Origin of the sequence: Phenylobacterium sp. NIBR 498073 (assembly GCF_027286305.1) — a bacterium.
Lineage (GTDB): Bacteria > Pseudomonadota > Alphaproteobacteria > Caulobacterales > Caulobacteraceae > Phenylobacterium.
In genome coordinates, this window is record NZ_CP114599.1 from 2716651 (window position 1) to 2771998 (window position 55348).

The 55348-nt window shown below is 68.6% G+C and carries 52 protein-coding genes (2 of these 52 running past the window's edge); 20 read left to right on the plus strand and 32 right to left on the minus strand.

Annotation, left to right across the window (positions count from 1 at the left end):
• The 5 genes in view from sufC to O4N75_RS13540 are tightly spaced (at most 26 nt apart) and all read right to left on the minus strand, a layout consistent with a single transcriptional unit that may run on beyond the window.
• Positions 1-95: the 5' portion of a Fe-S cluster assembly ATPase SufC gene (sufC, locus tag O4N75_RS13520; RefSeq protein ID WP_269626041.1), read on the minus strand. The gene continues 652 nt to the left of window position 1, outside the view; 95 of the gene's 747 nt are visible here — the first part of the coding sequence; it begins with the start codon at positions 93-95; its stop codon lies beyond the left edge, outside the window.
• Positions 95-469, minus strand: coding sequence for a hypothetical protein (locus O4N75_RS13525; protein WP_269626042.1), 375 nt, complete (start codon positions 467-469; stop codon positions 95-97). Before O4N75_RS13525 ends, sufC begins: the two co-directional genes overlap by 1 nt.
• A gap of 26 nt (positions 470-495) precedes the next feature.
• The gene (gene sufB / locus O4N75_RS13530) at positions 496-1965 is read right to left on the minus strand and encodes a Fe-S cluster assembly protein SufB (RefSeq protein WP_269626043.1); all 1470 of its coding nucleotides are present in this window, start codon (positions 1963-1965) and stop codon (positions 496-498) included.
• A gap of 12 nt (positions 1966-1977) precedes the next feature.
• Positions 1978-3111 carry a cysteine desulfurase family protein gene (locus O4N75_RS13535; RefSeq protein ID WP_269626044.1) on the minus strand — a complete coding sequence of 378 codons (1134 nt, stop codon included), beginning with the start codon at positions 3109-3111 and terminating at the stop codon, positions 1978-1980.
• Complete coding sequence (locus tag O4N75_RS13540) at positions 3108-3554, minus strand: Rrf2 family transcriptional regulator (protein WP_269626045.1); 447 nt, start codon at positions 3552-3554, stop codon at positions 3108-3110. The genes O4N75_RS13535 and O4N75_RS13540 overlap by 4 nt, the downstream gene beginning before the upstream one ends.
• Before the next feature lie 179 nt (positions 3555-3733).
• Here O4N75_RS13540 and O4N75_RS13545 point away from each other — a divergent pair, with 179 nt between their 5' ends.
• Positions 3734-4384, plus strand: a complete 651-nt coding sequence (locus O4N75_RS13545) for an alpha/beta hydrolase (RefSeq protein ID WP_267233802.1) — start codon at positions 3734-3736, stop codon at positions 4382-4384.
• A gap of 60 nt (positions 4385-4444) precedes the next feature.
• On the opposite strand, the gene O4N75_RS13550 is transcribed toward O4N75_RS13545, so the two are convergent.
• Both O4N75_RS13550 and O4N75_RS13555 read right to left on the minus strand, forming a co-directional pair.
• Positions 4445-5743, minus strand: coding sequence for an amidohydrolase (locus O4N75_RS13550; RefSeq protein ID WP_269626046.1), 1299 nt, complete (start codon positions 5741-5743; stop codon positions 4445-4447).
• Positions 5744-5758: 15 nt separating this feature from the next.
• Positions 5759-6871, minus strand: coding sequence for an anhydro-N-acetylmuramic acid kinase (locus tag O4N75_RS13555; protein ID WP_269626047.1), 1113 nt, complete (start codon positions 6869-6871; stop codon positions 5759-5761).
• 191 nt (positions 6872-7062) lie between these two features.
• On the opposite strand from O4N75_RS13555, the gene tyrS reads away from it, so the two are divergent.
• The 4 genes from tyrS to O4N75_RS13575 all read left to right on the plus strand — a co-directional run bounded on the left by tyrS (position 7063) and on the right by O4N75_RS13575 (position 10877).
• A complete protein-coding gene (gene tyrS, locus O4N75_RS13560) occupies positions 7063-8391 on the plus strand; it encodes a tyrosine--tRNA ligase (RefSeq protein ID WP_269626048.1) in 1329 nt (442 codons plus the stop codon).
• Between the two features lie 145 nt (positions 8392-8536).
• Positions 8537-9001 carry a peroxiredoxin gene (locus O4N75_RS13565; protein WP_269626049.1) on the plus strand — a complete coding sequence of 155 codons (465 nt, stop codon included), beginning with the start codon at positions 8537-8539 and terminating at the stop codon, positions 8999-9001.
• A 294-nt stretch (positions 9002-9295) separates the two neighbouring features.
• Positions 9296-10459, plus strand: coding sequence for a M23 family metallopeptidase (locus O4N75_RS13570; protein ID WP_269626050.1), 1164 nt, complete (start codon positions 9296-9298; stop codon positions 10457-10459).
• The gene (locus tag O4N75_RS13575; RefSeq protein ID WP_348649498.1) at positions 10440-10877 is read left to right on the plus strand and encodes a polymer-forming cytoskeletal protein; all 438 of its coding nucleotides are present in this window, start codon (positions 10440-10442) and stop codon (positions 10875-10877) included. The genes O4N75_RS13570 and O4N75_RS13575 overlap by 20 nt, the downstream gene beginning before the upstream one ends.
• 4 nt (positions 10878-10881) lie before the next feature.
• Here O4N75_RS13575 and O4N75_RS13580 read toward each other — a convergent pair whose 3' ends face one another.
• From O4N75_RS13580 to O4N75_RS13595, 4 genes are all read right to left on the minus strand, one after another.
• Complete coding sequence (locus O4N75_RS13580; RefSeq protein ID WP_269626051.1) at positions 10882-11589, minus strand: 2-phosphosulfolactate phosphatase; 708 nt, start codon at positions 11587-11589, stop codon at positions 10882-10884.
• Positions 11590-11681: 92 nt separating this feature from the next.
• A protein-coding gene (gene prfB, locus O4N75_RS13585) for a peptide chain release factor 2 (protein ID WP_269626052.1) occupies positions 11682-12804 on the minus strand; the annotation gives its coding sequence in 2 pieces (ribosomal slippage) (positions 11682-12734 and positions 12736-12804; 1122 coding nt in all).
• 233 nt (positions 12805-13037) lie between these two features.
• Complete coding sequence (locus O4N75_RS13590) at positions 13038-15458, minus strand: penicillin-binding protein 1A (RefSeq protein WP_269629372.1); 2421 nt, start codon at positions 15456-15458, stop codon at positions 13038-13040.
• A gap of 58 nt (positions 15459-15516) precedes the next feature.
• Positions 15517-16674, minus strand: coding sequence for an N-acetylmuramoyl-L-alanine amidase (locus O4N75_RS13595; protein WP_348649499.1), 1158 nt, complete (start codon positions 16672-16674; stop codon positions 15517-15519).
• A 451-nt stretch (positions 16675-17125) separates the two neighbouring features.
• On the opposite strand from O4N75_RS13595, the gene O4N75_RS13600 reads away from it, so the two are divergent.
• The 4 genes from O4N75_RS13600 (at position 17126) to O4N75_RS13615 (ending at position 23681) form a co-directional block, all read left to right on the plus strand.
• A complete protein-coding gene (locus O4N75_RS13600; RefSeq protein ID WP_269626053.1) occupies positions 17126-19768 on the plus strand; it encodes a ribonuclease E/G in 2643 nt (880 codons plus the stop codon).
• 117 nt (positions 19769-19885) lie between these two features.
• The gene (locus O4N75_RS13605) at positions 19886-21289 is read left to right on the plus strand and encodes a M48 family metalloprotease (protein WP_269626054.1); all 1404 of its coding nucleotides are present in this window, start codon (positions 19886-19888) and stop codon (positions 21287-21289) included.
• Positions 21290-21340: 51 nt separating this feature from the next.
• The gene (locus tag O4N75_RS13610; RefSeq protein WP_269626055.1) at positions 21341-22093 is read left to right on the plus strand and encodes a DsbA family protein; all 753 of its coding nucleotides are present in this window, start codon (positions 21341-21343) and stop codon (positions 22091-22093) included.
• Between the two features lie 97 nt (positions 22094-22190).
• The gene (locus tag O4N75_RS13615; protein WP_269626056.1) at positions 22191-23681 is read left to right on the plus strand and encodes an FAD-dependent oxidoreductase; all 1491 of its coding nucleotides are present in this window, start codon (positions 22191-22193) and stop codon (positions 23679-23681) included.
• On the opposite strand, the gene O4N75_RS13620 is transcribed toward O4N75_RS13615, so the two are convergent.
• The 4 genes from O4N75_RS13620 to thiS all read right to left on the minus strand — a co-directional run bounded on the left by O4N75_RS13620 (position 23682) and on the right by thiS (position 26182).
• Positions 23682-24479: an SDR family oxidoreductase gene (locus O4N75_RS13620; RefSeq protein ID WP_269626057.1), complete on the minus strand. Its 798-nt coding sequence runs from the start codon at positions 24477-24479 to the stop codon at positions 23682-23684.
• A gap of 62 nt (positions 24480-24541) precedes the next feature.
• Complete coding sequence (locus tag O4N75_RS13625; protein ID WP_269626058.1) at positions 24542-25192, minus strand: DsbA family protein; 651 nt, start codon at positions 25190-25192, stop codon at positions 24542-24544.
• Positions 25192-25980: a thiazole synthase gene (locus tag O4N75_RS13630; protein ID WP_269626059.1), complete on the minus strand. Its 789-nt coding sequence runs from the start codon at positions 25978-25980 to the stop codon at positions 25192-25194. The genes O4N75_RS13625 and O4N75_RS13630 overlap by 1 nt, the downstream gene beginning before the upstream one ends.
• A 1-nt stretch (position 25981) precedes the next feature.
• Positions 25982-26182: a sulfur carrier protein ThiS gene (gene thiS, locus O4N75_RS13635; protein WP_267234209.1), complete on the minus strand. Its 201-nt coding sequence runs from the start codon at positions 26180-26182 to the stop codon at positions 25982-25984.
• A gap of 87 nt (positions 26183-26269) precedes the next feature.
• Here thiS and O4N75_RS13640 point away from each other — a divergent pair, with 87 nt between their 5' ends.
• The 4 genes from O4N75_RS13640 (at position 26270) to aat (ending at position 29285) form a co-directional block, all read left to right on the plus strand.
• Entirely contained in the window at positions 26270-26719 is a 450-nt protein-coding gene (locus tag O4N75_RS13640; protein ID WP_267234208.1) for a type II 3-dehydroquinate dehydratase, read from the plus strand.
• Between the two features lie 10 nt (positions 26720-26729).
• Positions 26730-27215 (plus strand): acetyl-CoA carboxylase biotin carboxyl carrier protein, encoded by a 486-nt coding sequence (gene accB / locus O4N75_RS13645; protein WP_269626060.1) that lies wholly within the window; start codon positions 26730-26732, stop codon positions 27213-27215.
• Positions 27216-27219: 4 nt separating this feature from the next.
• Positions 27220-28572: an acetyl-CoA carboxylase biotin carboxylase subunit gene (gene accC, locus O4N75_RS13650; protein WP_269626061.1), complete on the plus strand. Its 1353-nt coding sequence runs from the start codon at positions 27220-27222 to the stop codon at positions 28570-28572.
• 65 nt (positions 28573-28637) lie between these two features.
• The gene (gene aat, locus O4N75_RS13655) at positions 28638-29285 is read left to right on the plus strand and encodes a leucyl/phenylalanyl-tRNA--protein transferase (protein ID WP_269626062.1); all 648 of its coding nucleotides are present in this window, start codon (positions 28638-28640) and stop codon (positions 29283-29285) included.
• Here the strand turns inward: aat and O4N75_RS13660 are convergent.
• Positions 29225-29902: a DUF2155 domain-containing protein gene (locus tag O4N75_RS13660; protein ID WP_269626063.1), complete on the minus strand. Its 678-nt coding sequence runs from the start codon at positions 29900-29902 to the stop codon at positions 29225-29227. The genes aat and O4N75_RS13660 overlap by 61 nt on opposite strands.
• A gap of 2 nt (positions 29903-29904) precedes the next feature.
• Positions 29905-30300 carry an NADH:ubiquinone oxidoreductase subunit NDUFA12 gene (locus O4N75_RS13665; RefSeq protein ID WP_269626064.1) on the minus strand — a complete coding sequence of 132 codons (396 nt, stop codon included), beginning with the start codon at positions 30298-30300 and terminating at the stop codon, positions 29905-29907.
• Between the two features lie 168 nt (positions 30301-30468).
• On the opposite strand from O4N75_RS13665, the gene O4N75_RS13670 reads away from it, so the two are divergent.
• Together O4N75_RS13670 and O4N75_RS13675 are read left to right on the plus strand one after the other, a co-directional pair.
• The gene (locus O4N75_RS13670) at positions 30469-32952 is read left to right on the plus strand and encodes a ribonucleotide reductase (RefSeq protein WP_269626065.1); all 2484 of its coding nucleotides are present in this window, start codon (positions 30469-30471) and stop codon (positions 32950-32952) included.
• Positions 32953-33187: 235 nt separating this feature from the next.
• Positions 33188-34075: a pentapeptide repeat-containing protein gene (locus O4N75_RS13675; RefSeq protein WP_269626066.1), complete on the plus strand. Its 888-nt coding sequence runs from the start codon at positions 33188-33190 to the stop codon at positions 34073-34075.
• Between the two features lie 56 nt (positions 34076-34131).
• Here O4N75_RS13675 and aspS read toward each other — a convergent pair whose 3' ends face one another.
• Together aspS and O4N75_RS13685 are read right to left on the minus strand one after the other, a co-directional pair.
• Positions 34132-35961 (minus strand): aspartate--tRNA ligase, encoded by a 1830-nt coding sequence (gene aspS, locus O4N75_RS13680; RefSeq protein WP_269626067.1) that lies wholly within the window; start codon positions 35959-35961, stop codon positions 34132-34134.
• 59 nt (positions 35962-36020) lie between these two features.
• Positions 36021-36926 (minus strand): LysR family transcriptional regulator, encoded by a 906-nt coding sequence (locus O4N75_RS13685; RefSeq protein WP_269626068.1) that lies wholly within the window; start codon positions 36924-36926, stop codon positions 36021-36023.
• 105 nt (positions 36927-37031) lie between these two features.
• Here O4N75_RS13685 and O4N75_RS13690 point away from each other — a divergent pair, with 105 nt between their 5' ends.
• Positions 37032-37805: an SDR family oxidoreductase gene (locus O4N75_RS13690; protein WP_269626069.1), complete on the plus strand. Its 774-nt coding sequence runs from the start codon at positions 37032-37034 to the stop codon at positions 37803-37805.
• 3 nt (positions 37806-37808) lie between these two features.
• Here the strand turns inward: O4N75_RS13690 and O4N75_RS13695 are convergent, their stop codons facing one another.
• The 6 genes from O4N75_RS13695 to lepB all read right to left on the minus strand — a co-directional run bounded on the left by O4N75_RS13695 (position 37809) and on the right by lepB (position 44706).
• The gene (locus O4N75_RS13695; RefSeq protein ID WP_269626070.1) at positions 37809-39137 is read right to left on the minus strand and encodes a serine hydrolase domain-containing protein; all 1329 of its coding nucleotides are present in this window, start codon (positions 39135-39137) and stop codon (positions 37809-37811) included.
• Positions 39138-39210: 73 nt separating this feature from the next.
• On the minus strand, positions 39211-41460 hold the full coding sequence (parC, locus tag O4N75_RS13700) for a DNA topoisomerase IV subunit A (RefSeq protein ID WP_269626071.1): 2250 nt from the start codon (positions 41458-41460) through the stop codon (positions 39211-39213).
• 72 nt (positions 41461-41532) lie between these two features.
• A complete protein-coding gene (gene recO / locus O4N75_RS13705) occupies positions 41533-42264 on the minus strand; it encodes a DNA repair protein RecO (protein ID WP_269626072.1) in 732 nt (243 codons plus the stop codon).
• A gap of 41 nt (positions 42265-42305) precedes the next feature.
• Positions 42306-43241, minus strand: coding sequence for a GTPase Era (era, locus tag O4N75_RS13710; RefSeq protein WP_267232812.1), 936 nt, complete (start codon positions 43239-43241; stop codon positions 42306-42308).
• Positions 43238-43936 (minus strand): ribonuclease III, encoded by a 699-nt coding sequence (gene rnc / locus O4N75_RS13715; RefSeq protein WP_269626073.1) that lies wholly within the window; start codon positions 43934-43936, stop codon positions 43238-43240. Before rnc ends, era begins: the two co-directional genes overlap by 4 nt.
• On the minus strand, positions 43933-44706 hold the full coding sequence (gene lepB, locus O4N75_RS13720) for a signal peptidase I (RefSeq protein ID WP_269626074.1): 774 nt from the start codon (positions 44704-44706) through the stop codon (positions 43933-43935). Before lepB ends, rnc begins: the two co-directional genes overlap by 4 nt.
• 247 nt (positions 44707-44953) lie before the next feature.
• Here lepB and O4N75_RS13725 point away from each other — a divergent pair, with 247 nt between their 5' ends.
• A complete protein-coding gene (locus O4N75_RS13725; RefSeq protein ID WP_269626075.1) occupies positions 44954-45850 on the plus strand; it encodes an EamA family transporter in 897 nt (298 codons plus the stop codon).
• A gap of 22 nt (positions 45851-45872) precedes the next feature.
• Entirely contained in the window at positions 45873-46235 is a 363-nt protein-coding gene (locus O4N75_RS13730) for a nuclear transport factor 2 family protein (protein ID WP_269626076.1), read from the plus strand.
• 84 nt (positions 46236-46319) lie between these two features.
• Here the strand turns inward: O4N75_RS13730 and acpS are convergent, their stop codons facing one another.
• Genes acpS through pyrE form a run of 3 tightly spaced genes read right to left on the minus strand, consistent with a single transcriptional unit; the run spans position 46320 to position 48054 of the window.
• A complete protein-coding gene (gene acpS, locus O4N75_RS13735) occupies positions 46320-46718 on the minus strand; it encodes a holo-ACP synthase (protein ID WP_269626077.1) in 399 nt (132 codons plus the stop codon).
• Positions 46715-47473: a pyridoxine 5'-phosphate synthase gene (locus O4N75_RS13740; protein ID WP_269626078.1), complete on the minus strand. Its 759-nt coding sequence runs from the start codon at positions 47471-47473 to the stop codon at positions 46715-46717. Before O4N75_RS13740 ends, acpS begins: the two co-directional genes overlap by 4 nt.
• Positions 47470-48054 (minus strand): orotate phosphoribosyltransferase, encoded by a 585-nt coding sequence (gene pyrE / locus O4N75_RS13745; RefSeq protein ID WP_269626079.1) that lies wholly within the window; start codon positions 48052-48054, stop codon positions 47470-47472. The genes O4N75_RS13740 and pyrE overlap by 4 nt, the downstream gene beginning before the upstream one ends.
• Positions 48055-48132: 78 nt before the next feature.
• Between pyrE and O4N75_RS13750 the strand changes: the two genes are divergently transcribed.
• A complete protein-coding gene (locus tag O4N75_RS13750) occupies positions 48133-48825 on the plus strand; it encodes a glutathione S-transferase family protein (RefSeq protein ID WP_269626080.1) in 693 nt (230 codons plus the stop codon).
• Positions 48826-48945: 120 nt separating this feature from the next.
• On the opposite strand, the gene O4N75_RS13755 is transcribed toward O4N75_RS13750, so the two are convergent.
• Together O4N75_RS13755 and O4N75_RS13760 are read right to left on the minus strand one after the other, a co-directional pair.
• On the minus strand, positions 48946-50205 hold the full coding sequence (locus tag O4N75_RS13755; RefSeq protein ID WP_269626081.1) for an amidase: 1260 nt from the start codon (positions 50203-50205) through the stop codon (positions 48946-48948).
• On the minus strand, positions 50199-51926 hold the full coding sequence (locus tag O4N75_RS13760) for a D-aminoacylase (protein ID WP_269626082.1): 1728 nt from the start codon (positions 51924-51926) through the stop codon (positions 50199-50201). Before O4N75_RS13760 ends, O4N75_RS13755 begins: the two co-directional genes overlap by 7 nt.
• 475 nt (positions 51927-52401) lie before the next feature.
• Here O4N75_RS13760 and O4N75_RS13765 point away from each other — a divergent pair, with 475 nt between their 5' ends.
• Positions 52402-52839, plus strand: coding sequence for a CBS domain-containing protein (locus O4N75_RS13765; protein ID WP_269626083.1), 438 nt, complete (start codon positions 52402-52404; stop codon positions 52837-52839).
• A gap of 30 nt (positions 52840-52869) precedes the next feature.
• Here the strand turns inward: O4N75_RS13765 and O4N75_RS13770 are convergent, their stop codons facing one another.
• Both O4N75_RS13770 and rpoZ read right to left on the minus strand, forming a co-directional pair.
• On the minus strand, positions 52870-55038 hold the full coding sequence (locus O4N75_RS13770) for a bifunctional (p)ppGpp synthetase/guanosine-3',5'-bis(diphosphate) 3'-pyrophosphohydrolase (RefSeq protein ID WP_269626084.1): 2169 nt from the start codon (positions 55036-55038) through the stop codon (positions 52870-52872).
• A 95-nt stretch (positions 55039-55133) separates the two neighbouring features.
• Positions 55134-55348, minus strand: the 3' portion of a protein-coding gene (gene rpoZ / locus O4N75_RS13775) for a DNA-directed RNA polymerase subunit omega (RefSeq protein WP_183770296.1). It continues 145 nt past the right edge of the window; the window shows 215 of its 360 coding nt (coding positions 146-360); its start codon lies off the right edge, out of view; the stop codon is at positions 55134-55136.

Genomic DNA, 55348 nt, shown 5'->3' on the forward strand with positions numbered 1-55348 from the left:
ATCGCGTGCACCTCGCCGGCTGGAACCTCCAGCGACAGGCCCTTCAGGATCTCATTGCCGTCGACTTCGGCGCGCAGGTTGGAAATCGAAAGCATCAGTCGGTCTCGTCGGCCAGGAACTGGGCCATCACATCAAGGGCCTCGCCGGGGGTGTTCACAAACTGCTGTTTGCGCGGCGCGGCGGTGGAGGTCGTTGCAGTGCGCTTGTCGGCCGAGCGCACGTTGATGCTCCCGGACTCGAAATAGGCGTCGATCAGGAAGTCCTCGTGATTGAGGGTGACCGTGTAGCGGCGCAGGCCCAGCGTCAGGCCCTTCTCCCGCAGAAAGCCCTCATCTTCGGCCAGCGCGTCGTACAGCTGCTGGGCGCGCGCCAGGTCCTCCTCCTGCTGCTTGCGTTCGGCCTCCTCGCGGGCATGGCGAACCGCGTCGCGGCGGGCGTGCTCGGCATCGAAGGCGCGGCGAAGGGACATGGAGCGGGTCTCTGAGTTGGCGAGGGTCATCCGACGGAGCCCTCCAGGGAGATGGCGACGAGCTTCTGGGCTTCCACGGCGAACTCCATGGGCAGCTCCTGCAGCACGTCCTTGACGAAGCCGTTGACCAGCAGCTGAACGGCCTCTTCCTGCGAAAGCCCCCGCTGCATGGCGTAGAACAGCTGATCTTCCGACAGCTTGGTCGTCGTCGCCTCGTGCTCGAACACGCTGCTGCCGTTGCGCGCCTCGACATAGGGCACGGTGTGGGCCGCGCAGGTCTTGCCGATCAGCAGGCTGTCGCACTGGGTGAAGTTGCGCGCGCCCTTGGCCTTGGGGTGCGCCGAGACCAGGCCGCGATAGGTGTTCGACGACTTGCCGGCGCTGATGCCCTTGGAAATTATCCGCGAGCGCGAATTGGCCCCCAGGTGGATCATCTTGGTGCCGGTGTCGGCCTGCTGGCGGCCGTTGGTGATGGCGATCGAGTAGAACTCGCCGACGCTGCCCTCGCCGCGCAGCACGCAGGACGGATACTTCCAGGTGATCGCCGACCCGGTCTCGACCTGGGTCCACGACACCTTCGAGCGGTCGCCGCGGCAGTCGGCGCGCTTGGTGACGAAGTTATAGATGCCGCCCTTGCCGGTCTCCGGATCGCCCGGATACCAGTTCTGCACGGTCGAGTACTTGATCTCGGCGTCATCCAGCACGACCAGCTCGACCACCGCGGCGTGCAGCTGGTTCTCGTCGCGCATCGGCGCGGTACAGCCTTCCAGGTACGAGACGTAGGCGCCCTTGTCGGCGATGATCAGCGTCCGCTCGAACTGGCCGGAATTCTCCGCATTGATGCGGAAATAGGTCGACAGCTCCATCGGGCAGCGCACGCCCGGCGGTACGTAGACAAAGCTGCCGTCCGAAAACACCGCCGAGTTCAGGCAGGCGTAGTAGTTGTCCGAGACCGGCACCACCGAGCTCAGGTACTTCTTGACCAGTTCGGGATGCTCGCGGATCGCCTCGCTCATCGAGCAGAAAATCACCCCGGCCTCGGCCAGTTCCTTTTTGAAGGTGGTGACCACCGAGACGCTGTCGAACACCGCATCGACCGCGTAGCGCGGCGCGCCCTGCACCCCGGCCAGCACTTCCTGTTCGCGCAGAGGAATGCCCAGCTTGGCGTAGGTGGCCAGGATGTCCGGATCGACCTCGTCCAGGCTCTTGGGGCCGTCCTTGCCCTTGGGCGCGGCGTAGTAATAGGCGTCCTGGTAGTCGATCGGCGGGAAGTCGACCTTCGCCCAGGTCGGCTCGTCCATCGCCAGCCAGCGCTCATAGGCGTCCAGCCGGTACTGCAGCATCCACTCCGGCTCGTCCTTCTTGGCCGAGATGAAGCGGACGATATCGGCCGACAGCCCCTTGGGCGCGAACTCCTGTTCGACGTCGGTGACGAAGCCGTGCTTGTACTTCTCCAGGCTCTCGACGTGTTCGACGGTCTGCTTGACGGCGGCCATACTCTTACCTCCTCACGCCGCCGGCGCGCGGCGACGCGCGGCGTGACGGGACTGAACTTGCTCCCAGGCGGCGGCGAACGCCGCCCAGTCTTCTTGCGTGGTGGCCCAGCCGCCGGAAACGCGGATCGCGCAGCCGGCCAGCTCGGTCAGGCCCATAGCGGTCAGCACATGGCTGGCCTTCACCTTGCCCGACGAGCAGGCTGATCCGGCGCTGACCATGATCCCGGCCAGGTCGAGAGCCATCACCTGCAGCTCCGCGCCCCAGTCGGCGGTCGCCACGCACAGGGTATTGGGCAGCCGCGGCGCGGCCTCGCCGATCACCACTGCGCCGGCCGCCTTCAGGCGCTCGGCCGCTGCGTCGCGCCAGGCGGCGTTAATCTCGCGGTCGCGCATGGCGGCCAGCGCCGCCGCGCCGAAGCCGGCGATCCCGGCGACGTTCTCGGTGCCAGCGCGGCGCCCACGCTCCTGCCCGCCGCCATGCTGGCGGCGCACCAGGGTGGCGCGCGGCCCGAAGGTCAGCGCCCCGACGCCTTGCGGCCCGCCCAGCTTGTGGGCCGAGACCACCAGGGTGTCGGCGCCCAGGGCGCGGCTGTCGGTGACGATCTTGCCGGCGGTCTGGATCGCATCGACGTGCAGCCAGCCTTCGGCGCTGCGGACGATCTCCGAGGCCTCGCGCACCGGCTGGATGACGCCGGTCTCGTTGTTGGCGTGCATCAGGGCGACGAAAGGCCGCCCGTCGGCGGCGTCCCAGCGCCCCAGCCGCTCGGCCAGCCAGGCGAGGTCCGCGACCCCGTCGGCGTTCACCGGCAGGTACTCCACCGCCGCGCCGCTGGCCTTGGCGCTCTCCAGCACGCTGTCATGCTCGACGGCGCTGACGATCAGCCGCTTCGATCCTGTCGCGACGGCGCTCTCAATGGCCAGGGCGTTCGCCTCGGTGCCGCCGGAGGTGAACACCACGGTCGAGGCCGGGCCGCCGATCATGGCGGCGACGGCGTTGCGGGCGTCCTCGACGATCGCCCGCGCGGCGCGGCCGCTGGCGTGTACCGACGAGGGATTGCCGCCGACCGCGAAGGCGCGCGCCACGGCTTCGGCGGCCTGCGGGCGCACCGGGGCGGTGGCGTTGTAATCTAGATAGACCCCGCTCATGCGGCCGCCTCGTGCGGCGCAAAGCGCCCGTTCACCAGGTCGGCCAGGGTCACCGAGGCCAGATAGCTGTGCAGGTGACGACCCATGTCCTCCCAGAGGTCATGGGTGATGCAGCGTTCGCCCTTCAGCATGCAGCCCTTGCCCTGCATGCCGCAGCGGGTGGCCCGCAGCGGCTCGTCGACGGCCAGGACGATGTCGGCGATGTTGGTCTCTTCGGCGCTCTTGGCCAGCCGGTAGCCGCCGCCGGGTCCGCGCAGGCTCTTGACCAGGCCGCGCCGGCGCAGGCGCGCGAACAGCTGTTCCAGGTAAGAGAGCGAAATCTGTTGCCGCGCAGCGATTTCGGCCAGGGTCACGGCGCGGTCGCCCTCCGCCAACGCGGCCTGACGGCGCGCGAGGTCGGCCATGGCCATCACCGCATAACGTCCCTTGGTCGAAAGGCGCATACCGCTCCTTGCAGCTCTCAGCAGCTCGATTGCTTTTTTTCGAGCATTTGTCGGGTCCCATATGTTACAGGCCCCCGCTTGCACGGGGCTTGTCGCCGGAACCGGCCGACGGTCGCGACTTAGGAAGACCGAGCGCGTTAGTCAAGTATTCGGACGCCGCGCCTGACGAGAGGAATGGCATGCCAGAAGTGGTTCTGACCGGCGCGGCCGGGCGGATCGAGGGTCGATACACCCAGGGCAAGAGCCCGACGGCGCCGATCGCGCTGATCCTGCACCCGCACCCCAAGGCCGGCGGGCAGATGAACCACCCCGTGGCGGTGCAGCTCTTCCACCTGTTCATGAAGCGCGGCTTCTCGACCCTGCGGTTCAACTTCCGCGGCGTCGGCCGCAGCCAGGGCGAATTCGATTCGGGCATCGGCGAACTGGCCGACGCGGCCACCGCGCTCGACTGGCTTCAGTCGACCAACCCGGCGGCCTCGCAGTGCTGGGTCGCCGGCTACTCGTTCGGCGCCTGGATCGGCATGCAGCTGCTGATGCGCCGCCCGGAGACCGACGGCTTCATCAGCGTCTCGCCGCCGACCAACATGTACGACTTCAGCTTCCTGGCGCCCTGCCCGGCCTCGGGCCTGATCCTGCACGGCGGCGCCGACACGGTCGTTCCGCCGGTGGAAGTCGAGCGCGTGGTCTCCAAGCTGCGCACCCAGAAGGGCATCGTCATCGACCACGAGGTCGTCGACGGCGCCAGCCACTTCTGGGCCGAGCACCTGCCTGAAGTGGAAAAGCGCGTCGGCGCCTATCTCGACAAGCGCATCGAGGCCGACCCGATCTGATCGAGGCGTCCACACCGAAAGTTCAAAGGCCGGAGCTCACGCCCCGGCCTTTTTCTTTGGCTACTTCGCCGCCAGGTAATCCAGCGCCAGCAGCGCCTGCGCCCGCACGCCGGTCTCCATCGCCTTCTCGTCGACGTCGAAGAACGGCGAGTGGTTGCCGCCCTTCGGGTTGCCGACGCCCAGGTGATAGAAGAACCCTGGGATCTCCTTCTGGAAGTACGAGAAGTCCTCGGCCCCCATGATGTAGTCGATGTCGTCGGCGACCTTGCCTTGGGCCGCGCGCGTCAGGGTCGGCTTCATCTGCGCCGAGAGCGCACGATTGTTGTCGGTCACCGGGTTGGGCTGGCCCCAGTCGATCTTGCCGCTGGCCCCGTAGCGCTCGGTGATCGAGTCGACGGCCTTGTCGGCGCGGGCCATGACGTCGGTTCGCATGCCCGGATCGAAGGTCCGCAGCGTCCCGGTCATGGTCATGTCTTCGGGAATGATATTGTAGCGCAGCCCGCCCTGCAGGGTGGCGATGGTCAGCACCGTCGGGGTCTTCGAAACGTTGATCTGGCGCGAGGTGATCTGGTTGAAGGCGGTGACGATGTCGGCGGTCATCGACGACATGTCGATGCCCTGCCACGGCATCGAGCCGTGCGCCTGCTTGCCCTTCAGGTGGATTTCAAAGCGGTCGGAGGCGGCCATCATCGGGCCCGGACGCCAGACCAGCATGCCGACCGGTCCGGGGAAGGCGTGAAGGCCGAAGATCGCGTCGACCTTCGGGCTGGTCAGCACCCCTTCCTTGACCATCAGCGGCGCGCCGCCTTCCTCGCCCGGCGGCGGGCCTTCCTCGGCCGGCTGGAAGACAAAGACCACCGTGCCCTCGATCTGGTCCTTCATCCCGGCCAGGATCTCGGCCGTACCCATCAGGATCGCCACGTGGCTGTCGTGGCCGCAGGCGTGCATCACCGGCACCGTCTGGCCCAGATACTTGCCCGTCACCTTCGAGGCGAACGGCAGGCCGGTCTGCTCGGCCACCGGCAGGGCGTCCATGTCGGCGCGCAGGGCGACGACCTTGCCGGGCTTGCCGCCCTTCAGGATGCCCACCACCCCGGTCTTGCCGACGCCGGTGCGCACTTCCAGGCCCAGCTTGCGCAGGTGATCGGCGACGATCTTGGCCGTGCGGACCTCGCTGTTGGACAGCTCCGGATGCTCGTGGAAGTCCCGCCGCCAAGCGATCACCTTCGGCTGCAGCGCCGCAGCCTGGGCGAAAACCGCCGCGTCATAGGCCCTGGCCGTCGGCGCGTCCTGAGCCGCCGCGCTTCCGGTCATCGCCAACACCGCGGCGACACCCGCCAGCCAAACCCGTTTCGACATGAAAGCTCCTAAACTCTAGCGGTTCGGGCGGGCGATGCGCCCGCCGGTCATCGGCGCAGCTACGCCGGTGGTCTTGGGAAACGAGATCGGCAGCCCACGCGCCGTGCGCGCCGCCAGATAGGCGAAGGCCTCGGCCTCGATGGAATCGCCGCGCCAGCCGTGGTCCTCGGCCGTGGTCACCGGAACAGCCAGCCGCTCGGCGAAGGCCGCCATAAGCGACGGATTGCGCCGCCCGCCGCCGCAGACGATCAGCTCGGTGGGCGTGCCGCCCATCACGTTGAAGCCCAGCTTCAGCGCCTCGGCGGTGAACGCCACCAGGGTCGCGGCCGCATCCTCGAGCCGCAGCGCTTCAAGCGTCTCCAGCGAGAAATCGTAGCGGTCCAGCGACTTGGGCGGCGGCGCCTGGAAGTACGGATGGGCCAGCAGCCCGCTCAGCACCACCTCGTCCGCCTGGCCGACGCTGGCGTACTTGCCGCCCTCGTCGAAGCGGCCGGCCCCGCGCGCCTGCATCAGAAGGTCGATCATGCCGTTGCCCGGCCCGGTGTCGAAGGCGGCGATGTCCTCGCCCCCCGACCAGAAGGTCACATTGGCCACCCCGCCGACGTTCAGCACCGCCAGCGGCGCGGCCATCCCCGCGCTTTGAGCCCGCGCCAGATGATAGATCGGCGCCAGCGGCGCGCCCTCCCCGCCCGCGGCGACGTCGGCGGTGCGGAAGTCGTAGGCCACCGGCACGCCGGCCGCGTCGGCCAGCCATTGGGCGTCGCCCAGCTGCACCGTGCGCCCGACCACGCCGTCCTGCGGCCGCTCGTGCAGCACGGTCTGGCCGTGCATGCCGATCAGGTCGATGTCGGACCAGGCCAGGCCGTTCTGGGCCAGGAATTCCTCGGCCGCCGCGAAGTGCTCGCGGGCCACCGCCTCGGCCGCCGGCGCGAACGACGCCGGTTCCGGCTCGCCGCGCTCCCAGGCCATCGCCGCATGGGTCGCCTCTAGCACCGCCGCGCGGGTTTCCTCGCTCAGCTTGCGCTCGCCGGCCGGCCCGAAGGCGAAGATCGTTTCGCCGTCGGTCTCCAGGATCGCCATATCGCAGGCGTCCAGAGACGTGCCGGTCATGAAGCCCAGAACTCGCATGCCAGCTTGACTGCCACGGCCCGCGGGCCGTAGCTAGAGCCCATGATCATCCGCGCCCCCCTCGCCGGCCGCTATTACCGCCTGCCCTAAAAGCAGGCGCGGAACGATCTCTTGCGCCACCCGTAACGGTCGGCGCCCGCCCCCCAAGGAAAAGACGGTCTCCGGCCCCACGCCGCCTAGGAGCCTGTCAGATGTCCCTCGAAATTACAGACAATCGCGTGTTAGAGCGCGCCTCTGAATCCCCGACGCCAGAAGAACGCCCCATGTCAGAACAGCCGTTCAAGTCCGAGTTCCTGCGCACCATGCAGGAGCGCGGCTACATCCATCAGATCACCCATCCGGCCGAGCTCGACGAGGCGGCCGCCAAGGGTCCGATCACGGCCTACATCGGGTTCGACGCCACCGCCGCCTCGCTGCATGTCGGCCACATGATCCAGATCATGATGCTGCGCCGCCTGCAGCAGGCCGGCCACAAGCCCATCGTGCTGATGGGCGGCGGCACCACCAAGGTCGGCGACCCGACAGACAAGGACGGCCAGCGCCCGCTGCTCACCCACGAGCAGATCCAGGGCAACATCGCCACCATCAAGGGCACGTTCCAGCGCTTCCTGACCTTCGGCGACGGGCCCACCGACGCGATCATGGTCGACAACGACGAGTGGCTGTCCAAGTTCGGCTACGTTGAATTCCTGCGGAACTACGGGGTGCACTTCACGGTCAACCGGATGCTGGCCTTCGACAGCGTCAAGGCCCGGCTCGAACGCGAGCAGCCGATGACCTTCCTCGAGTTCAACTACATGCTGATGCAGTCGGTCGACTTCCTGGAGCTCGAACGCGCCCACGGCTGCCTGCTGCAGATGGGCGGCTCTGACCAGTGGGGCAACATCGTCAACGGGGTCGAGCTGATCCGCCGCGTCGACCAGAAGCCCTCCTTCGGCCTGACCACGCCGCTGCTCTCGACCGCCTCGGGCCAGAAGATGGGCAAGACGGTCGGCGGCGCGGTCTGGCTCAACGCCGACATGCGCAGCCCGTACGACTACTGGCAGTTCTGGCGCAACACCGAGGACGCCGACGTCGGCCGCTTCATGCGCCTGTTCACCGACCTGCCGATGGACGAGATCGCACGCTACGAGGCCATGCAGGGCGCCGACATCAACGAGGCTAAGAAGGTGCTAGCCGGCGAAGCCACGCGCATGCTGCACGGCGAGGACGCCGCCGCCGCCGCCGCCGAGGCCGCCCGCGTGGCCTTCGAGGTCGGCTCGGTGTCCGGCGACATGCCGACCCATGAGGTGCCCGCCGCCGACCTGGACGCCGGGATCATGCTGGCCGCCCTGGCCCACGACGCCGGCCTGGCCGGCTCGCGCGGCGAGGCGCGCCGCCTGGCCCAGGGCGGCGGCCTGCGGGTCAACGACCAGGCCGAGGCCGACGCCGGGCGCACGATCACCTCCGCCGACCTCGTCGACGGCGTGGTCAAGCTCGCCGCCGGCAAGAAGAAGATCGTCCTGGTAAAGCCGGTCTAGCTCGCCCGTCTCAATCGTCATGGCCGGGCTTGTCCCGGCCGCCCATAGGCGCTGAATTCTGAGTTCAACCTGGCCGGTTCGTGCGTACGGGTCACCGGAACAAGCCCGGTGATGACGAACGGGTTGGGCTCCCTGGAGAATCGCAATGTCCGCACTGACCGAAGGCGCGGCTGCGCCGAACTTCGAACTGCAAGGCGCGAGCGGGCCGGTGAAGCTGGCCGACTTCGCCGGCAAGCCGCTGGTCGTCTACTTCTATCCGAAGGACGACACTTCCGGCTGCACCAAGGAGGCCCAGGAGTTCACCGCCCTGGCCGCCGATTTCGCCAAGGCCGGCGTCGCCCTGCTCGGCGTCTCCAAGGACAGCCTTGCCAGTCACGCGAAGTTTACAGCCAAATACGACCTGGCCGTTCCGCTCGCCTCCGATCCGGAGGGCGCGATGATCGAGGCCTACGGCTCCTGGGTCGAAAAGAACATGTACGGCCGCAAGTACATGGGCATCGAGCGCTCGACCTTCCTGATCGACGCCGACGGCAAGCTGGCGCGGATCTGGCGCAAGGTTCGCGTCCCCGGCCACGCCGCCGAGGTGCTGAAAGCCGCGCAATCCCTTTGATTGTTAAGCTTGCCGCGCTGCGGCCGCTCGCCGCAGCGTGACGCCTGACCGCATCGATCGGTCGGAACTCGCCGCCGTCGCCGCTGTTGTAGATTTGTCGCGCCGGGCCTTTGTCCAGCCAAGGTTCGGCAAGTCCGACAGCCGTGAGCTAGCGGGACCATTCAGGCCCTGTTAACCACGATCAACGAGACTAGTTCGCCGCTCGGCGCCCCTACGTTGCAGCGTGAAGACGCTTGCACGCGCGCCAATTCTCATTGCATATCGCGCCGTTCCCCCGAGTTCGTAGCCGATACGGTGAGAATGACACGCTTCGCGCGCCTTCGCCGATCGCTTGTAGAGCTGTTTCCTGAGCGACACCTCTACATCCGCTCTGGCGGTGAAATGCGTTCCTTCGTCCTGACCACCGGCCGCCAGATGGCGATCGCCGGCGGGGTTGCTGCCGGCGCGCTGTGGATGGGCGTCAGCACCGCGGCGATGATGGTCAACGCCATGGCTGTCTCCAGCCACGACCAGCAGCTGGCCCGCATGCAGGCCAAGTCCGAGCGCCTGGTCGCCGACCGCGAGGCCCGCCTCAACAGCGCCATGGTGCAGCTGAACCAGGCCGAAGGCGGCATCGGCGCCCTCGCCGCCAGCGTCGAGAACCGCCACGCGGCGCTCGCGATGCTGCTGACCGAGTTCAAGGGCCAGCCGGGCGCCCAGGCCGCCCTCGCCCCGGCCATCGCCAAAGCCACCAGCGCCTCGACCGAGGTCGGGCCGATGCGCCGCATCGAGCTGGTCCGCGCCGGCCAGGAACGCCTGATCGACGCCGCCGACGACTTCGCCAAGACCCGCGCCGACCGCCTGCGGTTGGCCTTCCGCCTCGCCGGCCTGACGCCGTCGACCTTCGTGCCCAAGGGCGGCTCGCTCGGCGGCCCGCTGATCGAGGCCAAGGATCCTCGCGCCCTGGCCGCCGTACTCGACGTGGACGAGGACTTCGCCGAACGCATTCAGCATGCGGCGACCAACCTTTCCGAAGCCGGCGCCCTGGTCGACGCAGCGGCCAAGCTGCCGTTCGCCCGTCCGACCACCGCCGCGGCGCAGACCAGCAGCTACGGCGTCAGGTTCGATCCGTTCACTCGCCGCCCGGCCTTCCATTCGGGCCTCGACTTCGCCGGCCCGACCAACACCCCCATCTACTCGACCGCACCGGGCGTGGTGTCGTTCACCGGCGTGCGCTCCGGCTACGGCAACACCATCGAGATCGACCACGGCCGCGGCTTCAAGACCCGCTATGCCCACCTGCAGGCCATCGGCGTGCGCCCCGGCGAGCGCGTGACGGTCGGCAGCCGGATCGGCGGCATGGGTTCCACAGGCCGGTCCACCGGACCGCACCTGCACTACGAGGTCTGGGTCAATGGTAGAGCCCAGAATCCGTCGCGTTTCGTAAAGGCTGGCGATTATGTTCTCCAAGGCGGTTAAGCCCGGGAAGACTTCAGACGCGTCGCTGTCGGCCACGACCGGCGAGCGCAAGGCGCCCAAGCCCGCCTCCCTCATCAGCCAGGATCTCACGCTCGAAGGCGGCATCACCGGCGAGGGCGAACTGCACGTCGACGGCGTCATTCGCGGCGACGTCCGCGTCGGCCGCCTGACCCTGGGCGACACCGGCCACATCGAAGGCTCGGTCCAGGCCGAGACCGTCGACATCCGCGGCCGCATCATCGGGACGATCACCGCCAAGCAGGTGCGCCTGTTCGGCACCGCCTATGTCGACGGCGACATCACCCACGAGCAGCTCTCGGTCGAAACCGGAGCCTTCTTCCAGGGTCGCAGCCTGAAGTTCCAGCGCCCCGCGCCAGTCGCTCTCGCCGCGCCCGAGCCGGAAGTCCAGAGCGCCTGACGCCTCACGCCGCATTCTCGTAGGCGCCGTTTTTCAAGAGCGGCGCGCAATGGCTGACGTTCAGCTCGGCGGCGATGTCGACGTCGAGCGCATGCTCCTTCTCGATCAGCTCCACGCCTGACCGGCTGGTGCGCAACGTCGCCTCCAGGTGCGGGCGGGCGCTCAGGAACGCGTGCCGGGCCACGACCGCCTCCGGCTCGCCGTCGAAGCCGATCGCGTCGATCACCGCCCCGGCCCCAAGCAGGTCCTCGATCGCCGGCCGCAACGATCCGTCGGGCCACAGCTCGCCGGCTGGAATGACGGCGATGTCCCTCCCCTCGGCCAGGGCGACGGCCTTGGCCGCCACGGCGGCGGCGTTGCGCAGGCAGCCGGCCAGCACCGCGGCCCGGCCGCAGGCCAGCGACAGCCGTGATCCGTTCGGCGAAGGCAGCAGCAGCCGCTCCCCAGGATTGAGCTTCATCAGGCTGGCGGGCGACAGGCTCAGCTGCCCGCCGGGCTTGCGGCTGGCCGCCAGGCGCGCGCCCAGCCGCAAGGCCTCGGCCCGCGCGGCATCCTCGTCGCCATAGGGAAAGGGGTGGATCCGCGCCTGGCGGTGCACCGCCACATCGACCGCCGTCGAGAACGACAGCACGTCGACCACCACCACGACCGCCGCGCGGTCGCGCAGCAGCTCAACGCCCTTCAGGCCCCATTCGCAATGAACCTTCTGCATCACGCGCCTCCACGGCGATCGAACGCCGTTCTGGGCACGAATGCAAACGCGGCTGTGGCGATCCCCTCCCCCCGCGGGGGAGGGAACTTCGCTTAGTCGCCGGCGCCGTCGCGGGTGTTGCCGACCCGCTGGGCCAGCGACGCGCCCATGAACTCGTCGAGGTCGCCGTCGAGCACCCCTTGGGTGTCCGAGGTTTCGACGTTGGTCCGCAGGTCCTTCACCATCTGGTACGGCTGCAGGACATAGCTGCGGATCTGGTGCCCCCAGCCGATGTCGGTCTTCTGCTCGTTCAGGGCGGCGGCCTCGGCCTCGCGCTTCTGCAGCTCCAACTCATAGAGCCGCGCGCGCAGCATCTTCCAGGCTTCCTCGCGGTTCTGGTGCTGCGAACGGCCCATCTGGCACGCGACCACGACGCCGGTCGGAATGTGCGTCAGGCGCACCGCCGAGTCGGTCTTGTTGATGTGCTGACCGCCGGCGCCGGAGGCGCGGTAGGTGTCGGTGCGCACGTCGGCCGGATTGATCTCGATCTCGATGGTGTCGTCGACCACCGGATAGACCCAGACCGAGGCGAAGCTGGTGTGGCGCTTGGCGGCCGCGTCGTAGGGCGAGATGCGCACCAGGCGATGGACACCGGCCTCGGTCTTCAGCCAGCCATAGGCGTTCGGCCCCTTGATCTGCAGGGTGACCGACTTGATGCCGGCCTGTTCGCCGGCGGTTTCTTCGAGGAAGTCGACGCTCATCCCATGGGCGTTGGCCCAGCGGGTATACATCCGCATCAGCATCCCGGCCCAGTCGTTGGACTCGGTGCCGCCGGCGCCTGAATTGATTTCCATGAAGGCGTCGTTGCCGTCAGCCTCGCCGGACAGCAGCGCTTCCAGCTCGGCGCGCGCGGCGCGTTCCTTGATGGACTTCAGCTGCTCGCGGGCTTCGTCGAGGGTGGCTTCGTCGCCCTCCTCGTCGGCCATCTCGGCATAGCCGATCGCGTCGGCCAGGTCACGCTCCAGCGACTGGACGGCCTCGACAGAGGCGGCCAGCTTGGACCGTTCACGGGTGATCGCCTGGGCGGCCGCAGCGTCGTCCCACAGGGTGGGGTCTTCGACGCGCGCGTTCAGCTCATCGAGCTTTCTTAGGGCCGGTTCCCAGTCAAAGTCGCCTCCTGAGCAGTTCGATCGACTGCTCGATGTCGGCCTTGGAGGCCTCGACATCCGCTCTCATGGGAATCTCCGAAACCAGAAAAATTCTGGAAGTCGGGGCAGATAGCGCGGGCCGGTCCGCATGACAATGGCGGGCCGTCCCAGCACGTCCTGTCATTCCAGCTTGCGCATCAAGACCGGGCCCCATGAACACCAGATCCATCAGAATTCGCCACGGCCGCGGCCGCCCTTCTGGCCCCGGTGCGAATGGGACCTGGACACGCCCTGACGGGCTTTCCGGGATGACACGGGAGGCTAGTACAGCCCGCTCATGTCGTCCTTCTTCGGCGGCGGCGCGGCGGCCGGCGCCGGGCTGGTCAGCTGTCCGTCCGGCCAGACCTGGTCGTAGGGCTGCGGCCCGCCCACCGGCATCCCGCCCATCGGCGCGACGATCGGCTTCGGCTCGGTGCCGGGGCGGAACGCCTCGCGGATGCCACGCACCGTGGCGAACTTGGCGTTCTTTGGCGCCTTGAACTCGTCCTTCGGCAGGTCCTTGGTCGCGGCCTGCATGAATTCGATGAAGATCGGCACCGCCGCCTGGGTGCCGGTCTCGCCATTGCCCAGGCTGCGGTTGTCGTCGAAGCCGACGAACACCCCGGCCACGATCTGCGGCGTGAAGCCGACGAACCAGGCGCTACGGTACTCGTTGGTGGTGCCGGTCTTGCCGCCCACCGGGCGGTTCAGCACCAAGGCCGAGGTCGCGGTGCCGCGCTGGACCACGCCCTGCAGCATCGAGGTCACCTGATAGGCGGTGATCGGATCCATGACCTGCTCGCCGCCGGGCGCGATCCGCGGGCTCTCGTCTCCGTTGAAGCCCGCCAGGCAGCGCGGGCAGTCGCGCTTGTCGGCCCGGAAGATGGTCTCGCCGTTGCGATCCTGGACCAGCTCGATCAGGTGCGGCTCGATCCGCCGCCCGCCGTTGACGAACGAGGCGTAGGCCGCGGTCAGCTTGAACGGCGTGGTCTCGCCGGCCCCGAGCGCCATGGCCAGCACGTTGTCCATGCGCTTGGTCACGCCCATCTTTACGGCCAGGTCGCTGATCTTGCGCATCCCCACGCCCTGGGCCAGGCGCACGGTCATGGCGTTGCGCGACAGCTCCAGGCCGCGCCGCAGGGTCAGGGCCCCGTAGTAGCGGCGATTGTAGTTCTCCGGCGTCCAGTCCTGGCCGCCCGCACCGCGCAGGGTGATCGCCGAATCCATCACCACGCTGGACGGCGTGTAGCCGTTCTCCAGCGCCGCGGCGTAGACGATCGGCTTGAACGCCGAACCCGGCTGACGCATCGCCTGGGTCGCGCGGTTGAAGTTCGACAGCGAGAACGAGTAGCCGCCGACCATCGCCAGCACGCGGCCCGAATAGGGCTCCATCGCCACCAGCGCCCCGTTTACCGCCGGGATCTGGCGCAGCCGGAAGCCGCCGCCGCCCTCGACCGGCTCGACGAACACCAGGTCGCCGGACCGCAGCCCCTTGCCTGCCCGCGCCCAGGCCACGTCCTGGCCGACGATCGAGCCTGTGGTCCCCTCGCCGGCCACCCGCACCCGGACGTTGCCGCCCGAGACGTCGGTGACCAGCGCCGCGCGCCATCCACGCCGTTCCGACGGCGGGCTTTTCTGCTTGGCGACCGCTTCCCAGCCCTCGGCGGTGTCGACGTGGCCCCAGGCCCCGCGCCAACCGTGACGGCGATCGTACTGTTCCAGGCCGTTCATCAGCGCCACCCGCGCGGCCGTCTGCAGCTGCGGATCGAGGGTGGTGCGCATGTAATAGCCGCCCTCGTTGAGGCGCTGGCCCATGGTCGCCAGACCGCGCCGGCGCACTTCCTCGACGAAGAAGTCGGCGTCGCGGTACTTGGCCCGTGTGGGCGCCTTCTGAACCTTGAGGTCCTCGCGCTTGGCGGCCTCGGCCTCGGCGCGGCTGACCCAGCCCAGCTCGGCCATCTGGTCCAGCACCCAGTTTCGGCGGGCCATGGCCTGCGCCTTGCGGCGGATCGGATGATAGTTGTCCGGGCCCTTGGGCAGCGAGGCCAGATAGGCGCACTCGGCCAGGCTCAGGTCGCTGATCGACTTGCCGAAATAGTTGTAGGCCGCAGCCCCGACCCCGTATGAGCGATAGCCGAGCCAAATCTCGTTCAGATAAAGCTCAAGGATCTGCTCCTTGTTCAGCGTCTGCTCCAGGCGCCCGGCCAGGATCGCCTCCTTGAGCTTGCGCCCGACCGTCGCCTCGCTGGTCAGCAGGACATTCTTGGCGACCTGCTGGGTGATGGTCGAACCGCCCTCGAGGCGGCGGCCGTTCACCGCATTCATGACGTTCTTCATCATGGCCCGGGTCAGGCCCATGGCGTCGACGCCGCCGTGACTGAAGAAATTGCGGTCCTCAGCGGCCAGGAACGCCTGGGCCAGCTGCGGCGGCATGTTGTCGTACGGCACGTAGATGCGGCGCTCGCGCGAAAACTCGCCGATCAGCACCCCATCCCAGGCATAGGCGCGCGTCGCCGTGGGCGGACGATAGTCGGCCAGGTCGGCGGCGTCGGGCATGTCGTGGAACAGCCAGGCGGCATAGATGGCGATGGCGAATCCGGCCAGCGCGACTGCGCTCAGCACGGTGACGCCGGCGATCGCGATCCATCTCTCGGGGGGCTTCAAACTGACCGACCTCCGCGGGGGCGCGCCCCGTCCGCTCAGGCTGGTCTAGCGTGCATCGCGCCGGGCGCCAACGGCCCTGCGTCGGCATGGCGCGGCGTCAGTTGGACGCCAGCTTGGTCGGCTGGCCGAAATAGTCGTCAATGGCTTCGGCGACCGAGCCCATCAGCCGGTTGCGCTTGCCCGGATCGCGCAGCACCGCCTCGTCGGCGGCATTGGTCAGGAAGCCCATTTCCAGCAGCACGGCCGGCACGTCGGGCGCCAGCAGCACGGCCAGGCCCGCCTCACGGTGGCTGCGGCGCAGCAGCGGCTGGTGGTCGCTCACCCGCTCCAGCAGCACCTCGGCGAAGGTGGCCGAGCGGTTGCGGGTCATGCGTTGAGTCAGGTCCAGCAGGATGGTCGAGACGCCATGGTCGCCATGGCTGCCGGCCTGCATGAACCAGTCGTCCTTGCTGACGAACTTGGCCGAGCGCCCAGTGGCGCGGTCAGCGAGCGTATAGACGCTGGCGCCGCGCAGGCTCGGATCGGTGCCTGAGTCAGCGTGCAGGGAGATGAACAGGTCGGCGTCCGCGCGACGGGCGATCTGCACCCGCACGGCGTGGTCGACATAGACGTCGGCGTCGCGGGTCATGACCACTTTATAGCGGCCGCTCTTTTCCAGCTGGCCCTTCAGCGCGCGCGCCGCGGCCAGGGTGACGTCCTTTTCGTTGCCGTCGGCCCCCTTGGTGCCGGGGTCCTTGCCGCCGTGGCCGGCGTCGATGACGATGACCTTCTTGAGCGGCAGCGCGGCCTTGGTCGTCTTGACCGGCGCGGAAATGAAGCGCGGGCCGCCGCCCTGGGCGACCTTCACGCTCGACGGGGCCTTGGCCGCCAGGTCGATGACATAGCGATAGTTGGCGACGCCGTCGGCCGGGGGCAGCAGAAAGCGACGCTTTATCACCGCGTCGTCGGCCAGGTCGATGCGCAGCCGCGCGCCGCCGGTGGCGTCGTCCACCACCCAGGCCTTCACCAGGCCGAGCCCGCCGCCCTGCAGCTGGTTGTCGACCGACACGCCCGGCAGGTTCACCACCACGCGGCGGTCGCCCTGCCCGTCGGAAGCCACCTTGCCGGTCGCCGACTTGTCGAGATCGATGACGATGCGGGTTTCGGCGCGGTCGCCGCCCAGCCGGACCTTCAGCACGTCGGCCTTTGCGCCCGCGGCCTGCGCTCCGGCGACGACCGCCAGGCAGCAGACCACAGCGCCGACTGCCGCCAGCACGCTTCGTCCGCCGATCCTGAACCTGCCGCCCATACGCGCAGCCCCGTTACACATTTTATACCGTCACACCCATATAGACGGCAGCGGCGTGGACAAACGGTTAACCGTCCCCTTACGCCGCCACATTGCGGCGGGCGGCTTTCCTTTTCGCCGCCAGTGTTGCAATGTCCGCCCGCGCTGGACCGTGCGCGCCTTGCGTCGCAGGGCCGCGGCCCGCGCGACACACCCCGCGTCGGTTTCGCCGTTTTCGGCGACCACGCGCCATCCGATCCGCGCTTAACGTTAGGCGCGCCTGGGAACACACCAATGGGCAGCGCCGCTCGAGCCCAATTTCGGCCTACCGCCCGCCTTGCCGGCTTCGGCATTGCGATGGGCGGTGGCGTGCGCGCCCTCCTGACAGACCGGCGGCGCCCGAGCCGAGAGCTCGCGGCGCGCCTCGGAGACGTACTTGATGTCCAAGAAGATGTTGATCGACGCCGCACACGCCGAAGAGACGCGTGTCGTGGTGGTCGACGGACCGCGTGTTGAAGAATTCGATTTCGAGAGCCAGAACCGCAAACAACTCAGAGGCAATATCTATCTCGCCAAAGTGACGCGCGTTGAGCCGTCGCTGCAGGCTGCCTTTATCGAGTACGGCGGCAACCGCCACGGTTTCCTGGCCTTCAACGAAATCCACCCCGACTACTACCAGATCCCGGTCGCCGACCGTGAAGCGCTCATGCGCGAAGAGGCCGACGAGGAAGAGGAAGTTGAATCGCGCGCCCGGTCGGGCGACGACGAGGACGAAGACGCCGTCGACGCCGACGAAGACGACGTCATGGAAGAAGAAGTCGCGCGTCGCCGCCGCCGGCTGATGCGCCGCTACAAGATCCAGGAAGTGATCCGCCGCCGGCAGATCATGCTGGTCCAGGTCGTCAAGGAAGAGCGCGGCAACAAGGGCGCGGCCCTGACCACCTATCTGTCGCTGGCCGGCCGTTACGGCGTCCTGATGCCCAACACCGCCCGCGGCGGCGGCATCAGCCGCAAGATCACCGCGGCCACCGACCGCAAGCGCCTGAAGGGTGTGGTCCAGAGCCTGGACGTGCCGGAAGGCATGGGCCTGATCGTCCGCACGGCCGGCGCCAAGCGCACCAAGGCCGAGATCAAGCGCGACTACGAGTACCTCCTGCGCCTGTGGGAGAACATCCGCGACACCACCCTGCATTCTGTGGCCCCTGCCCTCATCTACGAGGAAGAGGACCTGGTGAAGCGCACGATCCGCGACCTCTACGACAAGGACATCGACGAGGTCTGGGTCGAGGGCGAGGCCGGCTTCAAGGAAGCGCGTGAATTCATGCGCATGCTGATGCCGTCCCAGGCCAAGAAGGTGCAGCCGTACCGCGAGGCCACCCCGCTGTTCGTCAAGCACCGGGTCGAAGACCACCTCAGCCAGATCTACTCGCCCGTCGTGCCGCTGCGTTCGGGCGGCTATCTGGTGATCAACCAGACCGAGGCCCTGGTCGCCATCGACGTGAATTCCGGCCGCGCCACGCGTGAGCGGAACATCGAGGCCACCGCCCTCAAGACCAACATGGAGGCGGCCGAGGAAGCCGCCCGCCAGCTGCGCCTGCGCGACCTGGCCGGCCTGATCGTTATCGACTTCATCGACATGGATGAAGCCAAGAACAACCGGGCCGTCGAAAAGAAGCTCAAGGACGCGCTGAAGGACGACCGCGCCCGCGTTCAGATGGGCAAGATCTCTACCTTCGGCCTGATGGAAATCAGCCGCCAGCGCCGCCGTTCCGGCGTGCTGGAAGGCACCACCCACGTCTGCGAACACTGCGCCGGCACCGGTCGCGTGCGTTCGGTCGAGTCGAGCGCCCTGTCGGCCCTGCGCGCCGTCGAGATCGAGGCCCTGAAGGGCGGCGGCGAAGCCACCCTCAAGCTTCCGCGCGCCGTCGGCCTCTACATACTCAACGAGAAGCGCAACCATCTGGCGCGTCTGCATGAGAACCTCGGCCTGTTCATCACCATCGTCATCGACGATGCCCTGGCGCACGCCGACCATGAGATCGAACGCACCGCCAGCGAGACCCGTCCCGAACACGCCGCCCTGATCCACCACGCCCCGGTCCAGCCCTACCAGCCGGTCGAGGAGGACTTCGACGACGAGGCGTTCGAAGACGAGATCGAGGACGAGGAAGAAGAAGACGCCGACATCGAGCGCGAGGCCACCGACGACGACGAGGCCGAGCATCGCTTCCAGGACCACGAGGCCGATGGCGACGAACGCGGCGGACGCCGTGGCCGCCGCCGCCGCCGCCGCGGGCGCCGTGACGGCGAGCCGGTCGAGGCGCGCCAGGACAGCGAACGCCCGGCCCGCGAAGCACGTGAGGATCGCGAGAGCGACGATGGCGGACGCCGCCGCCGCCGCGGCCGCCGCGGCGGCCGCCGGATGCGCGACGACGGCCGTCCGGCCGACATGTTCGCCTGGACCCGTCCCTGGGTGCCCTACGGCGACGACCCCTTCGTGTGGCACGATCCGTCGGAAGACTTCCCGGCGGCCCGCGCGCCGGCCCCGACGCAGGCTCCGGCCAACGACGTCGCCCCGGCCGCGGCTGAAGCCGTCGCTCCGGCGCCGAGCGTGAACGACGACCAGCCGCACGTCGAACTGGACGTCTGGGTCGAGCTGCCGGCCGTCGAGGACAAGCCGAAGAAGACCCGCTCGCGCCGCAGCCGCGGCCGCGGCAAGGCCGAAGCGGCTGAGGCCGAGGCCGAGGCCGAAGCGCCCGAGGCCGTCGCGGTGGTCGAAGCGGTCGAGGCCGTCGCCGAACCGGAGCCGGCTCCCGAGCCGGCCGCGGCCGAGGCGGAAGCCAAGCCCGCCAAGAAGCCGCGCGCCCGCCGCACCAAGGCCGCCGCTGCCGCCGAGGCCGCGGCCGCCGAGCCGGTGGTCGAGGCCGCTCCGGTCGAACCGGTCGAACCGGTCGCCGAATCGGCCCCGGAACCGGCGCCGGAGCCGGCCCCCGTGGCGGCTCCGGTCGCGCGTGAGCCCGATCCGAACGAGATCAGCGCTCCGCCGCCGGTCCCGAAGAAGGGCTGGTGGCGCCGGGGCTAACCCTGGGCTGTGACAACGGAAACCGGCTCGCGCCATGCGAGCCGGTTTCCAGTCCGTCTGAAGCGCGTTAGGCTTCCATATCTGGGGCTTTGCGGGGGGCGCTTGGAGTTGTTCGGCATGGCGTTCCCTGCCCGTTCGGTCTCGAGAATCGCTCTGGCCGCGGTGACGGCCCTAAGCCTGACATTGCAGGCCGCGCCGGTTCGCGCCGAGGAAGGCATGTCGCTCATCCGCGACACCGAGATTGAAGAAATCCTGCGCAAGGATTCCGAGCCGATCTTCAAGGCGGCCGGCGTCGACTCCAAGTCCATCGAGATCCTGCTGATCGGCTCAAAGGATCTCAACGCCTTCGCCGGCCCCGGCGCCATGGGTGTCTTTACCGGCCTGATCCTCGAATCGGAAAACCCCAACCAGCTTCAGGGCGTGATCGCCCACGAAGTGGGCCACCTGGCCGCCGGCCACTCGGCCCGCTCGGGCGAGATGACCTCCGCCGGCATGAAGCCGTTCCTGCTGACCATGGGATTGGGCGTCCTGGCCGCGCTCGCCGGTTCGGGCGAAGGCGCCGCCGGCCTGATCGGCAGCGCCAGCTATTTCGGCACCCTCGGGGCCATGGGCTACAGCCGCGAACAGGAAAGCCGCGCCGACCAGGCTGGGGCCGCGATCCTTGAGCGCGCCGGCCTGTCAGGTAAGGGCCTCGTCGAATTCTTCGACAACTTCCGCTACCAGGAGGTCTTTCAGGAAGCGCGCCGCTTCGCCTACTTCCGCTCCCACCCGCTGTCGTCCTCGCGGATCGAGGCGCTGCGCCACCGGGTCGAGCAGAACGCCCACTACGACACCCCCGACACGCCCGAAGCGGTCGCCGAGCACGAGATCATGAAGGCGAAGCTGGACGGGTTCATCAACCCGACCGTCGCCATCACCAAGTACGACGAGAAGGACACGTCCTATCCGGCGCGCTACGCGCGGGCCATCGCCTACTACCAGATGAAGCAGCCCGATCAGTCGCTGAAGATGATCGACGCCCTGCTCGCCGAGCAGCCGAACAACCCCTACCTTTGGGAGCTCAAGGGCCAGGTGTTGTTCGAGTTCGGCCGCGCCCAGGAAGCCGAGGCCCCACAGCGCAAGTCGGTCGAGCTGAAGCCGGACGCCCCGCTGCTGCGCATCAACCTCGGCCAGACCCTGATCGCGCTGGAAGACAAAACCAAGGTCGAGGAAGGCGTCGGCGAACTGCGCAAGGCGCTCACCCAGGAGCACGACAACGCCACCGCCTGGCGCATCCTGGCCCAGGCCTACGACAAGCAGGGCAAGGAGGGCCTCGCTCGCCTGGCCACCGGCGAGTACTTCTTCGCGACGGGCGATGCGACCCAGGCCCGGGTCTTCGCCATGCGCGCCCGGGAAAAACTCGACAAGGACACCCCCGAATGGCGTCGCGCCACCGACATCGTCCTGACCTCCAACCCCAGCAAGGACGATCTCAAGGATCTCGCGTCCGAGGGCTCGATCAACCGCCGATCTTCCCGCTAAACGGGCCGAAAGGCCTTCGCAAAGCCACGCTTCTCACCTAATTGGCCTGACATGACCAAGATCTCCCGCGGCGTCCTCGTCGCCTGCGCCGCCCTCGCCCTGCCGCTCGCCGCCTGCCAGAAGCAGGAGGACGATTTCGGCCAGAAGGTCCGCGCCTACCTGCTCGCCCACCCCGAGGTGATCGAGGAGGCGGTGGTGAAGCTGCAGCAGAACAAGGAGGCGGCCGCCCACGAGGCCGCCAGGGCCTCGCTCGCCAAGTACCGTGATCAGCTCGAGCGCGATCCGCGCGACTTCGTCGCCAACCCGAACGGCTCGATCACCGTGGTCGAGTTCTTCGACTACCGCTGCGGGTACTGCAAGGTCAGCGCGCCCGAGGTGGTGAAGCTGATCAAGGAAAATCCGGACGTCCGCTTCGTGTTCAAGGAGTTCCCGATCTTCGGGGCCGAGAGCAACCTCGCCGCCGAGGTCGCCCTGTCGCCGGCCGGCAAGCCCAAGAACATCGAGCTGTTCGAACGCTTCATGGCCGAGAAGGCGCTGGACGAGGCGTCGATCGACCGTCACCTGCGCGCCGTCGGGGTCGATCCGGCCGCCGCCCGTGCCGGCGGCGCGAGCGCCGAGGTCAAGAAGCACATCGCCGACACCCGCGTGCTTGCCCAGGCCCTGGCTATCGAGGGCACGCCAGCCTTCATCGTCGGCGACCGCATCATCCCGGGCGCCGACATGCCGGCCCTGCGCGCGGCGATCGCCGAAGCCAAGACCGGCAAGCTCAAGACCGTCCCCTCGCCGAAGATCGACAAGGGCTAAACCCCCTCGTCAATCTCGGGCTTTGCGCCGCTCAGCGACGCAGATAGGCTCCTCTCGAGTGCCTTGAGAGTCTGTCCGTCCGACTACGGCGAGCCGAATGCACGAGCGAGTGCTGATCATCGGAGCTGGTATCGGCGGCCTGTGTACGGCGCTGGCCCTGGCGCCGACCGGCCGCGATATCGTCATTCTCGAACGTGACCCGGCGCCGCCGCGCGGCGACGCCGATCGCGCCTTCGCCGACTGGACCCGCCGCGGCGTCGGCCACCTGCGCCACAGCCACGCCTTCCTGGCCCGGCTGCGCACCATCATCCGCAACGAACACCCCGAACTGCATGCCGATCTGCTGGCCGCCGGTTGCCGCGAGCTGGGCTTCGAACGGATGCTCACCGACCTGCACCGCCAGGACTATCGGCCCCAGGCCGCCGACCGCGATTTCGTGGTGCTGACCAGCCGGCGCACGACCCTGGAACTGGTGATCCGCCGCTATGTCGAGCGCTATCCGAACGTGCGGATCGATTCGGAGACCTTCGTCCGCAAGCTGCTGACCCAGCGCGATCCTCAGGGCCTGCGAGTGGTCGGAGTGTCGGTCGCCGACGCCGCCGGAGCCCGCGACATCATCGGCGACCTGGTGATCGACGCCGGCGGCCGCACCTCGTCCTGCATCGAGCAGCTCGTCGAGGAAGGCGCGAGCATTCCCGAGGAGAGCGAGAGCGCCGGCATCCTCTACTTCACCCGCCACTATCGCCTGCTGCCCGGGGCGCAGGAACCGCAGCGCACCAAAGCCGGGGGCACCGGCGATCTCGGCTTTCTCAAGTTCGGGCTGTTCCCCGCCGACAACGGCTGCTTTTCCATCACTCTTTGCACGCCCGAGCCCGAGTTGGAGCTGCGCAAGGCCATCGTACGGCCCGATGTGTTCGACGCCATCTGTGCGCGCCTGCCGGGCCTGGCGCCCTGGGTCGATCCGGCGATCGCCGAAGGGGTAAGCCGCGTGTTCGGCATGGGCGAGCTGCAAAGCCGCTGGCGGCAGGTGGCCGGCGAAGGCGTCGCGCCGCTGCTCGGCTACTTTCCGGTCGGCGACGCCCTGGTGCGCACCAATCCGCTCTATGGACGCGGGTGCTCGTTCGCGGCGGTCGCGGCCTATGTGCTGCGCGACGTGCTGGTGTCGGGCGGCGATCCGGCGGACCGGGTCCAGGCTTTCCAGGCGAGGATTAATGCCGAACTGCGCCCCTACTATCTCAACATGCGCGACCAGGACCGCGCCGCGATCCGCCGCGCCCGCCAGCAGCTGACGCCGGGCCACCGCCCCAGCCTGAGGAGCAGGTTAGTCAGGAGCTTCCTCGAGGACGGCGTGAATATCGCCATCCGCTCAGACGCCGACCTGCTGCGCGAGGCGCTGCGCGGCTTCCATATGCTGGAACACCCGTCGGCCTGGCTGAAGCGCCCCGACAACCTCGCCAAGGTGCTGCGCTACTGGTTCACCCGCAGGGAGTTGAAAGCCGACGCCTATCCGCCCAAGCCGGGTCCCGGCCGGGCCGAGATGTTCCAATCGCTCGGGCTGTCGGCGGACGCCGACATGATCGGCGCCTAGCTATTCGCTGGCGGCGTTGAACAGCCCGCCCTGAGCCATCTGGTCGCGCACCGCCTCCGGCGTCAGGGTCGCGGCCTTGTCCAACTCGACCAGCTCCGGCGGCACGTACCAGTGCAGCTTGTCGGCGTGGTAGGCCTCCCACACCGTCTTGGCGACCTCGACCGGCGGAATGGCGCGGAACATGCCCTCCTTCGGCGCGCCCTCCGCCACGCCCGGCGGCAGGATCGGCGTGTCGATCACCCCGGGCAGCACGTCGGCCACCCGCACGCCATAGGCCTTGAACTCGACCGACAGCGCCTCCGACAGTCCCTTCACCGCGTGCTTGGTGGCCGAATAGACCGCGATGTTGGCCATGCCGAAGGTCGCGGACGACGACGAGGTCGTGAAGCATAACGAATTCGGCGTCGCCTTGAGCAGCCCGATCGCCTCATGGATGCCGATCAGCACCCCCATCAGGTTGACCTGCACGACGGCGATCACGTCCTCGAACGGCTGCTCGGCGAAGGGTCCGCCGCGGCCGATGCCGGCGTTGTTGTAGAGCAGGTCCATCTTGCCGCCGGTGGCCTCGCCGAAGGCCGCGATGGCGGCGCGGTAGTCGTTGCGGTCGGTGACGTCCAGCCGGCGAACCAGGCAGTTGTCGGCGCCCAGCTCGGCCTGGAGATCGCTCAGCCCGGCCTCATTGACGTCGAAGCCGCCGACGAACCAGCCCTGCCCCGCAAACAGCCTGGCGGTCTCGCGGCCCATGCCGGAGGCCGCTCCGGTGATGAAGATCGACTGGCGTCCGTTCGACTTGCCCATGCGCCCCTCCCTGTTTGCAAGGAGCCTAGTGCGCCTTCCGTGACGGAACGCCGCTGAATTCTTCAGGCGCGCTTGCGCAGGCCCCGCTGCTTCAGACGCCACACCAAGACGTCGAAGCGATCCTGGCCGAAGAACGGCTCGCCTTCGAAAACCATGGTCGGCACGCCCCAATGGCCGCTCTCGCGATGGGCGTCCTGGTTGGCCTCGATCTCGGCGGCGATCTCGTCGGTCTTGCCGGCCGCTTCGGTCTGCAGCTGCGCCATGTCGAGCCCGGCCCGCGCGATGGCCCGGGCCAGCTTGTCGCCTTCGTTCCAGGGCATGTCCTGGCCGTTCCAGATCAGGCGTGCGACTTCGTCGTAGAAGGCCAGCGCCTGGGGCTTGTGGGCGGCGATCACGCCCAGCGGCATCAGCAGGTCCAGGTGCGGCTGCTCGGCCGCGCCGTTGAGGTTCTGGCCGATGACCACCGGATCGGGGTTGGGCCAGGCCAGCGGCAAGCCGAGAAAGTCGCCCAGCCGCCGCACGTCGCGCACCAGATAGGGCACGAACAGCGGGTCCTGCTTGGTGAAGAACCCCTCCGAGCGCACGGCCAGCGGATAGACCGGCCGCATCCGGACGTCGACGTCGTAGGTTTCCGTCAATTCCCGCAAGCGCGGGGTCACCAGGTAGGAATAGGGACTGCGGAAGGACCAGTAGACGTCGACGTCGAGGCTCATCAGATCAGACCGGATAGTGGGGATGATGGGTCAGCATACATACGTTTTGGCATGCGTCCTGCCAAAAATGCTTCCCGCCCCGCGATCACGGCATGCTTCATGGCCACCGCCATGCGGATGGGGTCCTGCGCCCCGGCGATGGCGGTGTTCATTAGCACCGCGTCACAGCCGGTCTCCATGGCCAGCGTGGCGTCGGACGCCGTGCCGACCCCGGCGTCGACCAGCACCGGCACCTTGGATTGCTCGATGATCAGCCCCAGATTCAGGAAGTTCTGGATGCCGCGGCCCGATCCGATCGGCGCGGCCGCCGGCATGATCGCCGCCGCGCCCGCATCCTCAAGCTTCTTGGCGTAGACCGGGTCGTCGCTGCAGTAGACCATCACCTGGAAACCGTCGGCGACCAGCAGCTTCAGCGCCCGCAGGGTCTCCTCCATGTCCGGCAGCAGGTGCTTGGTGTCCGAGAGCACCTCCAGCTTCACCAGGTCCCAGCCGCCGGCCTCGCGCGCCAGGCGCAGGGTGCGGATGGCGTCCTCTCCGGTGAAGCAGCCGGCCGTGTTGGGCAGAAAGGTGAAGCGGTCCGGCTTCACATAGTCGACCAGCATCGGCTGGTTTGGGTCCGACAGGTTCACCCGCCGCACCGCCACGGTGACGATCTCCGCGCCGGCCGCCTCGGCCGCCGCCGCGTTTTCCGCGTAGTCCTTGTACTTCCCCGTCCCGACGATCAGCCGCGAGGTGAAGGTCCGGCCCGCCACGCTCCAGGTGTCTTCCTTGTGGGTCGACCCGTCCATGTCAGCCGCCTCCGATAAAATGCACGATCTCGATGCGGTCGCCGTCGGCGAGCGCGGTCTGTCCATAGGCCGATCGCGGTACGATCTCCAGGTTGCGTTCGACCGCCACCTTGCGCGCGTCCAGACCCAGTTCCGCCACCAGGGCGGCCACGCTCGACACCCCGCCGAAGGCCCTTTGTTCCCCGTTGATGGTCAGCGTCATGACGCCCTCGTGAAGCTTGGAGTTTCCGAATGCTTGTGACCCCCGCCGCCGCCCGTTACAAGACGGCGGAATCGACGGCGGAGCCGAATGTCGAAACCGATCTATGTGCTTAGCGGGCCCAACCTCAACCTCTTGGGGGTCCGGGAGCCGGAGATTTACGGAAAGGAGACGCTGGAGGACGTCCGCATTCGGTGCGAACGCCGCGCCGGCGCCCTCGGTCATGCCGTGGTCTTCCGCCAATCCAACCACGAAGGCCAACTCATCGACTGGGTGCAGGAAGCCCGGACGGAGGCCTGCGCCGTCGTGATCAATCCCGCGGGCTATGGTCACACTTCCGTGGCTCTGCTGGACGCACTGAAGACACTCGATATTCCTGTGGTCGAATGTCACCTGTCCAACCCGGCGGCGCGCGAAGCGTTCCGCCGTGAAACCTATGTGTCCCTCGTCGCCACCGGGGTCGTCTCCGGCTTCGGCGGGGCGAGCTACGAACTGGCCGTCGAGGCCGCCGCGGGCCTGGCCCGTCAAAGCCAAAACTAAGGATTATCAAATGGCTAGCAGTCCCAAGGCCCCCGCCGACCCGATCGACGCGCGGCTGGTGCGCAAACTGGCCGACATTCTCACCGAGACCGGCCTGACCGAGATCGAAGTCGAGCACAACGACCTGAAGATCCGCGTCGCCAAGACCGCCGCTCCGGCGGCCGTCCAGTACGCCCCCGCTCCGGCGGCCTACGCCGCCGCCCCGGCCCCGGCCGCAGCCCCTGTGACTGGCGAGGCCGCGCCCGCCGCCGTCGAGCGCAAGGGCGACGTTGTGAAATCGCCGATGGTCGGCACCGTCTATCTGCAGCCGCAGCCGGACGCCGCGCCGTTCGTGAAGGTCGGCGACACCGTGACCGCCGGTCAGACCCTGCTGATCGTCGAAGCCATGAAGACCATGAACCCGATCCCTGCCCCGCGCGGCGGCAAGATCGTCGAGATCATCGTCCAGGACGCCCAGCCGGTCGAATTCGGCGAACCGCTGATCGTCATCGAGTAAGTCGATGTTCGACAAAATCCTCATCGCCAATCGCGGCGAGATCGCCCTGCGGGTCCACCGGGCCTGCAAGGAAATGGGCATCTCGACCGTGGCGGTCCATTCCGAGGCCGACACCGGCGCCATGTGGGTGCGGCTGGCCGACGAAAGCGTCTGCATCGGCCCGGCCCCGGCCGCCAAGAGCTACCTGAACATCCCCTCGATCATCGCCGCGGCGGAGATCACGGGCGCCCAGGCGATCCATCCCGGCTACGGCTTCCTGTCGGAGAATGCGCGCTTCGCCGAGATCGTGGCCGCGCACGGCTTCACCTTCATCGGCCCGACCGCCGACCACATCAAGATGATGGGCGACAAGATCACCGCCAAGCAGGCGGTGAAGGAAGCGGGCATCCCTGTGGTCCCCGGCTCAGACGGCGCAGTGACCACCGAGGAAGAAGCCTTCGAGGCGGCCAAGAAGATCGGCTTCCCCGTGCTCATCAAGGCCGCCGCCGGCGGCGGCGGGCGCGGCATGAAGGTCGCCCAGACCGAGGAAGACCTCTACGAGGCGGTCTCCACGGCACGCGCCGAGGCCAAGGCCGCCTTCGGCGACGATGCTGTCTACATGGAGCGCTACCTCCAGACCCCGCGCCACATCGAGATCCAGGTCATCGCCGACAAGTTCGGCAATGTCTGCCATCTCGGCGAACGCGACTGCTCGCTGCAGCGTCGCCACCAGAAGGTGCTGGAAGAAGCCCCCTCGCCGGTCATCGACGCCGCCGCCCGCGCCAAGATCGGCAAGGTCGTGGTCGATGCGATCAAGGCCATCGGCTACCTAGGCGTCGGCACCATCGAGTTCCTGTACGAGAACGGCGAGTTCTTCTTCATCGAGATGAACACCCGTCTGCAGGTCGAGCACCCGGTCACCGAGGCCATCACCGGCATCGACCTGGTGCGCGAGCAGATCCGCATCGCTGCGGGCCTGCCGCTGTCGTTCAAGCAGGAAGACGTCGTGTTCGAGGGCCACGCCATCGAATGCCGGATCAACGCCGAGAACCCGAAGACCTTTACACCTTCGCCTGGCCTGGTCAGCGACTTCCACGCCCCCGGCGGCCTGGGCGTGCGCCTCGATAGCGCGCTCTACGCCGGCTACTCGATCCCGCCCTACTACGACAGCCTGGTCGGCAAGCTGATCGTCCACGGCCGCGATCGCGAGGAGTGCATCGCCCGCGTCAACCGTTGCCTGGGCGAGATGGTCGTCGGCGGTATCGAGACCTCGATCCCGCTCTTCCAGGAACTGCTCCAGCAGCCCGACATCCTGTCAGGCGACTACAACATCCACTGGCTCGAACGCTGGATGAAGTCGCAACAGGAAGAGGTCTGATCCAGACATCCTCCCCCGCCCCCCGCGGGGGAGGAAATCCGGACCAGATCCGCTAGACTGCCGTCATGAAACGTTTCGGCCCGCGCGAGCTCCTTGAGTGCTACGGTCGCGGCGTGTTCCCGATGGCCGACGCCCGCGAAGACGACCGCGTCTTCCTGATCGATCCCGAGAAACGCGGCGTCATCCCGCTCGACGGCTTCCACGTCTCGCGCCGCCTGGCCCGCACCGTCCGCGGCGATCCCTTCGACATCCGCATCGACACCGCCTTCTCACGCGTGGTGCTGGAATGCGCTGCGCCCAAGCCCGGCCGCACCGAAACCTGGATCAACGGGGTCATCGAGGATCTCTACGCCCAGCTGTTCGAGATGGGCCACGCCCACAGCGTCGAGTGCTGGGACGGCGACGAGCTGGTGGGTGGCCTCTACGGCGTCTCGCTCGGCGCGGCCTTCTTCGGCGAGAGCATGTTCAGCCGTCGCACCGACGCCTCCAAGGTGGCGCTGGTCCACCTGGTCGCGCGCCTGCTTGCCGACGACTACCGGCTGCTCGATGCGCAGTTCATCACCGATCACCTGTCGACCTTCGGCGCGATCGAAATCCCGCGGGCCGAGTATCACCGCCGCCTAGCCCGCGCGCTGCAGGCCCAGGCTTCGCTTCAGCGCGTCGCAGTCGGGACCGGCGCGGCCGCCCTGCAGGTGATCAGCCAGGCGTCGTAGATCGGGTGCTCCAGCGGGTTCAGGCCCGGCGAGGACGCATACATCCAGCCCCGGAACGCTTGGCGCGGCGGCGGGGTCGGCTTGCCGGGCGCGGCGCGCGGCTGGGATTCCACGGTCACGTGCGCGATCGAATCCTCAAGCGCCTCGTCGGCTGCGGATCGCTCGCAGGCCTTTACCGTGAAGACGAGGTTCTTGTAGCGCACCGGCCGACCCACGGCCGCTTCGAAGCGCATGGATTCGGCCGAGACCTTGTCCAGCGCCTGGATGACGGCGACATCGTAGCGCATCCGCTTGGCCGCCTCGGCCGGCTTGGCGGCGACCTGGGCCTTGGGCGGGGGGGCCGCCTCGACCTCTTCGGCGGCGATCGGCGGCGCGGCGACCGGCGGCGGCGGAACCACCTGGGCCGGCGGAGCCTCTTCGCGCGCCGGCGGCGGCTGCGTGGCGGGCGGTCCGCCGTTGGGCGGGGATGTCGGCTGGGCCGGCGCCGGCGGCTGCAGCAGCGGCGGTTGCCCGGTCTGCTGCCCCTGTTGCTGTGGTGTCGGTTGCGCGCTCACCATGCCGGCGCCCGCCAGGGCGCCCAGCATCGCCAGTCCGGCCAGTGTGCGGCGGCGCGACATGCCTATTCGGGCCGCCAGGCCTCGTAGTCGCCCGACGCCTTCTGACGCTCGCCGCCGCGCGCGATCGAGCCCTGCGGCTTCCAGGCGTGCACGGTGCCGGTCAGGTTCGGCAGATGGTCCTTTTCCCAGGGCTGGCGCTTCAGCGGCGCCTTGGTCGGCGGCTCGTCGAAGGTGTAGTGCAGCCAGCCGTGCCAGTCGGCCGGGACCTTCGAGGCCTCGGCGTAGCCGTTGTAGATGACCCAGCGGCGCTTGCGGCCCTTGTCGTACGACTTCCGGTCGTCCTTGGCTTCGTAGTAGCTGTTGCCCAGCTCGTCCTTGCCGACGAACACGCTGCCACGAACGGTGTTGCGGATGCCGATGGTCGCGCCGTTCCACCAGGTGAAGATATTCTTGAGCACGTTTGGGAATTCCAGACAGACAGGAAGCGGGCGGACTATAGGCGCCCGGCCGCCCACCGTCCAGCGGCGCGAAATCCGCAATATGTTGGGGATGGAAGCACCGTGAACCGCAACATCTATTGCCCGCATTAACGACGCTGCTAGACTCGCCCGACGGGAGAGCCGGATATGGGTGCAGAAGCGGCAAGGATCGAACGGCGGACGCTCGAGCGCGCGTCCAGCGTGGCCGAGATTCTGGCCCCCGCGTCATGGACCGACGCGCGGGTCGAGGCCTGGCTCGACTGGCTGGGCGAGGACACCGACCTGCCCGCCGCCGTGTTCCGCTTCGCCGAAGACCTCGTGCAGCGCGGCGATTCGGCCGCGCTGTTCGAGACCGCCCGCGCGCGCGCCGCATTCCGCCGCGACCTCGGCGCGGCCGTGCTCGCCGGCCAGATCGCCTTGTCTTGGCCCCGTCCCGACGCCGCGACGCCGCTCGTCCGCGCTGGCGCGGTCGACTGCGCCGCCGCCCTTACCGCCCTTCGCGCCCAGCATCGCGGCCGCGCGATGGCCAAGGCCGCCGCCCGCGAGATGGGCGCGCGCCTGCAGGCGGTGATGGACTCCATCCTGCGCTGTGAAGGCGACCCCGCCGCCTGCGCCGACCTGCGCGCCAACGCCAGCCTGGCCCGCAGCGCCGAGGCAGCCCGCACCGCCGGCGCCACCGATGCGATGATCCTCGACGCCATCGCCCTGGCCAAAGCCGGCGAACTCGAATGGGCCGGCGCCGCGCCCGACTTCGACGACGCCGAGGATCTGGAACTGGTCTGCGTCGGCGCGCCCGAGCCGGCGCTCGGCGCCGCCGCATGGGAGACCGGGGCCCTGGCCGTGGCGCTTACCCCCGAGATCGCGCAGGGCGTCGCCCGCGCCTGGGGCGGCGCGCGCGGGGCCGTCAATCTACTGAGCTTCGGCGCTGGGCAAGACTTCGACGCCGCCGGCTTCGCCTCGGCCGTCGCCCTGCTGGCGACCGCCCTGGCCGCGGTGGCCGGCGAACGGCCCGCGTCGCTCGGCCTGGCCGGCGTCGCCGACTGGCTGGTCGCCCAGGGCCTGACCTACGACTCGGAGGCCGGCCGCACCGCCATCCGCGACCTCTACCGGCACGCGGCGTCCGCATGCGTTGCTTCCGGCGCCAAGCTGAGCGGCGGCCTGGCGGTGTTCGACGATGCGGAACTGGCCCTGCGCCTTGGCGGCGCGAGCGCTTCGGCCGCCCCCTGGCTCGGTCCGATCACCGTCGCCGAGACCGAGGACGGCGTCCTGACGCGGGTGATGTCCGAGGCGGCGCTGCAAGGCCTGACCGCGATCGGCGCCGACCTGTCCCAGGCGCGCGCCTGGCTGCTGGGCGGCGCCGACCTTTCGGAGGCGCCCGGCGTCGACCATGCGGCGCTGGCCGCCCGCGGCTTCACCGACCACGAGATCGCCCAGGCCGAGGCCGCCCTGCCCTTCGCCGCCTCCCTGGCCGAGGCGTTCGCCGCCATCGACGCCGGCTTCCTTTGCGACGTGCTCGGTGCCACCGACGCCGACCTCGCCGACCCGAACCTCAACGTGCTCAAGCTGGCCGGCTTCAGCGACGAGGAGATCGACCAGGCCCAGGCCTACGCCATGGGCTCGGGCGCGCTGTCCGCGGCCGACTTCCTCACCCCCGCCCAGCAGGCGGTGTTCGAAACCGCCGACGACCTCGGTCCCGAGCCGTATTTCGCGGTGCTGGCGGTGATCGCCCATGCTCTGGCCGTACCGGCCCTCGCCGACCTCGAGCTGGAATGGGACACCACCCCCGCCGACGCCGCCGGCGTGATCGCCATGGCCGCTCGCGCCAAGGCCCCGGCCCTGCGGATGCGGCGCGCCGCCCCGCCCGCCGACCTGGTGCTGGATCTGCCCAAGGCGACCGAGCCGCCGCCCCGCGCCGCGCGCGAACCCGAGGCCGAGGCCCGCGCCCCGCAGGCCGAACGGATCGTCGAGCGCATCGTCGAGCGCGAGCGCACCCGCCGCAAACTGCCCGACCGTCGCAAGGGCTACATCCAGAAGGCCAGCGTCGGCGGCCACAAGGTCTATCTGCACACCGGCGAGTACGAGGACGGCGAACTCGGCGAGATCTTCATCGACATGCACAAGGAAGGCGCCGCCTTCCGCTCGCTGATGAACAACTTCGCCATCGCGATCTCCATCGGCCTGCAATACGGCGTGCCGCTCGACGAGTTCGTCGACGCCTTCGTCTTCACCCGCTTCGAGCCGGCTGGCCCGGTCACCGGCAACGACTCCGTGCGCTCGGCGACCTCGATCCTCGACTACCTGTTCCGCGAGCTGGGCGTCTCCTATCTGGGCCGCAACGACCTGGCCAACGCCGACCCCGACGAGCTCAACGCCGACGGCCTGGGCCACGGCAAGAACGAGGATGAGGACGGCCCCCAGCCGGCCAGCCACTTCATCTCCCGCGGCTTCGCCCGCGGCGCGGCGCCCGACAACCTGGTGTTCCTGCCCAGCGCCGCGGCCCGGCCGCCGGCCGCCGAAGCCGACGTCTGCGCGGCCTGCGGCGACATCGCCGTCGTCCGCAAGGGCGCCAGCCTGATCTGCGAAACATGCGGGACCCGCGCCGCGCCGCAGGGCGGCGACATGACCGGCTGAGCGGGGGCGAATTTCACCAGCGCCGCATGCGACAAGGCCGATATTTCCAGCACCGGGCTCTATGACGCACGCGCCTTGTCCCAAACCAGGTGATCCATAACGGCGGAGAGGCCTTGATGCGGTCCGCTCATCTCCGGCTTCTAGCTAAGCTGCTGACAATTACGGCGAATTAAGTAGCGTCCACAGAGTGTCGAGAGCACATGCTCACACCATGGACCAACAACGCCAAGCTTCGATGTCTCGCCTGACGCGGCGCCTCTCCGTCCTCGCAGCCCTGCTCGCCACGGCGCTCGCCGCCGTGCCTGGCATGGCCAGCGCCAATATGGGCGACAAGGACGTGGCGCGGATGGTCTCCTTCGGCGGGGCCTGCGCCAAGTGCGAGCTGTCGGGCCGCAAGCTGGCCGGCGCGCAGTTTGTCGGCGCCAATTTCGCCCAGGCCGCCCTGGTCGGCTCAGACCTGCGCGACGCGCGCTTCCTCGGAGCCAACTTCAGCGGGGCCGACCTGTCGCGGGCCGATCTCACCGACGCCCAGATGGTCGGCGCCAACTTCACCACCGCGGTGCTGACCGACGCGCGCCTGCGCGATGTCGAGGCGCGTGGAGTGAACTTCGGCGCCGCCAACCTCGCCCGCGCCGACCTGCAGGACGCCGCGGCGGCCGGCTCGAACTTCAGCAAGGCCAATCTCTCCAACGCCTCGCTGCGCGGGGCCGAACTGCGGGCGACCAACTTCTCCAAGGCCAACGCCCGCGCCGCCGACTTCCGCGACGCTGCGCTCACCGGGGCCAATCTCGGCTCGGGCGCCTTCGATCACGCCTCGTTCCGCGACGCCGACCTCTCGGCCGCCAGCCTCACCGGCGCGACGTTCGTCAACACCGACTTCCGCGGCGCGACCATGACCGGGGCCAACATCGCCGGGGTCGACCTCTCCCGCACCAAGGGGCTGGAGCAGGACCAGCTGGACAACGCCTGCGCCGACGGCGCCACCCGCACCCCGCCCGGCCTGGTCGCCAAGGCCTGCCATCGCGGGTCTCGCGTCCGGATCGTCGCCCGCCCCGCACCGCCGGCCCCGCCCGCGCCCCCAGCGCCGCCTGCCCCGCCGCGCTTCTTCGCCGCCGTCGACTGACGAGCACAAAAAAAGGGGGCCGCTGGCCCCCTTTTCCATATTTGTCGCTGCGCGCCCTAAACCTTGATCGGCGGCGCCAGGCGGATGTGCAGCTCCTTCAGCTGCTTCTCCAGCACTTCCGACGGAGCGTTCATCAGCAGGTCCTGGCCCTGCTGGTTCAGCGGGAAGGCGATGACCTCACGGATCGCCGTCTCGCCGGCCAGCAGCATGACGATCCGGTCGATGCCGGGCGCCAGGCCGCCGTGCGGCGGCGCGCCGTGGCGGAAGGCGTTCAGCATGCCGCCGAACTCTTCCTCGACGACGTTGGCGCCGTAGCCGGCCAGTTCGAACGCCTTCACCATCACCTCGGGGATGTGGTTCCGGATCGCGCCCGAGCACAGCTCATAGCCATTGCAGACGATATCGTACTGGAACGCGCGGATGGTCAGCGGGTCCTGGGTCAGCAGCGCGTCGAGGCCGCCCTGCGGCATCGAGAACGGGTTGTGCGAGAAGTCGACCTTCTGCTCTTCCTCGCTCCACTCGAACATCGGGAAGTCGACGATCCAGCAGAACTTGAACTGATCCTCGTCGACCAGCTTCAGGTCCGTACCGACCTTGGTCCGGGCGTTGCCCGCAAACTTCGCGAACACCTTCGGATCGCCGGCCACGAAGAAGGCGGCGTCGCCCTGCCCCATGCCGATCGCGGTCATCAACGCCGTGGTCGCGTCGGGGCCGAGGTTCTTGGCGATCGGGCCGCCCCAGCCGCCTTGGTCCTCGGACCAGAAGATGTAGCCCAGACCGGGCTGGCCCTCACCCTGCGCCCAGCTGTTCATGCGGTCGCAGAACGCGCGGCTGCCGCCCTTCGGGGCCGGGATCGCCCAGACGGCGTTCTTGGCGTCTTCCAGGATGCGCGCGAACAGGCCGAAACCGCCGCCGCGGAAGTTGTCCGACACGTCCTGCATGACGATCGGGTTGCGCAGGTCGGGCTTGTCGGTGCCATAGCGGGCCATCGACTGCACGTAGGTCAGGCGCTCAAAACCCTTGTGCTCGATGGTCTTGCCGAAGTCGTCGACATAGGACATCGGCTGGTCGATCGGCGAGACGCGCTTGCCGCCGCCGAACTCCTCGAACACGCCGTGCATCACCGGCTCGATCGCGGCGAACACGTCTTCCTGGGTGACGAAGCTCATCTCGACGTCGAGCTGGTAGAATTCCAGCGACCGGTCGGCGCGCAGGTCCTCGTCGCGGAAGCACGGCGCGATCTGGAAGTAGCGGTCGAAGCCCGAGACCATCAGCAGCTGCTTGAACTGCTGGGGCGCCTGCGGCAGCGCGTAGAACTTGGTCGGGTGCATCCGCGAGGGCACCAGGAAGTCGCGCGCGCCTTCCGGCGACGAGGCCGTCAGGATCGGCGTCTGGTACTCCAGGAAGCCCTGGTCGATCATGCGGTTGCGGATCGAGTGGATGACCTTCGAGCGCAGCACGATGTTCCGGTGCAGCGTCTCGCGGCGCAGGTCCAGGTAGCGGTGCTTCAGGCGGATCTCTTCCGGGTACTCCGGCTCGCCGAAGACCGGCAGGGGCAGTTCGGCGGCTTCCGACAGCACCTCGACCGAACGCACGCGCACCTCGACCTCGCCGGTCGGCAGGTTGGCGTTCACGGTCTCCAGGCTGCGAGCCACGACTTCACCGTCGACCCGGATGACGCTCTCGGCGCGCAGGCGCTCGATGACGTCGAAGCCGGGGGTCTCCGGGCTGATCACCAGCTGGGTCAGACCATAGTGGTCGCGCAGGTCGATGAAGACCAGACCGCCGTGGTCGCGCTTGCGGTGAATCCAGCCCGAAAGGCGGACGGTCTTGCCCGTGTCGGCGGCGCGCAGGGCGCCTGCGGTATGGGTGCGGTAGGCGTGCATGGGGAGTCGCTAAGGCTCTGAAAATCGAGGGCGGAAGGGCGCATGCGGGGCCCCGAAAGTCAAGGCGCGCGGACGTGCGGACGCAGCAGCGTGTCCAGCCAGGCGGAGAAGACCTTGAGCCTTTCCGGCGCCTGTCGCCGATGCGGGTAGAGCAGCGTCATCTGCATGGGCTGGGCGCGATGCTCGTCCATCACCCGCACCAACTCGCCCGCCGCCAGATGCCCGGCGACGTCGTAGGCCGGGATCTGAATCAGGCCCAGCCCGGCCAGGCAGCAGGCGATCAGCCCTTCGGCGCTGTTTACGCAGACGGTCCCACGCATCGGTTGCGTGCGCACCATCTCGCCGTCCATCAACTCCCACGGTTCCACGCGCCCGCTTGAGGGCGACGCATAGTTGACCGCCAGATGCTCCGCCAGGTCCTGCGGGCCGGCGGGGGCGCCGTGGCGCGCAAGATAGGCCGGGCTCGCCACGTTGATCAGCTCCAGGTCGCCGATGCGCCGCCCGACCAATCCGGAATCGCCCAAGGGGCCGACCCGCAGCACGCAATCGGCCCGCTCCTCCACGAGATCGACCGCGCGGTCGGTCATCCCGAGGTCGATCTCGATTTGCGGATATGCCGCGAGGAACTCCGGCAGGGCCGGCGCGATCACCAGCCTCCCGATGCGGCCGGGCACGTCCACCCGTAGCCGGCCGGAGGGCCGACCGCCCGCATTGCGGAAGAGGTCCTCGGCCTCCTCCATGTCCGAGAGCAGCCGCACGCAGCGCTCGTAGAAGACGGCGCCGTCCTCCGTGACGGACACCCGCCGCGTGGTCCGGTTCAGCAAGCGCGCGCCGAGCCGGGTCTCCAGCATCTGCACTGCCGCCGACACCGAGGAGCGCGGCAGGCCAAGGCTGTCGGCGGCGCGGGTGAAGCTCGCGCAGTCCACCACTCGGGCGAACACCCGGTAGAGATCCATACGGTCCATCGCTGGACTTTATCCAAAAATGCCGACCAGTGATGTCAAGTACCGCACATTTATCCAACAAACGCGCACGGTAGCTTCTGCGTCCCCCAGTAAGGAGATCGACGCATGGCCAACCACGACATCAAGGGCAAGACCGTCCTCATCGCCGGCGGCGCCAAGAACCTCGGCGGCCTGCTCGCCCGCGACCTCGCCGCGCACGGAGCGCGGGCGGTCGCCATCCACTACAACAGCGCCGCCGCGACGGCGGAGGCCGACGCCACCGTCCAGGCCGTGCGCGCGGCGGGCGCGGAGGCGCTCGCCCTCCAGGCCGACCTCACCACCGCCGGCGCAATGGAAAAGCTGTTCGATGACGCGGCCGCGGCGTTCGGCCGGCCCGATATCGCCATCAACACCGTGGGCAAGGTGCTGAAGAAGCCAATGGCCGAAATCACCGAGGCCGAGTTCGACGAGATGAGCGCGGTCAACGCCAAGTCCGCCTTCTTCTTCCTGCGAGAGGCCGGCCGCCTGCTCAAGGACAACGGCAAGGCCTGCACCCTGGTGACCTCGCTGCTCGGCGCTTTCACGCCGTACTACGCCGCCTATGCCGGGATGAAGGCGCCGGTGGAGCACTTCACCCGCGCCGCCGCCAAGGAGTTGGGCGAGCGTGGTATCTCGGTCACCGCCATCGGCCCTGGCCCAATGGACACGCCGTTCTTCTATCCGGCCGAAGGCGCGGACGCGGTCGCCTATCACAGGGGCGCCGCGGCCCTCTCGAAGTTCTCGAAGACCGGGCTCACCGACATCGAGGACATCGTGCCCTTCATCCGTTTCCTGGTGTCGGACGGCTGGTGGATGACCGGCCAGACCATCCTGGTCAACGGCGGCTACACGACGAAGTAGGCCCTACTTCGCCGGATCGACGAGGGCCTGGTAGACCAGCGTCCTAGTTAGACCGCCCAGGTCCGGCCCGCCGGTGCCGCCATAGCGCTGGATCATGCCGACGAAGATCACGTCGTTGGTCGGGTCGACCCAGAACCACGTGCCGGCCGCCCCGCCCCAGCTCATCGTGCCCTTGCCTTCCAGGCTGCCGGCCTTGCGCGGGTCGTTGACCACCATGAAGTCCAGGCCAAAGCCCACCGCCTCGTTGAACGACGAGGCGGTCGAGCCGTTCGACGATACCAGCGCCGCCTGTGGGATGACGTTGGTTCCCATCAGTTCGACCGAGGCCGGCGACAGGATCCGCACCCCGTCCAGTTCGCCGCCGTTGGCGATCATCTGGGCGAAGCGCGCATAGTCGCGGGTGGTCGAGACCAGCCCGCCGCCCCCCGACTCCAGCCGCGGCTTGTCGACGAAATTCTGGATCGGCTGGCCGAACAGGGTCTTGGCCTCCTCGATCTTGCCGGTCTCGGGATTGCCGATATAGGGCGTCGCCAGCCGCCCGGCCTTGCCCGCCCCGGTGTAGAAGCCGGTGTCGTTCATCTTCAGCGGCTTGAAAATGCGGCTTTCCATGAAGTCGCCCAGGCTCTGGCCGGTCAGCCGCTCGACCACCGCCCCCTGCAGGTCGACGGCGACCGAATAGCTCCACTGCTCGCCGGGCTGGTACATCAGCGGGATCGCGGCGGTCTTGGCGGTCAGGTCCTTCAGGTCGGCCGCCCCCAGGATCCGGCCGTCACGGAACATCCGGTCGACGGGGTGCTTGTCGCCAAGGCCATAGCCGAACCCGGCCGTATGGCTCATCAACTCGCGCATGGTCGGCGGCCGCTTCACCGGCTCCAGGATCGGCTGGCCCTGGGCGTCGACGCCCTTCCAGACCTTCAGGTCCTTCATTTCGGGCAGGTACGCCGTGACCGGGTCGTCCAGCCGCCAGCGGCCTTCCTCGAACAGGATCATCATCGCCACGCCGGTCACCGGCTTGGACATCGAGTAGATGCGGAAGATGGCGTCCTTCTTGAGCGCCGCGCCGGTCTCCAGGTTTTCTTTGCCGTAGGTGTTGAACGCCACCAACTGGCCGTGGCGCGCCAGCAGGGTCTGCACGCCAGCCACGCGACCATTGGCCACCACCTGGGCCATGGCCGCGTCCAGCCGCTTCAGGCGTGCGCTGTCAAAACCCACCGCCTCTGGGCTCGCGGCCGGCGCCAGCGCCGCCGCCGGCTCCTTGGCCAGGGCGACAGGCGACGCGGCCCAGGTCATCGTCGCCGCGGCCAGAGCCGTCGCCAGCAGATGGCGCTTCATGAAACTTCCCCCTCCCGAACATCGGCCGGCGAAGCTTAGCGTTGCGCCCCACACCTACAAGGTGTCGCGAGGCCTATTTCGGCTTGAACCGCTTGCTGGTCGGAAAGCCCTTGGGCGCCAGCTTGCCCGCCGCCGCACGCCGGCCCAGCCACTCGCGCCACTCGCCCCAGACACGGGTGCGGCCGGCGGTGTCGATCCAGGTCGCGCCCTCCTCGGCGTTGAACACCACCGCGTCGCGCAGGCCGCCTTCGCGGTAGGTCTGCAGCTTCACGCCCTTGCCGCGCGGCATCTCCGGCAGCTCCGACAGCGGGAAGATCAGGATCTTGCCGTTGTCGCCGATCACCCCGAAGTGGTCGCCGCTCATCGGCATGGCGAAGGCCGCGCCCTTGGCCCCGGCGTTCAGAACCTGCTTGCCGGCCCGGCGGAAGCTGACCGCCTCCTCCTCGGGCAGGATGAAGCCGTAGCCCTCCTTCGAGGCGATGACGCGCTTGGTCCCCGGCTTGTGGGGGAAGATGTCGATGATGTCGGTCTTGTCGTCGAGGTCGAGCATCAGCCGCAGCGGCTCGCCATGGCCGCGCGCACCCGGCAGCTTGTCGCAACCGATGGTGAAGAACCTGCCGTCCGAGGCGAAGATCAGCAGCTTGTCCGTCGTCTCGGCCGCGACGATGAAGCCGAGCTTGTCGCCTTCCTTGAACTTCAGTTCCGACGGGTCCTCGACCTTGCCCTTCGCCGCGCGGATCCAGCCGCGCTCGGACAGGATGACGGTGATCGGCTCGCGCACGATCATCGCCTCCATGGCCGCCTCGGCGTCCACCACCGGGGCGGTGTCGAAGGTCGAGCGCCGCTTGCCCAGGTTGGTGTCGGGGCCAAGGATCGCGCGCACGTCCTTCAGGCCAACGCCGACCAGGCGCCACTGGGCCTTGTCCGAGGCCAGCATCTTCAACAGGCCGTCGCGTTCCTCGGCCAACTCGGCGTGCTCGCGCCGCAGCTCCATCTCCTCCAGCTTGGCCAGTTGGCGCAGCCGGGTGTTGAGGATCGCGTCGGCCTGGATGTCGGAAAGCGCGAACGCCTCGATCAGCCGGGCCTTGGGCTCATCCTCGTAGCGGACGATGCGGATCACCTCGTCCAGGTTCAGGAAGGCGATGACCAGGCCGTCCAGGATGTGCAGCCGCGCTTCGATCTTGTCGAGGCGGAAGCGCGCCCGGCGCACCACCACCTCGCGGCGGTGATCCAGGAACGACTGCAGCAGCTGGCGCAGGCCCATGACGCCCGGCGCGCCCTTGGCGTCCAGCACGTTCATGTTGACCGGGAACCGGCTCTCAAGCGCCGAGAGCTTGAACAGGCTCTCCATCAGCACTTCGGGCTCGACGTTGCGGTTCTTGGGCTCGAGGACCAGGCGCACGTCCTCGGCGCTCTCATCGCGCACGTCGCCCAGCAGCGGGGCCTTCTTGGTCTCGATCAGGTCGGCCAGTTGCTCGACCAGATCGGCCTTCTTCACCTGATACGGGATCTCGGTGACGACGATCTGATAGGTCCCGCGGCCGGTGTCTTCCTTCTCCCAGCGCGCCCGCACCCGCACCCCGCCGCGACCGGTGGCGTAGGTCTCCAGCATGCTCTCGCGCGGTTCGACGATCACCCCGCCGGTCGGGAAGTCCGGGCCCTGGACGTGATCCATCAGCCGCGAGGTCTCGGCGTTCGGGTCCTCCAGCAGCACCAGGCAGGCGTCGATCAGCTCGGCGGCGTTGTGCGGAGGGATCGAGGTCGCCATGCCCACGGCGATGCCGCTCGAGCCGTTGGCCAGCAGGTTCGGGAACCCGGCCGGCAGCACCACCGGTTCCTCGTCCTCGCCGTCATAGGTCGGACGGAAGTCGACCGCGTCCTCATCAATGCCGTCCAGCAGCAGCTGCGCAGCGACGGTGAGCTTGCACTCGGTATATCGCATGGCCGCGGCGTTATCGCCGTCGATGTTGCCGAAGTTCCCCTGCCCGTCGACCAGCGGGTAGCGCTGGGCGAAGTCCTGGGCCAGGCGCACCAGGGCGTCGTAGACGGCGGTGTCGCCGTGCGGGTGGTACTTACCGATCACGTCGCCGACCACGCGGGCGCACTTCTTGGCCGTGGTGTTCGGGTCCAGCCGCAGCTGGCGCATGGCGTACATCAGCCGCCTGTGCACCGGCTTCATCCCGTCGCGCACGTCGGGCAGCGCCCGGCCGGTGATGGTCGAGAGCGCATATGCCAGATATCGCCGCGACAGCGCCTCGGTCAGCGGCTCGTCGATGATGCGGTCGCCGTCCCCGTCGCCGGGCGGTGGGATGTGCTTGGTCATGGTCGAATCAAACTCGCAGTTCAGTCCCGTTCTAACGGGCGACGCGACGGAAGTCGCCGCGGCCGATGCGGCCTAGAGCCGGTCGGACTCGATGAGCCGCTCCACCAGCCACACCCGCGCCGGGGGCAGCGGCCTGTTCACCGGCCCGAACACGAACAGCTCCAGGAAGTGCGCCGTCAGGTCCAGCCCCGCCTTGACGTCGCCGGCCGCCAGTCCGGTCTGGGCCGACAGCATGAACGGCGGCAACGGCAGCAGCCGATCCTTGTAGGGCTCGCCGGCCTTGCGGCTCACCGCCCGCCCGGTGCGCGGGCTGACATAGATCAGGTCGTCGACCTCGCCGGTCGCCGCGCACTTCGACAGGTCCATGCCGAAGCCCAGCTCTTGCAGCAGCCCGGCCTCGAAGCGCACGAACACCGCGGGCCAGATCTCCGGCAGCATCAGCGCCGCGGTCAGAGCCTCGAAGGCCAGGAAGACGCCGGGGTGCGGCTCGCGCTCGGGCAGCGCCGCAGCCGCCACCGCCGCAGCCGCCGACAGCCCGGCCAGCGCCATGCGATCGTCGAACAGCGCCGAGGGGCCCTCCCCCACCGGCTCCAGCTGCGCCGAGCCCAACTGATCCGACACCCTCGCCCGGTAGTGGACGATGGTCCGCGCCCCGGCTTGCAGGAACGGTTTCATCCGCCGCGAGGCCCCGCCGGCCACGTGGGCGGCGTACTTGCCGTGCCGCGCGGTCAGCAGCTCGACGATCGCCCCGGTCTCACCGTGGGCGCGGGCCGACAGCACATAGGCGTCGTCTTCGAATTCCATCAGCCGCGAACAACCGGGATCATGACGCCCAAACTAGGATGCTAGGCGTCGAAATCCAGGCCCACGTCGCCGTAGAACTCGCGCTTGTCGGCCCAGCGTTCGTCGACCTTCACGTGCAGGAACAGGTGCACCGGGCGGTCGAACAGCTCAATCAGCTCCTCGCGCGACTTCTGGCCGATCCACTTCAGGGTCTGGCCGTTCTTGCCCAGCACGATCGGGCGCTGGCTTTCGCGTTCGACATAGATCGACTGTTCGATCCGCACCGAACCGTCCTTGCGCTCCTGGAATGCGGTGGTCTCGACGGCGGCCGCGTAGGGCAGCTCCTCGTGCACGCGCAGGAACAGTTTCTCGCGGGTGATCTCGGCGGCCAGCAACCTCGCCGGCAGGTCGGCGGTCTGCTCCTCCGGATAGAGCCAGGGCCCCTCCGGCATCAGCTCGGCCAACCGCGCCTTCAGGTCGTCCACGCCTTGGCCGTCCGCGGCCGAGATCATGAACACCTCGGTGTAGACGCCGGTGTCGTAGAGCCCCTGCGCCAGGCCCAGCAGGCGCTCGCGCTTGACCCCGTCGATCTTGTTGAGCGCCAGGATCACCTTCTTGCCGGCGGTCTTCAGGCCCTCGACGATCATCTGCACGTCGGCGGCCGAGCGCTTGTCGGCGGACTTGGCGCCCGGCTCGGCGGCGGCCAGTTCGGCCTGCACGTCGACCAGGTGCACCGTCACGTCGGCCTCGTCGGCGCCGCCCCAGGCCGAGCGCACCATCGCCCGGTCCAGCCGGCGGCGTGGCGAGAAGATGCCGGGAGTGTCGACCAGCACGACCTGCGACTCGCCGGCCATGGCGACGCCACGCACCGGGAAGCGTGTGGTCTGGACCTTCTGGGTCACAATGGTGACCTTGGCCCCGACCAGGCGGTTGGTCAGGGTCGACTTGCCCGCATTCGGGGCTCCGATAATCGCGGCGAAGCCGGCGCGGGTGGTCATTGAGGTCCTTCGCGTTTGAGCAGCATCACCGTGGCCGCGGCCTTTTCGGCCTCCTGACGGGAACGGCCTTCGGCAAGTTCGGGTTCATAGTCGCCCACGCTCACCGACACGGTGAACGAGGGGGCGTGGTCAGGGCCTTCGCGGCCGACCACCTTGTAGAGGGGCAGCGCCAGGCCGCGGCCTTGCGCCCATTCCTGCAGCTGGGTCTTGGGATCCTTGATCTGCGGTGCGTCCAGGCGCTCGAACTCCTCGGCCCAGAACTCCAGAAAGAAGGCCCGGGCCGCTTCCAGCCCGTCGTCGATATAGATCGCCCCGATCAGCGCCTCGCAGGCGTCGCCCAGCACGGTGTCCTTGTCGCGCGCGCCGATCTTGCTGGCGCTGTGCGCCATGCGCAGGGCGCTGGGCAGGCCGATCCGCCGGGCGACCCGGGCGCAGGCGTGGTAGTTGACGAGCCCCGCCATCAGCCGGCTCATCTCCCCTTCCCGCGCCTCGGAATTCAACGCCATCAGCCGCTCGGCCGCGAGCAGGTTCAGCACCCGGTCGCCCAGGAACTCCAGCCGCTCATAGTGGCGGACCTTGTGCGCGCCATCGCCGACGCTGGCGTGCGTCAGCGCGCGCTCCAGAAGCTCGCGATCGTGGAAAACGTGGCCGATGCGGCCTTCCAGTTCGGCGACCGCGACTTCTCGTCTGTTCATTGGAGGATGTTGAAGAACCGGCTGGGCCGGGCGTTCAGCACCCAGGTCCAGGGCTTGAACAGCGACGCCCCTGGGTTCCATGACAAGAGGATGATCTGCGCCTTGCCGACCAGGTTCTCGGCCGGGACGAAACCGACCCCGATCTCCGCCGGGACCCGGCTGTCGAGCGAGTTGTCGCGGTTGTCGCCCATGAAGAAGAAGTGGCCTTCCGGCACCACGAAGGTCGGGGTGTTGTCCACGTCGCCGTCTGGGCCGAAGTCGTAGGTGATGAAGGTGCGGCCGCCCGGCAGCGTCTCCTGGAAGCGCTGGACGTTGCGGGTGAAGCCGTAGCCGGAATCGATCATGACCGGCGGCAGTTCCTTGTCGACGACTTCCTTGCCGTTGATCCACAGGCGGCCCTCGCGCATCTGCACCCGGTCGCCCGGCAGGCCGATCAGCCGCTTGATGTAGTCGGTGCGGCCGTCGCGCGGCAGCTTGAAGACGATGATGTCCCCGCGCTCGGGCGCGCGCTCCATGATCCGCCCCTTGAACAGCGGCGGGCTGAACGGGATCGAGTGGCGCGAATAGCCGTAGGAGAACTTCGAGACGATGATGTAGTCGCCTTCCAGCAGGGTCGGCTCCATCGAGGCCGACGGGATCGTGAACGGCTGGAAGAACAGCACGCGCAGGAACAGCGCGATGAGCAGCGCGTAGGCCACGGTCTTCACGATCTCGACGAAATCGTTCACCCCGCTGGCTTTGTCGGAAGCGGTCTCTGCGCGGTCGGTCATCTTCAATCCTTGGCCCGAAGCAGCGGACAGTTCGCCTAGCTAGACGTTGCATTGGCCTTGAGCAAGCACGCCGCAGAGGACTCTCCTCACGGCGCGATACGGCCAATTTGCGGCCAATCAAGCAAAGTCCAGGCCAGCATTGGGCTTTCTTGCGCACGAACCTCCTACGGCGGAATATCCAGCGTCTCTGGCCGCCGCCGCAACTTTCCTGCCTTGCCCCACGGCCGCCCGGGAGTATCACCAGACCATGATCCGTCCCGGCCTGCCGCTGACCCATGTGCTGCTCGCCCTCGCCGTCGTGGCGGTGTGGGGCACCAATTTCGTCGTCATCCGCATCGGGCTCGACCACCTGCCGCCGCTGACCTTCGCTGTGCTGCGCTTCACCTTCGCCCTGCTGCCGGCGGTGTTCTTCCTCAAAAAGCCGGACGTGCCCTGGAAGAACCTCGCCGCCTACGGCGTGCTGATCGGCGCCGGCCAGTTCGGACTGCTCTACATCGCCATCAACGGCTTCATCTCGCCGGGCCTGGCTTCGCTGGTGGTGCAGACCCAGGTGTTCTTCACCATCGGCCTGGCCATGTGGCTGGCCAGGGAACGCCTGCGGCCGTTCCAGATGCTCGCCCTGGCGCTCGCCGCCATCGGCTTGGCTGTCATCGTCAGCCATAACACCGACGCATCGGTCACGCCGCTGGGCCTGGCCCTGGTGCTGGCCGCAGCGGCCAGCTGGGCGGGCGGCAACGCCTTCTCCCGCGCCGCCGGCCAGGTGAACATGCTCGCCTATGTGGTCTGGGCCAGCCTCTTCTCCGTCCCGCCGCTGCTGGTCCTGGCCCTGGTCTTCGAGGGCCCCTCCGCGATGATCGAGGGCGTCCGCGCCGCCGACGCCGCCACCTGGGCCGCCGTGCTCTGGCAGTCGGTCGGCAACACCCTGTTCGGCTACGCCGCCTGGGGCTGGCTGCTGTCGCGCCACCCGGCCGCGACCATCACCCCGATGGCCATGCTGGTCCCGGTCTTCGGGATGGGCGCCTCGGCGGTGTTCCTCGGCGAGAGCCTGCCGCCCTGGAAGCTGCTGGCCGCCGCCCTGGTGATGAGCGGCCTGGCGCTGAATATCTTCTGGCCGCGGCTGGAACGGCGTCTCGTCAGGGCCTAGCTGTCGCGGCGAGGAGATCGCCATGCCCGAGCGCAAGACCGTCGACGCCTTCACCGCTCAGGTCCTCCGCGGCGATCATGTCGGGGCGATCGGCGACTGGTATCACGAAGACGCCTCCATGCAGGAAAACCAGGGCGAGCCGCGGGTCGGCCGCGACCTGCTGATGGACGGTGAGGCCCGTACCTTGGCCCGCTTCGCCCGCGTCGAGACCGAGTTGCTCGCCCCGCCGCTGATCGACGGCGACACCGTGGTGATCCGCTGGCGCTTCACCTTCGTGCCGCACGAGGGCCCGCCCAAATCCATGGAAGAAGTCGCCTGGCAGACCTGGCGTGGCGACAAGATCGCGCGCGAAACCTTCTTCTACGATCCGCGCCAGATGGCCTGAACGCTCGGTGTCATCCCGGTTTCGGCCTCAGGCCGAAGACCGGGACCCATGAACACCGGATCGATCAAGGTGAGGTTCGGCCAGCTACTCCGGCACCGCCTCGATGATCACGAAGGCCTGCGCATAGGGGTGGTCGTCGGTCAGCGACAGGTGGATCACCGCCCGGTGGCCCGGCGGCGTCATCTTGGCCAGCCGCTCGGCCGCGCCGCCGGTCAGGGCCATGGTCGGCTGTCCCGAACGCATGTTGACCACGCCCATGTCGCGCCAGAACACCCCGGCCCGCATGCCGGTGCCCAGCGCCTTGGCGCAGGCCTCCTTGGCCGCAAAGCGCTTGGCGTAGCTCGAGGCGCGGTCCGGCTTGCGCTCTGATCGGGTCCGCTCGATCTCGGTGAAGATACGGTTGGTGAAGCGTTCGCCGAACCGCTCCAGCGTCTCGGCGACCCGGCGAATGTCGGACAGGTCCGAGCCGATGCCGATGATCACGCCGCTTTCCCCACCCGCGCTTCGTCCATCAGCGCCCGCATCCGGTGGATCGCCGGCGTCAGGCCCACGAAGATCGCTTCGCCGATCAGGAAGTGGCCGATGTTCAGCTCCATCACTTCCGGAATCGCCGCGATCGGCTTGACGGTCTCATAGTCGATGCCGTGGCCGGCATGGACTTCCAGGCCCAGCCGTCCGGCTTCCGCAGCCGCGGCCCGTAGAGCTTCCAGCAGCGCCGGCGCTTGCGGCGAACGCTCGCGGACGGCGTCGCAATAGGCGCCGGTGTGGAATTCCACCACCTGCGCGCCCATGGCCTTGGCGGCGGCGGCCTGGGCCGGGTCGGCGTCGATGAAGCACGAGACCCGCACACCGGCTGCGACCAGCTTGGCCACCACCGGGGCGATATGGTTGTGGCCGCCGACCACGTCGAGACCGCCCTCGGTCGTGCGCTCCTCGCGCCGCTCGGGCACCAGGCAGGCGGCGTGCGGCAGGTGGGCCAGGGCGATGGCTTCCATCTCCTGCGTCACCGCCATCTCGAAGTTCAGCGGTCGCCCGCGCTTGCGGGTGATCGCCGCCAGCGCCTCGATGTCGGCGTCCGAGATGTGGCGACGGTCCTCGCGCAGGTGGGCGGTGATGCCGTCCGCGCCTGCGGCGATGGCCAGTTCGGCCGCGCGCACAGGATCGGGATAGTTGCTCCCACGGGCGTTCCGGATGGTCGCCACGTGGTCGATGTTCACGCCCAGCCGCAGCTTGCTCACTTGCTCAGTCTCCGGCTGCCCGGGTCCTCGACCGGGATCGCCGCCAGCTCAGGCGGCAGTTGGTCGGCCGGATAGGCCGGCACGTCCAGCCGGGCCAGGGCCACGAACGGCGCGCCAGGATCGGCCCGACCGCCCGAACGGTCGACGATGCAGGCGGCGACGACGACATTGCCGCCGGCCTTCTTGATGGCTTCCACGCACTCGCGCGACGACAGGCCGGTGGAGACAATGTCCTCGACCATCGCGATCCGCGCGCCAGGCGGGATTTCGAAGGCCCGGCGCAGCTTGAATTCGCCGCCTTCGCGCTCGACGTACATCGACGGCACGCCCAGCTGCCGTGCGGTCTCGTAGCCCGGGATGATCCCGCCCACGGCCGGCGAGATGCAGAGGTCGACCTCGCCCACGGCTTCCTTGATCTTCGCGGCCAGCGCCTTGCACAGCCGCGCGGTGCGCTCCGGATACTGGAACACCAGGTTCTTCTGCAGGAACGTCCCGGAATGCAGGCCGCTCGACAGCACGAAATGGCCTTCGCGCAGCGCGCCCGAGGCGCGGAATTCTTCCAGGACGTCTTCAGTGTTCATGTCGGGTCTCCTGACTTTGCGGATTACCGAACCCCCGGCATGCTGTCATCGACCAATTCGCCTGGGGAGGACCGACCGGTGAAGCTGTTCCAGACCTACGACTCGCCGTTCCCCAGCCGGGTGCGGCTGCTGCTCTACGCCAAGGGGATCGAGGTCGAGATCATCCACCCGCCCGGCTTCGGCGCCTCCGAGGAGACCAAGGCCGAATACCTCAAGGTGAACCCGATCGGCCGGGTGCCGACCCTGGTCCTCGACGACGGCCGCGCGCTGCCGGAGTCGGAGGTGATCTGCGAGTACCTCGAAGACGCCTATCCCGAACCCGCCCTGCGGCCGGCCGATCCCTGGGACCGCGCGCAGATGCGGCTGCTGTCGCGGATCTGCGACTTCTACGTGGTCATGGCCATGGTCCCGCTGTTCACTCTCGCCGGCCGTTCGCGCCGCCACTGGGAGCCGGCCGTGGTCGAGGCCGCCGCCAGCCAGCTGGCCGAGGCCCTGGCCTATCTGGAAGACTTCATCGGAACCGACGGCTATGCGGTCGGCCAGGGCCTGACCCAGGCCGACGGCGCCATCGCCCCGCAGCTGGTGCTGGCTAGCGAATGGATTCCCAGCGTGTTCGGCACGCCCGACCCGCTGCTCGCCCTGCCCCGGCTGGCGGCCTACTGGAAGGCCATCCAAACCGACCCGATCATCGCCCGCATCCTCGACGAGACCCGCCAAGGCATCCTGGTCCAACAGCAGACGGCCCGCGACCGTGCGGCCAAGGCGGTCTGACCGGCGCCGCCAGGGGTCTGCCGGCCGAAGAGGTCAAGACCGCCGAGGCGGCACAGCCGAAGCCCAAGGCGCCGGCCGTCTTGCGCCCGGCCTGCCCGCGCGCGTCCACTACGGCGCCCCCTAAAACGCCGACAGGTCGGGCCGCCGCCCGTTCCATCCCGACACCGCCTCGTACGCTGCCGCCAGGGCGACGACGGATGCCTCGTCGGCCATCCGCCCCATGATCTGCAGGCCGGCCGGCAGGCCGCCGTCGGTCAGCCCCATCGGCACGCTGGCGGCCGGCAGATTCAGGTAGTTGCCGGCCCGGGTCATGGCCGAGAACGGTGAGGCGGTCTCATCGACGTCCTCGATTGGCGGCGCCGGGATCGGCAGCGTCGGCGAGAGCAGCGCGCCGTAGGGCGCCATCCAATCCTGGAACTCCCGTTGATCATCCGCTCGCCGGGCCAGCGCGCGAGCCAACTCCGCGTCGGTGACGCTGCGGCCGGCCTCGAACCGCTTGACCACCCAACGATCCATGAGCTCGCCGTTCGTCGCGATGTGCGGACCGCGCACCCGCCAGCCCTCGGCCGCCATCAACCAGCCGTTTGGAATGAAGTAATCGGCGAACGGCCTCGGCGTGCGGGCGGTCTCGATCTCCACGCCCAGGACCGCCAGGGCGCCGACCGCGGCCTGGTACAGTTCCGCCACCTGCGGGTCGATCGCCGGCATCGCCTCCATCGGCAGCACCGCCACCTTCCAGCCGCGCACGTCCATCGCCAGCGCCGTCGCCGCCTCGAACCGCGGGCGCACGGCGCCGCCGCCGTCCGGACCGGAGATCACCTCCAGCACCCGCGCGGCGTCCGCCACCGAGCGGGCCAGCGGACCCAGCGTGTCCAGGCTGGGCGCCAGGTCGTGCACGCCCCGCGTCGAGACCAGCCCGCGTCCGGGTTTTAAGCCCACTACGCCGCAGGCGGCGGCCGGGATCCGGATCGAGCCGCCGGTGTCGGTGCCCAGCGCCACTTCGCAGAGGCCGCTCGCCACCGCCACCGCCGAGCCGCTGGACGAGCCGCCTGGCGCGCGATGCACGGCCCCGTCCCAGGGGTTCCACGGCGCGCCGACCGATCGATTGGTGCCCCAGCCGCCGAACGCCAGCTCGACCGTATGGGTCTTGCCCACCGCCAGGTAACCGGCGTCGAGCAGCCGCTGGACCGCCACGGCATGGTCCTTCGGCGCAGCGTCCAGCGGAACCACCCCGCCGCCGCCCGTCGGCACGCCGGCCACGTCGATCAGGTCCTTGATCGCAAACGTCGGTCCATGGCTCGTCCCCAGCGGCGGGTCGAACACCTGGGTGAAGGCGTGCAGCCGCTCGCCCAGCCGGCGACGTTCGCCTGCGCTCACCATGTCCAGCTCCAATCCTTGGCGCTCGCCCGGCAGCCGCCGTCGCTCCAGCCGCTCCAGCCGCGCCCTCGCACCACCTCGCCGGCCAGCTGACCGGTCGGCTCGCCGTCCTTCAGCGCCTGCCTGCCGTTGACGAACACGTCGCTGACCCCGACAGCGAACTGCTTGGGCTGCTCATAGGTGCCGACGTCGCCGATGGTCGCCGGATCGAACACCACCACGTCCGCATAGTAGCCGGCCTTCAGCATTCCGCGGTCCTTCAGCCCCAGGTTCTGGGCCGGGAACGCCGACAGCCGCCGCACCGCGTCGGCCAGGCTCGTCGTCTTCTCCTCGCGCACGTACTTGCCCAGCAGCCGCGCAAAGTTCCCGTAGGCCCGCGGATGGGTGCTCGACTTCAGGAACGCGCCCTCGGGCGCCTGGGCCGAGGCGTCCGAGCCGAAGCTCATCCAGGGCAGCGCCGTCTGCCGGGCCACGTTCTGCTCGGACATCAGGAAATAGACCACCTGCACCCGGCTGCCGTCTTCGATCACCAGGTCGATGGCCGCGTCCTCGGGCGACACGCCGCGGTCCTTGGCCACCTGGGCCAGGGTCTTGCCGGTCAGCCCCTTCAGAGCCGGGTTCTTGAAGCCGACCAGCAGCGTGCCCTCGGCCCCGGCATGGCGATAGAGGTTTTCGAAGGCCGGCTTGTCCTGCCGCATCTCGGCGATGACCTTGGCGCGGGTGGCCGGGTCCTTCAGGCGTTGTGTCCAGCTCTCCACCCCGCCGGCCTGCACCCAGGGCGGCATGGCCGCGTCCAGGCCCGTCGAGCCAGCCGTATAGGTGTACATGTCCGCGGTGATCCGATGGCCCGCCGCCCGCGCCGCCTCGATACGGGCGATCGCCGGGTCCAGCTTGTCCCAGTTGCCCTTGCCGGCCTGCTTCAGGTGATAGATCTCGGCCGGCGCGCCGGATTGCCTGGAGATGTCGATCAGCTCGTCGATGGCCTCCAGCAGCCGGTCGGCCTCCGAGCGCATGTGGCTGATATAGATCCCGCCGCAGCGGCCCGCCTCGCTCGCCAGCGCGACCAGCTCCGGGGTCTCGGCATAGCTGGCCGGCGCATAGATCAGTGACGATCCGACCCCCAGCGCTCCGTCTTGCATCGCCTCTACGACCAGCTTGCGCATCGCCGCCAGCTGCTGCGGCGTCGGGTCGACGTCGCCCTCGCCCAGCACATGCTCGCGCACCGTCGCCGCGCCCACGAACGAGGCGACATTCAGCGCCGTTCCGCGCTTGGTCAGCCACGTCAGGTATTCGTCCAGGCTGGTCCAGGCGATGTCGTACTTGATGTCGCCCATGCGCTGGGTTTCCAGCCGCTTCATCTGCGGGCTCAGCGGCCCCATGGAACTGCCCTCGCCCATCACCTCCAAGGTGACGCCCTGTTTCAGGTCCGACAGCCCGCGCGGGTCGGCGATCAGGCTGTCTGTGGCCCACGACAGCATGTTGATGAAGCCGGGCGAGACCGCCTTGCCGCCGGCGTCGATCACCGTGCGGGCGCTCTCGGGCGCCTTGGGCCCGACATAGGCGATGCGGTCCTCGGCGATCGCGACCTCGCCCTTGAACGGCGCCCCGCCCGAGCCGTCATAGATCTGGGCGTTGCGGATCAGGACGTCATAGGCCGGGGGCGACGTCGCCTGGGCGGCAGTGGCGGCGAGCAGGACGGCGGCGAGCGCGAGCGGCTTGTGCATGGCGCCCATGTGACGGGAGAATCCGCGCCGTGTCAGGCCCCGCAGAACGGGCGCCGCGAAGTTTGTTCCACCAGGCCGGGAACCTATGCGCGCCTGCCCGGTTCAAGCTCATGTCTACGGACATGTCCGATCCCCGAAACGCAAACTCGAGATCGGCTTGGAGCCCAGAAGCGCCAGACGGCCTTCTGGGCTTTTTCATCCGCCTTCGGATTTTTTTCGGTCGGCCGGAACCCATCGTCCGGGTCGCCCGTTGATCAAACGGTTGGAGATGAAAGTCGAAAACCAGCCCGACAAATCAGCCAGCGATGGAAAACGATAGTCGGACTTGAAGCCCGGTGGGTCCTCGACCCCCGGGCTTCGCTGTTATGAGCGCACGATCGCCTCGCCGCCGCGCCCTCGGAACGCCCGCCGTTCCTGGCCGTTTGCCGCAGAGGCCGGCCCCCGTCGCCGGCTCCCCCAGGTACGGAGTCCCGACATGAAAGTCGCCGATTGCATGACCCGCAACGTCAAGATGGCCAGTCCGCAGGAGTCCCTACGCGACGCTTCGAGGATGATGGCCGAGCTCGACGCCGGCATCCTGCCCGTCGCCGACGGCGATCGGTTGGTCGGCATGATCACCGACCGCGACATCTGCGTGCGCGGCATCGCGCTGGGCAAGGGCCCGGACGCCAAGGTCGCCGACGTGATGAGCCGCGAGGTCAAATACTGCTTCGAGGACGACGACAGCGACGCCATCCTGCGCAATATGGGCGACATACAGGTGCGCCGCCTGCCGGTGCTCAACCGCGACAAGCGGTTGATCGGCATCGTCTCCCTGGCCGACCTCGCCTCGGTCGGCCAGACCTCGCGCACCGGCGAGGCGCTCGGCGGCATCGTGCGGCCGGGCGGCGAACACTCGCAATCTGTCCATTGACGGCGAAGGCGGCGCGCATGGCGCGCGCCGTCACCCTTTGGCTCGGTCGACCGTCTCAATACTGGGATAGGCGCGCAGCGCCGCGGCGATATTGGTCAGGTGCCGGGCGTCCTTGACCTCGACGTCGAAGTCCACGTCGAAGAAGTCCGACTGCCGCCGGTGCATGCGCAGGTTGACGATATTGCCGCCCGCCTCGCCGATCGCCGTGCAGGCCTGGCCCAGCACGCCGGGCGCGTTGCGGATGGTGGCGGTCAGCTTGGACAGCGTCACCGTGTTGCGTTCGGCCTCGGGCGTCCATTGCAGGTCGCGCCACAGTTCCTCGCGGTCTTCGAACTCGGCCAGCCGCGCGCAGTCGATGGTGTGCACCGTCAGGCCGGTGCCGTCCGGCTCCAGGATGCCGACGATGCGGTCGCCCGGCACAGGCGTGCAGCACTGGCCAAAGTTCAGCGAAACGCCCGGCGTCAGCCCGCCGCCGCGCACATAGAGCCGCGCGCCCTTGCCGCCTTCGATCCGGCGCGTCGCCGCCGCGGCCTCGCGAGCGGCGGCCTTCAGACCCGGGAAAATGACGTCCAGCACCTGGGTTGGCGCGATCCGCCCGCGGCCGACTAGCTCGAACAGGTCCTCCTCGCTGGCCACCGCAAACCGCTCCAGCGACGGCTTCAGCAGCACGTCCTTGCGCGACTTGCCGGCCCGCTCGAAGGTCTGGTCCAGGCTCGCCCGGCCCAGGCGCACGAACTCTTCGCGCTCGGTTTGGCGGATATGCCGGCGGATCGCCGAACGGGCACGCCCGGTGACGGTCAGCGAACGCCAGTCCGGCGGCACCACCGGCTTGGTCCCGCGGATCACCTCGACCACGTCGCCGTTCTGCAGCGTCGTGCGCAGCGGCTTCAGCTCGCCGTTGATCTTCACGCCGATGCAGGTGTCGCCGACATCGGTATGGACCGCGTAGGCGAAATCCAGCGGCATCGCCCCGCGCGGAAGGCTCACCAGCCTGCCCTTCGGCGTGAACACGAACACCTGGTCGAGGTACATCTCGAGCTTGGCGTGCTCGACCAGTTCCTCGACGTCGCCGCCGTGCTCCAGCACCTGGACCAGGTGGCGCAGATTGACCAGCGGGTCGCGCCCGCCGCCGGCGGCCTGGTCCTCGGGGTCGAAGCCATAGGACGAGTTCTTGTAGCGCCAGTGCGCCGCCACGCCGTCCTCGGCGATCCGGTCCATGGTCTCGGTGCGGATCTGCATCTCGATCCGCATGCCCTTGGGCCCGACCACGGTCGTGTGCAGCGAGCGGTAGTTGTTGCGCTTGGGGGTCGAGATGAAGTCCTTGAACCGCTCAGGCACGCTCGGCCAGGCGCGGTGGATCACCCCCAGGGCCGCATAGCAATCGGCCTCGGTATCGACGATCACCCGGAACGCGTAGATGTCGGAAAGCTGAGAAAATCCAATCGATTTTCGCTGCAGCTTGCGCCAGATTGAATAGGCGTTCTTCTCGCGCCCGAAGACCCGGGCCGGAATGCCGGCGGTCTCCAGCTTGGCGGCGATTTCGCCGGAGACGATCGAGACCGCCGCGCCCTGCTCGATGCGCAGAGCCTCCAGCCGCCGGCCGATCGCGTCGCGCGCCACCGGGTTCAGGTGCTCGAAGCACAGCTCTTCCAGCTCGGTGCAGATCCGGTGACAGCCGATCGAGCGCGCCAGCGGCGCATAGATGTCCAGGGTCTCGCGCGCGATCCGCTCGCGCTTGGCCGGGCTGGAGATGTAGTGCAGCGTCCGCATGTTGTGCAGGCGGTCGGCCAGCTTGACCATCAGGACCCGCACGTCCTTGGAAATGGCCAGGATGAACTTGCGCAGGTTCTCGGCCTGCTTGGTGCGCTCGCTGTTCAGTTCCAGCTTGGTGAGCTTGGTGACCCCCTCGACCAGCTCGGTGATCTCGGGCCCGAACAGCGCGCGGATGTCGTCGGGCGTGACCGGCGTGTCCTCGATCACGTCGTGCAGCAGCGCAGTGACGATGGTGGCGGTGTCCAGCCGGTAGTCGGTCAGGATCCCCGCCACCTCGATCGGGTGGGCGAAATAGGGGTCGCCCGACGCGCGCTTCTGCGACCCATGCATGCGCATGGCGTAGACATAGGCGCGGTTCAGGACCGCCTCGTCGGCGGTGGGGTCGTACGAGCGGACCTTCTCGATCAGCTCGTACTGGCGAAGCATCTTCGGCCGCTGCTTGGCGACCGGCGCATCGATTTTGTCGGCGGGCGGTTGTTGAGGCGCCGCCGTGACGGTGAGGGGTTCTGCGCCTTCCGGGCTCAGTACCGCTCCTCCTGGCCGCCGTCACGGTCGCTCTGAAGCGCGCGAACCAGTTCCAGCTCGCTCATCTGCATGTGGGTCGGATCCGCCAGCAGGGCCAGGGTTTCGGCCTCCTCCTCGGCTTCCGAACGCTCATCGACGCGCTGCAGCGTGCCGATCAGGTTTTCCCGCAGGTCGTCGGCGTCCACCACGTCGTCGGCGATCTCGCGCAGCG

Excerpts from the sequence above, each read along its gene's own strand:
- accB (WP_269626060.1), top strand. The coding sequence starts at position 26,730 with ATGGCTAGCAGTCCCAAGGCCCCCGCCGACCCGATCGACGCGCGGCTG.
- O4N75_RS13755 (WP_269626081.1), bottom strand. The coding sequence starts at position 50,205 with ATGGTGAGCGCAGGCGAACGTCGCCGGCTGGGCGAGCGGCTGCACGCC.
- O4N75_RS13685 (WP_269626068.1), bottom strand. The coding sequence starts at position 36,926 with ATGGACCGTATGGATCTCTACCGGGTGTTCGCCCGAGTGGTGGACTGC.
- O4N75_RS13675 (WP_269626066.1), top strand. The coding sequence starts at position 33,188 with ATGTCTCGCCTGACGCGGCGCCTCTCCGTCCTCGCAGCCCTGCTCGCC.
- recO (WP_269626072.1), bottom strand. The coding sequence starts at position 42,264 with ATGGAATTCGAAGACGACGCCTATGTGCTGTCGGCCCGCGCCCACGGT.
- O4N75_RS13625 (WP_269626058.1), bottom strand. The coding sequence starts at position 25,192 with ATGAGCCTCGACGTCGACGTCTACTGGTCCTTCCGCAGTCCCTATTCC.
- O4N75_RS13765 (WP_269626083.1), top strand. The coding sequence starts at position 52,402 with ATGAAAGTCGCCGATTGCATGACCCGCAACGTCAAGATGGCCAGTCCG.
- O4N75_RS13770 (WP_269626084.1), bottom strand. The coding sequence starts at position 55,038 with ATGCTTCGCCAGTACGAGCTGATCGAGAAGGTCCGCTCGTACGACCCC.
- O4N75_RS13690 (WP_269626069.1), top strand. The coding sequence starts at position 37,032 with ATGGCCAACCACGACATCAAGGGCAAGACCGTCCTCATCGCCGGCGGC.
- O4N75_RS13540 (WP_269626045.1), bottom strand. The coding sequence starts at position 3,554 with ATGCGCCTTTCGACCAAGGGACGTTATGCGGTGATGGCCATGGCCGAC.
- parC (WP_269626071.1), bottom strand. The coding sequence starts at position 41,460 with ATGACCAAGCACATCCCACCGCCCGGCGACGGGGACGGCGACCGCATC.
- O4N75_RS13620 (WP_269626057.1), bottom strand. The coding sequence starts at position 24,479 with ATGGGCAAGTCGAACGGACGCCAGTCGATCTTCATCACCGGAGCGGCC.
- pyrE (WP_269626079.1), bottom strand. The coding sequence starts at position 48,054 with ATGAACACTGAAGACGTCCTGGAAGAATTCCGCGCCTCGGGCGCGCTG.
- O4N75_RS13525 (WP_269626042.1), bottom strand. The coding sequence starts at position 469 with ATGTCCCTTCGCCGCGCCTTCGATGCCGAGCACGCCCGCCGCGACGCG.
- rnc (WP_269626073.1), bottom strand. The coding sequence starts at position 43,936 with ATGAACAGACGAGAAGTCGCGGTCGCCGAACTGGAAGGCCGCATCGGC.
- O4N75_RS13550 (WP_269626046.1), bottom strand. The coding sequence starts at position 5,743 with ATGTCGAAACGGGTTTGGCTGGCGGGTGTCGCCGCGGTGTTGGCGATG.
- O4N75_RS13615 (WP_269626056.1), top strand. The coding sequence starts at position 22,191 with ATGCACGAGCGAGTGCTGATCATCGGAGCTGGTATCGGCGGCCTGTGT.
- O4N75_RS13610 (WP_269626055.1), top strand. The coding sequence starts at position 21,341 with ATGACCAAGATCTCCCGCGGCGTCCTCGTCGCCTGCGCCGCCCTCGCC.
- O4N75_RS13660 (WP_269626063.1), bottom strand. The coding sequence starts at position 29,902 with ATGTCGCGCCGCCGCACACTGGCCGGACTGGCGATGCTGGGCGCCCTG.
- lepB (WP_269626074.1), bottom strand. The coding sequence starts at position 44,706 with ATGACCGACCGCGCAGAGACCGCTTCCGACAAAGCCAGCGGGGTGAAC.
- accC (WP_269626061.1), top strand. The coding sequence starts at position 27,220 with ATGTTCGACAAAATCCTCATCGCCAATCGCGGCGAGATCGCCCTGCGG.
- O4N75_RS13670 (WP_269626065.1), top strand. The coding sequence starts at position 30,469 with ATGGGTGCAGAAGCGGCAAGGATCGAACGGCGGACGCTCGAGCGCGCG.
- O4N75_RS13555 (WP_269626047.1), bottom strand. The coding sequence starts at position 6,871 with ATGCGAGTTCTGGGCTTCATGACCGGCACGTCTCTGGACGCCTGCGAT.
- aspS (WP_269626067.1), bottom strand. The coding sequence starts at position 35,961 with ATGCACGCCTACCGCACCCATACCGCAGGCGCCCTGCGCGCCGCCGAC.
- tyrS (WP_269626048.1), top strand. The coding sequence starts at position 7,063 with ATGTCCCTCGAAATTACAGACAATCGCGTGTTAGAGCGCGCCTCTGAA.
- O4N75_RS13605 (WP_269626054.1), top strand. The coding sequence starts at position 19,886 with ATGGCGTTCCCTGCCCGTTCGGTCTCGAGAATCGCTCTGGCCGCGGTG.
- O4N75_RS13760 (WP_269626082.1), bottom strand. The coding sequence starts at position 51,926 with ATGCACAAGCCGCTCGCGCTCGCCGCCGTCCTGCTCGCCGCCACTGCC.
- O4N75_RS13535 (WP_269626044.1), bottom strand. The coding sequence starts at position 3,111 with ATGAGCGGGGTCTATCTAGATTACAACGCCACCGCCCCGGTGCGCCCG.
- O4N75_RS13580 (WP_269626051.1), bottom strand. The coding sequence starts at position 11,589 with ATGCAGAAGGTTCATTGCGAATGGGGCCTGAAGGGCGTTGAGCTGCTG.
- thiS (WP_267234209.1), bottom strand. The coding sequence starts at position 26,182 with ATGACGCTGACCATCAACGGGGAACAAAGGGCCTTCGGCGGGGTGTCG.
- O4N75_RS13575 (WP_348649498.1), top strand. The coding sequence starts at position 10,440 with ATGTTCTCCAAGGCGGTTAAGCCCGGGAAGACTTCAGACGCGTCGCTG.
- O4N75_RS13640 (WP_267234208.1), top strand. The coding sequence starts at position 26,270 with ATGTCGAAACCGATCTATGTGCTTAGCGGGCCCAACCTCAACCTCTTG.
- era (WP_267232812.1), bottom strand. The coding sequence starts at position 43,241 with ATGACCACCCGCGCCGGCTTCGCCGCGATTATCGGAGCCCCGAATGCG.
- O4N75_RS13695 (WP_269626070.1), bottom strand. The coding sequence starts at position 39,137 with ATGAAGCGCCATCTGCTGGCGACGGCTCTGGCCGCGGCGACGATGACC.
- O4N75_RS13565 (WP_269626049.1), top strand. The coding sequence starts at position 8,537 with ATGTCCGCACTGACCGAAGGCGCGGCTGCGCCGAACTTCGAACTGCAA.
- O4N75_RS13600 (WP_269626053.1), top strand. The coding sequence starts at position 17,126 with ATGTCCAAGAAGATGTTGATCGACGCCGCACACGCCGAAGAGACGCGT.
- O4N75_RS13730 (WP_269626076.1), top strand. The coding sequence starts at position 45,873 with ATGCCCGAGCGCAAGACCGTCGACGCCTTCACCGCTCAGGTCCTCCGC.
- sufB (WP_269626043.1), bottom strand. The coding sequence starts at position 1,965 with ATGGCCGCCGTCAAGCAGACCGTCGAACACGTCGAGAGCCTGGAGAAG.
- aat (WP_269626062.1), top strand. The coding sequence starts at position 28,638 with ATGAAACGTTTCGGCCCGCGCGAGCTCCTTGAGTGCTACGGTCGCGGC.
- O4N75_RS13630 (WP_269626059.1), bottom strand. The coding sequence starts at position 25,980 with ATGGACGGGTCGACCCACAAGGAAGACACCTGGAGCGTGGCGGGCCGG.
- O4N75_RS13725 (WP_269626075.1), top strand. The coding sequence starts at position 44,954 with ATGATCCGTCCCGGCCTGCCGCTGACCCATGTGCTGCTCGCCCTCGCC.
- O4N75_RS13545 (WP_267233802.1), top strand. The coding sequence starts at position 3,734 with ATGCCAGAAGTGGTTCTGACCGGCGCGGCCGGGCGGATCGAGGGTCGA.